This window comes from Streptomyces sp. 7N604 (assembly GCF_052245475.1).
Classification (GTDB): domain Bacteria; phylum Actinomycetota; class Actinomycetes; order Streptomycetales; family Streptomycetaceae; genus Streptomyces.
Window position 1 is genome coordinate 108,184 of the sequence record NZ_JBQQBX010000014.1, and the last position, 56,762, is coordinate 164,945.

General features: G+C 71.5%; 47 protein-coding genes, 2 pseudogenes and 1 riboswitch (1 of these 50 running past the window's edge). Of the genes and pseudogenes, 31 read left to right on the forward strand and 18 right to left on the reverse strand.

Annotation, left to right across the window (positions count from 1 at the left end):
• Positions 1–47: 47 nt before the first annotated feature.
• Together ACTWP8_RS17270 and ACTWP8_RS17275 are read right to left on the reverse strand one after the other, a co-directional pair.
• Entirely contained in the window at positions 48–437 is a 390-nt protein-coding gene (locus ACTWP8_RS17270; RefSeq protein ID WP_443323022.1) for a hypothetical protein, read from the reverse strand.
• Positions 434–712 (reverse strand): hypothetical protein, encoded by a 279-nt coding sequence (locus ACTWP8_RS17275; RefSeq protein ID WP_443323098.1) that lies wholly within the window; start codon positions 710–712, stop codon positions 434–436. The genes ACTWP8_RS17270 and ACTWP8_RS17275 overlap by 4 nt, the downstream gene beginning before the upstream one ends.
• Positions 713–733: 21 nt before the next feature.
• Here ACTWP8_RS17275 and ACTWP8_RS17280 point away from each other — a divergent pair.
• A pseudogene (locus tag ACTWP8_RS17280) lies at positions 734–1,377 on the forward strand (LysR substrate-binding domain-containing protein); the annotation flags it as partial.
• A gap of 43 nt (positions 1,378–1,420) precedes the next feature.
• On the opposite strand, the gene ACTWP8_RS17285 reads toward ACTWP8_RS17280, so the two are convergent.
• A complete protein-coding gene (locus ACTWP8_RS17285; RefSeq protein WP_443323023.1) occupies positions 1,421–1,726 on the reverse strand; it encodes a WhiB family transcriptional regulator in 306 nt (101 codons plus the stop codon).
• A gap of 399 nt (positions 1,727–2,125) precedes the next feature.
• Here ACTWP8_RS17285 and ACTWP8_RS17290 point away from each other — a divergent pair, with 399 nt between their 5' ends.
• From ACTWP8_RS17290 to ACTWP8_RS17305, 4 genes are all read left to right on the forward strand, one after another.
• Entirely contained in the window at positions 2,126–2,737 is a 612-nt protein-coding gene (locus tag ACTWP8_RS17290) for a response regulator transcription factor (protein WP_003948568.1), read from the forward strand.
• Between the two features lie 371 nt (positions 2,738–3,108).
• Positions 3,109–3,711, forward strand: coding sequence for a sigma-70 family RNA polymerase sigma factor (locus ACTWP8_RS17295; RefSeq protein WP_443319765.1), 603 nt, complete (start codon positions 3,109–3,111; stop codon positions 3,709–3,711).
• A 116-nt stretch (positions 3,712–3,827) separates the two neighbouring features.
• On the forward strand, positions 3,828–5,330 hold the full coding sequence (guaB, locus tag ACTWP8_RS17300) for an IMP dehydrogenase (protein WP_443323024.1): 1,503 nt from the start codon (positions 3,828–3,830) through the stop codon (positions 5,328–5,330).
• A gap of 643 nt (positions 5,331–5,973) precedes the next feature.
• Positions 5,974–7,104 (forward strand): GuaB3 family IMP dehydrogenase-related protein, encoded by a 1,131-nt coding sequence (locus ACTWP8_RS17305; RefSeq protein WP_443319763.1) that lies wholly within the window; start codon positions 5,974–5,976, stop codon positions 7,102–7,104.
• Between the two features lie 81 nt (positions 7,105–7,185).
• Here ACTWP8_RS17305 and ACTWP8_RS17310 read toward each other — a convergent pair whose 3' ends face one another.
• From ACTWP8_RS17310 to ACTWP8_RS17320, 3 genes are all read right to left on the reverse strand, one after another.
• Positions 7,186–7,716, reverse strand: coding sequence for a hypothetical protein (locus tag ACTWP8_RS17310; RefSeq protein WP_443323025.1), 531 nt, complete (start codon positions 7,714–7,716; stop codon positions 7,186–7,188).
• A 254-nt stretch (positions 7,717–7,970) separates the two neighbouring features.
• A complete protein-coding gene (locus ACTWP8_RS17315; protein WP_443323026.1) occupies positions 7,971–8,420 on the reverse strand; it encodes a hypothetical protein in 450 nt (149 codons plus the stop codon).
• 105 nt (positions 8,421–8,525) lie between these two features.
• A complete protein-coding gene (locus ACTWP8_RS17320; protein ID WP_443323027.1) occupies positions 8,526–9,788 on the reverse strand; it encodes a nucleotide sugar dehydrogenase in 1,263 nt (420 codons plus the stop codon).
• A 198-nt stretch (positions 9,789–9,986) separates the two neighbouring features.
• Between ACTWP8_RS17320 and ACTWP8_RS17325 the strand changes: the two genes are divergently transcribed.
• On the forward strand, positions 9,987–11,693 hold the full coding sequence (locus tag ACTWP8_RS17325) for a glycerol-3-phosphate dehydrogenase/oxidase (RefSeq protein WP_443323028.1): 1,707 nt from the start codon (positions 9,987–9,989) through the stop codon (positions 11,691–11,693).
• Between the two features lie 348 nt (positions 11,694–12,041).
• Here ACTWP8_RS17325 and ACTWP8_RS17330 read toward each other — a convergent pair whose 3' ends face one another.
• Positions 12,042–13,346, reverse strand: a complete 1,305-nt coding sequence (locus tag ACTWP8_RS17330; RefSeq protein ID WP_443323029.1) for a serine hydrolase domain-containing protein — start codon at positions 13,344–13,346, stop codon at positions 12,042–12,044.
• 296 nt (positions 13,347–13,642) lie between these two features.
• Here ACTWP8_RS17330 and ACTWP8_RS17335 point away from each other — a divergent pair, with 296 nt between their 5' ends.
• From ACTWP8_RS17335 to ACTWP8_RS17365, 7 genes are all read left to right on the forward strand, one after another.
• Entirely contained in the window at positions 13,643–15,664 is a 2,022-nt protein-coding gene (locus ACTWP8_RS17335) for a protein kinase domain-containing protein (protein ID WP_443323030.1), read from the forward strand.
• Positions 15,665–15,813: 149 nt separating this feature from the next.
• Positions 15,814–19,071 (forward strand): protein kinase, encoded by a 3,258-nt coding sequence (locus tag ACTWP8_RS17340; RefSeq protein ID WP_443323031.1) that lies wholly within the window; start codon positions 15,814–15,816, stop codon positions 19,069–19,071.
• Between the two features lie 179 nt (positions 19,072–19,250).
• Complete coding sequence (locus ACTWP8_RS17345) at positions 19,251–19,592, forward strand: hypothetical protein (RefSeq protein ID WP_443323032.1); 342 nt, start codon at positions 19,251–19,253, stop codon at positions 19,590–19,592.
• A 107-nt stretch (positions 19,593–19,699) separates the two neighbouring features.
• Complete coding sequence (locus ACTWP8_RS17350; RefSeq protein WP_443323033.1) at positions 19,700–21,337, forward strand: serine/threonine-protein kinase; 1,638 nt, start codon at positions 19,700–19,702, stop codon at positions 21,335–21,337.
• Positions 21,338–21,644: 307 nt separating this feature from the next.
• Entirely contained in the window at positions 21,645–23,339 is a 1,695-nt protein-coding gene (locus tag ACTWP8_RS17355) for a serine/threonine-protein kinase (protein ID WP_443323034.1), read from the forward strand.
• 98 nt (positions 23,340–23,437) lie between these two features.
• A complete protein-coding gene (locus ACTWP8_RS17360; RefSeq protein ID WP_443323035.1) occupies positions 23,438–25,054 on the forward strand; it encodes a succinic semialdehyde dehydrogenase in 1,617 nt (538 codons plus the stop codon).
• Positions 25,055–25,145: 91 nt separating this feature from the next.
• Positions 25,146–26,948 carry a GMC oxidoreductase gene (locus tag ACTWP8_RS17365; protein ID WP_443323036.1) on the forward strand — a complete coding sequence of 601 codons (1,803 nt, stop codon included), beginning with the start codon at positions 25,146–25,148 and terminating at the stop codon, positions 26,946–26,948.
• A 91-nt stretch (positions 26,949–27,039) separates the two neighbouring features.
• Here ACTWP8_RS17365 and ACTWP8_RS17370 read toward each other — a convergent pair whose 3' ends face one another.
• Positions 27,040–28,125 (reverse strand): LAETG motif-containing sortase-dependent surface protein, encoded by a 1,086-nt coding sequence (locus ACTWP8_RS17370; protein WP_443323037.1) that lies wholly within the window; start codon positions 28,123–28,125, stop codon positions 27,040–27,042.
• 554 nt (positions 28,126–28,679) lie between these two features.
• On the reverse strand, positions 28,680–28,997 hold the full coding sequence (locus tag ACTWP8_RS17375) for a chorismate mutase (protein WP_443323038.1): 318 nt from the start codon (positions 28,995–28,997) through the stop codon (positions 28,680–28,682).
• Between the two features lie 322 nt (positions 28,998–29,319).
• On the opposite strand from ACTWP8_RS17375, the gene guaA reads away from it, so the two are divergent.
• Together guaA and ACTWP8_RS17385 are read left to right on the forward strand one after the other, a co-directional pair.
• The gene (guaA, locus tag ACTWP8_RS17380; protein WP_443323039.1) at positions 29,320–30,924 is read left to right on the forward strand and encodes a glutamine-hydrolyzing GMP synthase; all 1,605 of its coding nucleotides are present in this window, start codon (positions 29,320–29,322) and stop codon (positions 30,922–30,924) included.
• Positions 30,925–31,048: 124 nt separating this feature from the next.
• Positions 31,049–31,663 carry a Uma2 family endonuclease gene (locus ACTWP8_RS17385; protein WP_443323040.1) on the forward strand — a complete coding sequence of 205 codons (615 nt, stop codon included), beginning with the start codon at positions 31,049–31,051 and terminating at the stop codon, positions 31,661–31,663.
• A 5-nt stretch (positions 31,664–31,668) separates the two neighbouring features.
• On the opposite strand, the gene ACTWP8_RS17390 is transcribed toward ACTWP8_RS17385, so the two are convergent.
• Complete coding sequence (locus tag ACTWP8_RS17390; protein WP_443323041.1) at positions 31,669–32,415, reverse strand: hypothetical protein; 747 nt, start codon at positions 32,413–32,415, stop codon at positions 31,669–31,671.
• A 104-nt stretch (positions 32,416–32,519) separates the two neighbouring features.
• Here ACTWP8_RS17390 and ACTWP8_RS17395 point away from each other — a divergent pair.
• The 3 genes and pseudogenes from ACTWP8_RS17395 to ACTWP8_RS17405 form a co-directional block, all read left to right on the forward strand.
• Positions 32,520–32,972, forward strand: a pseudogene (locus ACTWP8_RS17395) (class II aldolase/adducin family protein); the annotation flags it as partial.
• 77 nt (positions 32,973–33,049) lie between these two features.
• Positions 33,050–34,219 carry a hypothetical protein gene (locus ACTWP8_RS17400; RefSeq protein WP_443323042.1) on the forward strand — a complete coding sequence of 390 codons (1,170 nt, stop codon included), beginning with the start codon at positions 33,050–33,052 and terminating at the stop codon, positions 34,217–34,219.
• A 186-nt stretch (positions 34,220–34,405) separates the two neighbouring features.
• Positions 34,406–34,945, forward strand: coding sequence for a DoxX family protein (locus ACTWP8_RS17405; RefSeq protein WP_443323043.1), 540 nt, complete (start codon positions 34,406–34,408; stop codon positions 34,943–34,945).
• A 531-nt stretch (positions 34,946–35,476) separates the two neighbouring features.
• Here ACTWP8_RS17405 and ACTWP8_RS17410 read toward each other — a convergent pair.
• Positions 35,477–35,725 carry a hypothetical protein gene (locus tag ACTWP8_RS17410; protein WP_443323044.1) on the reverse strand — a complete coding sequence of 83 codons (249 nt, stop codon included), beginning with the start codon at positions 35,723–35,725 and terminating at the stop codon, positions 35,477–35,479.
• Positions 35,712–37,094, reverse strand: a complete 1,383-nt coding sequence (locus tag ACTWP8_RS17415) for a PspC domain-containing protein (protein ID WP_443323045.1) — start codon at positions 37,092–37,094, stop codon at positions 35,712–35,714. Before ACTWP8_RS17415 ends, ACTWP8_RS17410 begins: the two co-directional genes overlap by 14 nt.
• 130 nt (positions 37,095–37,224) lie before the next feature.
• Between ACTWP8_RS17415 and ACTWP8_RS17420 the strand changes: the two genes are divergently transcribed.
• The 6 genes from ACTWP8_RS17420 (at position 37,225) to ACTWP8_RS17445 (ending at position 43,750) form a co-directional block, all read left to right on the forward strand.
• Positions 37,225–38,904 carry a serine/threonine-protein kinase gene (locus ACTWP8_RS17420; protein WP_443323046.1) on the forward strand — a complete coding sequence of 560 codons (1,680 nt, stop codon included), beginning with the start codon at positions 37,225–37,227 and terminating at the stop codon, positions 38,902–38,904.
• A 309-nt stretch (positions 38,905–39,213) separates the two neighbouring features.
• Positions 39,214–39,594, forward strand: coding sequence for a hypothetical protein (locus tag ACTWP8_RS17425; RefSeq protein ID WP_443323047.1), 381 nt, complete (start codon positions 39,214–39,216; stop codon positions 39,592–39,594).
• A gap of 271 nt (positions 39,595–39,865) precedes the next feature.
• The gene (locus tag ACTWP8_RS17430) at positions 39,866–40,735 is read left to right on the forward strand and encodes a DUF6895 family protein (protein ID WP_443323048.1); all 870 of its coding nucleotides are present in this window, start codon (positions 39,866–39,868) and stop codon (positions 40,733–40,735) included.
• 221 nt (positions 40,736–40,956) lie between these two features.
• A complete protein-coding gene (locus ACTWP8_RS17435) occupies positions 40,957–41,655 on the forward strand; it encodes a dihydrofolate reductase family protein (protein WP_443323049.1) in 699 nt (232 codons plus the stop codon).
• Positions 41,656–41,690: 35 nt separating this feature from the next.
• Complete coding sequence (locus ACTWP8_RS17440; RefSeq protein WP_443323050.1) at positions 41,691–42,998, forward strand: PspC domain-containing protein; 1,308 nt, start codon at positions 41,691–41,693, stop codon at positions 42,996–42,998.
• Positions 42,998–43,750, forward strand: coding sequence for a LuxR C-terminal-related transcriptional regulator (locus tag ACTWP8_RS17445; RefSeq protein ID WP_443323051.1), 753 nt, complete (start codon positions 42,998–43,000; stop codon positions 43,748–43,750). Before ACTWP8_RS17440 ends, ACTWP8_RS17445 begins: the two co-directional genes overlap by 1 nt.
• A gap of 26 nt (positions 43,751–43,776) precedes the next feature.
• Here ACTWP8_RS17445 and ACTWP8_RS17450 read toward each other — a convergent pair whose 3' ends face one another.
• Positions 43,777–44,205 (reverse strand): ATP-binding protein, encoded by a 429-nt coding sequence (locus ACTWP8_RS17450; protein ID WP_443323052.1) that lies wholly within the window; start codon positions 44,203–44,205, stop codon positions 43,777–43,779.
• Positions 44,206–44,301: 96 nt separating this feature from the next.
• On the opposite strand from ACTWP8_RS17450, the gene ACTWP8_RS17455 reads away from it, so the two are divergent.
• The 5 genes from ACTWP8_RS17455 (at position 44,302) to ACTWP8_RS17475 (ending at position 47,946) form a co-directional block, all read left to right on the forward strand.
• Complete coding sequence (locus ACTWP8_RS17455) at positions 44,302–45,117, forward strand: helix-turn-helix domain-containing protein (protein ID WP_443323053.1); 816 nt, start codon at positions 44,302–44,304, stop codon at positions 45,115–45,117.
• Complete coding sequence (locus ACTWP8_RS17460) at positions 45,114–45,371, forward strand: DUF397 domain-containing protein (RefSeq protein ID WP_443323054.1); 258 nt, start codon at positions 45,114–45,116, stop codon at positions 45,369–45,371. The genes ACTWP8_RS17455 and ACTWP8_RS17460 overlap by 4 nt, the downstream gene beginning before the upstream one ends.
• A gap of 51 nt (positions 45,372–45,422) precedes the next feature.
• Positions 45,423–46,829 (forward strand): serine/threonine-protein kinase, encoded by a 1,407-nt coding sequence (locus tag ACTWP8_RS17465; RefSeq protein ID WP_443323055.1) that lies wholly within the window; start codon positions 45,423–45,425, stop codon positions 46,827–46,829.
• Entirely contained in the window at positions 46,826–47,188 is a 363-nt protein-coding gene (locus ACTWP8_RS17470; protein WP_443323056.1) for a hypothetical protein, read from the forward strand. The genes ACTWP8_RS17465 and ACTWP8_RS17470 overlap by 4 nt, the downstream gene beginning before the upstream one ends.
• 179 nt (positions 47,189–47,367) lie before the next feature.
• Positions 47,368–47,946 carry a Uma2 family endonuclease gene (locus ACTWP8_RS17475; RefSeq protein WP_443323095.1) on the forward strand — a complete coding sequence of 193 codons (579 nt, stop codon included), beginning with the start codon at positions 47,368–47,370 and terminating at the stop codon, positions 47,944–47,946.
• Positions 47,947–47,991: 45 nt separating this feature from the next.
• On the opposite strand, the gene ACTWP8_RS17480 is transcribed toward ACTWP8_RS17475, so the two are convergent.
• The 3 genes from ACTWP8_RS17480 to ACTWP8_RS17490 all read right to left on the reverse strand — a co-directional run bounded on the left by ACTWP8_RS17480 (position 47,992) and on the right by ACTWP8_RS17490 (position 51,000).
• On the reverse strand, positions 47,992–48,843 hold the full coding sequence (locus tag ACTWP8_RS17480; protein WP_443323057.1) for an MOSC domain-containing protein: 852 nt from the start codon (positions 48,841–48,843) through the stop codon (positions 47,992–47,994).
• Between the two features lie 118 nt (positions 48,844–48,961).
• Positions 48,962–49,507 (reverse strand): IPT/TIG domain-containing protein, encoded by a 546-nt coding sequence (locus ACTWP8_RS17485; protein WP_443323058.1) that lies wholly within the window; start codon positions 49,505–49,507, stop codon positions 48,962–48,964.
• A gap of 380 nt (positions 49,508–49,887) precedes the next feature.
• Complete coding sequence (locus tag ACTWP8_RS17490) at positions 49,888–51,000, reverse strand: NlpC/P60 family protein (RefSeq protein WP_443323060.1); 1,113 nt, start codon at positions 50,998–51,000, stop codon at positions 49,888–49,890.
• Between the two features lie 270 nt (positions 51,001–51,270).
• Here ACTWP8_RS17490 and ACTWP8_RS17495 point away from each other — a divergent pair, with 270 nt between their 5' ends.
• Positions 51,271–51,624: a hypothetical protein gene (locus ACTWP8_RS17495; RefSeq protein ID WP_443323061.1), complete on the forward strand. Its 354-nt coding sequence runs from the start codon at positions 51,271–51,273 to the stop codon at positions 51,622–51,624.
• Between the two features lie 81 nt (positions 51,625–51,705).
• On the opposite strand, the gene ACTWP8_RS17500 is transcribed toward ACTWP8_RS17495, so the two are convergent.
• On the reverse strand, positions 51,706–52,839 hold the full coding sequence (locus ACTWP8_RS17500) for an NlpC/P60 family protein (protein ID WP_443323062.1): 1,134 nt from the start codon (positions 52,837–52,839) through the stop codon (positions 51,706–51,708).
• Between the two features lie 38 nt (positions 52,840–52,877).
• Positions 52,878–53,047: riboswitch (cyclic di-AMP (ydaO/yuaA leader) on the reverse strand.
• A gap of 251 nt (positions 53,048–53,298) precedes the next feature.
• Here ACTWP8_RS17500 and pcrA point away from each other — a divergent pair.
• Complete coding sequence (gene pcrA, locus ACTWP8_RS17505) at positions 53,299–55,869, forward strand: DNA helicase PcrA (protein WP_443323063.1); 2,571 nt, start codon at positions 53,299–53,301, stop codon at positions 55,867–55,869.
• A gap of 84 nt (positions 55,870–55,953) precedes the next feature.
• Here pcrA and ACTWP8_RS17510 read toward each other — a convergent pair whose 3' ends face one another.
• A protein-coding gene (locus tag ACTWP8_RS17510) for a peptidoglycan DD-metalloendopeptidase family protein (protein WP_443323064.1) crosses the window boundary here: on the reverse strand, positions 55,954–56,762 show its 3' portion. 868 nt of this gene lie beyond the right edge of the window; 809 of the gene's 1,677 nt are visible here — the last part of the coding sequence; its start codon lies off the right edge, out of view; it ends in the stop codon at positions 55,954–55,956.

The window sequence follows — 56,762 nt, forward strand, 5'->3', positions numbered from 1 at the left end:
GGCGGAACGCTAGCGTCCGGCGGCTGCCGCTTCGACAGCCCCTCGGATCACGGCACGCTCTCGGTCTCCACGCGCGCATCCACCTGCTTGTACGAGGCGGCCGCGCTGGTCAGCACCGGCAGTCCCGTCGACAGGCCCAGGTGCGCCGCGTGCGCCGTCGCCGTGTCGACCGCTCGCTCCGCCGCTATCTGGGCCACCGCCCAGCAGCCGAGTTCGTCCAGCGGGCGGAAGACGAAGCTGGGCGCCGCGAACGCGGCCTCTATCTGCTGCCGGACGTCGGCGAGCGCGGACTCGGCCAGCCCTTGCGTGAGACAGAGCGCCGGTACGTACAGCGGCTGCGCGGTCTCGACCGAGCGGAACACCCGTGCCGCCATGTAGATGCTGCCGTGCGCGAGCGCGCGGACGGCAGTGTGGTCGAGGATGTAGCCGCCGCTCACGCGGCGTGCCCCGTGCTCGAGCCGTCCCCGCGACGCTTGTCCATCTCCCGAGCCCAGGCCAGGGCCTCTTCCCACTCGCCCGGCGCGGCCTCGGCCTTGGCGCGGCCGGCGATCCACTCAACAGCGCGGCGGGCGCGCTCGATCTCGCCGATCCGGCGCGCGGCGGCCTCGTCCAGCCACCCGGAGACGGAGTCCGCCTGCCCCCGGGCGACCAGCTCCTCGATCGCCGCGAACCGCTCCGGGTCGAGGCTGATCGTGATCTTCTTCTTCGCCATACCGCGACCATACTCCGGTATGGGCGACGTCGTCAGACCCCGGGCGCACTGCGGCCGCCCGCCTCAAAGGCTCGCTTATGGGTGAGCCATGATCGAGCCCGTCACTCGGAGATGCTGCGGGCCGGAGACTGCGAGATCGCGCGGGCCTTCCGCTATCCGGGCGTCCGGGACACGGAGCAGGCATCGCTGGTGTCACGGCCCATGCCCGAGGAGCTATGGGGGAGGGAGGGCCTGGTCGTACGGCCGCTGCCCACCGACCGGCTGGTCGGAGTCGTCCCCGAGGGCCACGCCTTCGCGGGCGCCGACCGGGTCGGCATCGGGGAACTGGCCGGGGAGTCCTGGATCGCGGGGTCCCGCGGTGCCGCCCCCAGCTGGTCGAGGTAGGCGAGAACGCCGGCTCCACGCCGCGGATCGACTTCGCGACGGACGGCTATCCGGCGGTGATCGGTCTTGTCGGCGCCGGTCCGGGAGTGGCGGTGCTGCCCGCGCTGGGCCTGGTGGGTGCCCCTCCCAGCGTTAGCTGGGGGACGGTACGGACCAAGGGCGCCGTGACGGTGGAAGTGGAGCCGGTGGTGCGGCGGGAGGTCGTAGCGCTCGCTGCCGGACCTCGCGCGCGTGCCAGCAGTCAGGCCGCACGGGAGCACCTGGAGCTCGCGGCGCGCTGAGCGTCGCGCGGCTGCGGGGCGCCGAGGAAGAAGAAACGTTTCGTCAGTTGCTGCTGGTGGTGATCAGCCGGTGCCGTGCCCGTCCCATCAGCTCCTCGCGCTCGTCCTCGGTGAGTCCGCCCCACACGCCGTAGGGCTCCCGTACCGTCAGCGCGTGCGCCGCGCACTCGGCACGGACCGGGCATCGCATGCAGACCTCTTTGGCGGAGGCCTCTCGCGCGCTCCGGGCCGCACCCCGTTCGCCTTCCGGATGGAAGAAGAGCGAGCTGTCGACCCCTCGACATGCGGCCAGGAGCTGCCAGTCCCACAGATCGGCGTTGGGGCCGGGAAGGCGGGAGAAGTCTGCCATTGCTCATCCCCTCGGAATGGGTTCCGGTGGATCAAGTGCCCACGACCGTACATCAACTGTGTAAGTAGATGTAAATATGACTCATTGCGAATCTAGCGACAGACACCAGCAGATGTGAAGAAAAGCGGCCAAATAGGGCATAGTCCATCCGAAGAGCCCCAGTTATGCGCCGCTGACCAGCGCTCACGCAGTGCAGCTGCCGCGTGACCGCTCCCTCACGTAGAGTATTGAAGGACGCCGCCGAACCCGTAACTCTTTCGGGTGACCGTCGTTGAGAGTGCGGAGGCGGTTGACGAGACAAGCACTCGGGCAGATGTCCGAGGCGGTCAATCGCTCAGGTGACGACTTAGTACCAGCCTGGAGGCTCAAGGTGACGCGCATCAGCTGCGGAGGGCGGCCATGACATCCGTCCTCGTCTGCGACGACTCCCCGCTTGCCCGAGAGGCGCTCCGCCGCGCGGTCGCGACCGTGCCCGGCGTCGAGCGCGTGACGACGGCCGCCAACGGCGAGGAAGTCCTCCGCCGCTGGGGAGCCGACCGCTCGGACCTGATTCTGATGGACGTACGGATGCCCGGGCTCGGCGGAGTCGAGACCGTGCGCCGGCTGCTCTCCGCCGACCCCGGCGCCCGGATCATCATGCTCACCGTCGCCGAGGACCTGGACGGCGTCGCGCTCGCGGTGGCCGCGGGTGCCCGTGGCTATCTGCACAAGGACGCCTCGCGCGCCGAGCTGCGGGCCACCGTCACGCAGGCGCTCGCCGACCCCACCTGGCGGCTCGCCCCGCGCCGGCTCCGGTCCGCCGAGATGGGCGCCGCGCCGACCCTCACCGCGCGCGAGATCCAGGTGCTCGAGGGCATGAGCCACGGCCGCTCCAACGCCGAGATCGGGCGCGAGCTCTTCCTCTCCGAGGACACCGTCAAGACCCACGCGCGTCGGCTCTTCAAGAAGCTGGGCGCCTCGGACCGGGCGCACGCCGTCGCGCTCGGTTTCCGCTGGGGCCTGGTCCGCTGAGGGCGGTGTGACGCGTCGCGCAGTGAGGTCGCGGTGCGTGCCATATGACCTGGTGGCGCGTACCGCGACCTCACTGCGTCGGCGTCTGGGGGCCGAAACCTCGCGGGATGCCGCATCCTTGGAGGTGTGACTCCTCCCCGGCAGGGGCCGGGGCTTCTCACTCGGCCCGAAGAACCTCAGGACGGACAAGCTCTGCCCGGCGCCCCGAGGCACGGGTCGGAGGCCGTCCGCGGGTTGTCGGGGACGGCATGGGTAACACCCGAAAGGGGGAGGCGTGGGACGTGAGTGCTAGTGCGGCCGTGCATAACGCTTCGGTGCACAACGGGGGACGCGGTGCCGCGGAGCGCAGAGCGCCAAGGCACCATGGACTGATGCGCGAGGAGGAGACCCGGGGGACCCCCATGGCCGGAGGCCCGGGGGAGATCGGCGCACTCGTGCAGCGCGCGGTCGACGGGGACGAGCGGGCCACTCACGATCTGCTGGCCCACGTACACCCGCTGGCGCTGCGCTACTGCCGCACCCGGCTGTCCCGGCTGCCCGGCGACGCCCGGCACTTCGTGGACGACCTGGCGCAGGAGGTCTGCCTGGCCGTGCTGTGCGCGCTGCCGCGCTACCGCGACACCGGCCGCCCCTTCGAGGCCTTCGTCGTCGCGATCGCCGCGCACAAGGTCGCGGATCTGCAGAGAGCGGCCATGCGCGGGCCGGGGAGTACGGCGGTGCCGTCCGACGAGATGCCCGAGCGGCCCGACACCTCGCTCGGGCCCGAGGAGCGCGCGCTGCTCAGCAGTGATGCGGAATGGGCGAGAAAGCTGCTGGCCAACCTGCCCGAGATCCAGCGGGAACTGGTGCTGCTGCGGGTCGCGGTCGGGCTGACCGCGGAGGAGACGGGCCAGATGCTGGGGATGTCGCCGGGCGCGGTCCGGGTCGCCCAGCACCGGGCGCTCAGCAGGCTGCGGGCGCTGGCGGAGCAGTGACCCGTATCCGTACGTGATCCACACCTCTCCGGCCCTGGATCCGAGGCGGAATCGGGGGCACTCGGAGCCCGTTAGCATGGGAGTCCGCGCTGGGCAAGAGCACTGGGGAAGGTGTCATGACTGACAACGTCGACGGAACGCCCGAGAAATTCGCGATGCTCGGGCTGACATACGACGACGTGCTGCTGCTGCCGGGCGCGTCGGAGGTGCTGCCGAACGCGGTCGACACCTCGTCCCGCGTATCGCGCAACGTACGGGTCAACGTCCCGCTGCTCTCCGCGGCGATGGACAAGGTGACCGAGGCCCGGATGGCCATCGCGATGGCCCGTCAGGGCGGTGCCGGTGTGCTGCACCGCAACCTCTCCATCGAGGACCAGGCCAACCAGGTCGACCTCGTGAAGCGCTCCGAGTCCGGGATGGTGACCGACCCGATCACCGTCCGTCCGGACGCGACGCTGCGCGAGGCGGACGCACTGTGCGCGAAGTTCCGGATCAGCGGCGTGCCGGTGACGGACGCCGCGGGCAAGCTGCTCGGCATCGTCACCAACCGGGACATGGCCTTCGAGCTGGACCGCAGCCGTCAGGTCCGCGAGGTCATGACCCCGATGCCGCTGGTCACCGGCACGGTCGGCATCTCCGGCGAGGACGCGATGGAGCTGCTGCGCCGCCACAAGATCGAGAAGCTGCCGCTGGTCGACGAGAACGGCGTGCTCAAGGGTCTGATCACGGTCAAGGACTTCGTCAAGGCCGAGAAGTACCCGAACGCGGCGAAGGACGACGAGGGCCGGCTGGTCGTCGGGGCGGCGGTCGGCGTCGGGGACGAGGCGTACGACCGGGCGCAGGCGCTGGTCGAGGCCGGTGCGGACTTCCTGGTGGTGGACAGCGCGCACGGCCACAGCCGCGGCATCCTCGACATGATCGCGAAGCTCAGGTCCAACATCAGTGTGGACATCGTGGGCGGCAATGTCGCCACGCGCGACGGCGCACAGGCGCTGATCGACGCGGGCGTGGACGGCGTGAAGGTCGGCGTGGGGCCGGGCTCGATCTGTACGACGCGTGTCGTCGCGGGCATCGGCGTGCCGCAGGTGACGGCGATCCACGAGGCGGCGCGGGCCTGCGGCGCTGCGGGCGTGCCGCTGATCGGCGACGGCGGCCTGCAGTACAGCGGCGACATCGCGAAGGCGATCGCGGCCGGTGCGGACACGGTGATGCTGGGGAGCCTGCTCGCCGGGTGCGAGGAGTCGCCGGGCGAGATGGTCTTCATCAACGGCAAGCAGTTCAAGTCGTACCGGGGGATGGGCTCGCTGGGCGCGATGCAGTCGCGCGGGCAGGCGCGCTCGTTCTCGAAGGACCGTTACTTCCAGGACAACGTCCTGTCCGAGGACAAGCTGGTGCCCGAGGGGATCGAGGGCCAGGTCCCGTACCGCGGTCCGCTGTCCTCCGTGGCTCACCAGCTGGTCGGCGGCCTGCGCGCGTCGATGGGGTACGTCGGCTCGGCCGACATCCCGGAGCTGAAGGAGAAGGGCCGCTTCGTGCGGATCACCGCGGCGGGCCTCAAGGAGAGCCACCCGCACGACATCCAGATGACGACGGAGGCGCCGAACTACACGCGACGCTAGTCGCCTCGCCGGCGGGGCCGCTCCGCGCGGGCCGTACCGGGGCGCTGCGCGCCCGAGCTCTTCCCCCGCCCACCCGCCCTTTGGGACCTGCCCCTGGTTCCCTGCGATGCAGGGGGAACCAGGGGCAGGTCGCGTCGGGCCGGCGCCCCGCGCCAAGGCGCGCGGAGCGCGAGCTCTACGAGCCGCGCCCGGCCCGGCTGCGCCTGCCTCGCTGGGCAGCGCCCGGCCCGGCCGGAGCCACCGCGCCGGGGCCCCGCGGTCCGCTGGGTCGGGTTCAGCCTGGTGGGGGGTGATCCCGGGGTTCGCCTGAGGTCGCCCGCTGCGGGCTGGGTGTGGCCGGCTGGGTCGGGCTGACGCCGGTCGGCCGCGCTCTGCCCTTGGGGCCATTTCCGCGGGTTCCCCGGAGGTTGCCGACTGTGGGCTGGGTGCGGTCGGCTGGGTCGGGTTCAGGGCCGGGCTCGGAGGCGCCCGGCATGCGGGATCGGCGGCGGTGTCGGCGGGGCCAGGCTGGAGGTGGCGGGAGGGGTGAGCGGCCTCCGAGGTTCGGGAGCGAGTGGGGGCGTTTACGCGGGAGGCGCTGGCGTTGTGGGTGGGGGGCGTCGGGGATACTGGTAGCGCAGACTTTGAGGGAAAGGCCAGACACGTGACTGAGATCGAGATCGGGCGCGGCAAGCGCGGCCGCAGGGCGTACGCGTTCGACGACATCGCCGTCGTGCCGAGCCGGCGGACGCGCGACCCCAAGGAGGTCTCGATCGCGTGGCAGATCGATGCCTACCGCTTCGAGCTGCCGTTCCTCACGGCACCCATGGACTCGGTCGTCTCCCCGCAGACCGCGATCCGGATCGGCGAGCTCGGCGGGCTGGGTGTCCTGAATCTCGAGGGCCTGTGGACCCGGTACGACGACCCGGAGCCGCTGCTCGCGGAGATCGCCGAGCTGGACGAGCGTACGGCCACCCGGCGCATGCAGGAGATCTACTCCGCCCCGATCAAGGAGGAGCTGATCGGGCAGCGCCTCAAGGAGGTGCGCGACTCTGGCGTCGTCACCGCCGCCGCGCTGTCGCCGCAGCGCACCGCGCAGTTCTCCAAGGCCGTGGTGGACGCGGGCGTCGACATCTTCGTCATCCGCGGCACGACCGTCTCCGCCGAGCACGTCTCAGGCGCCGCCGAGCCGCTCAACCTCAAGCAGTTCATCTACGAGCTGGACGTCCCGGTGATCGTCGGCGGCTGCGCCACGTACACGGCGGCGCTGCACCTGATGCGCACCGGTGCCGCGGGCGTGCTCGTCGGCTTCGGCGGCGGCGCCGCGCACACGACCCGTAACGTCCTGGGCATCCAGGTGCCGATGGCGACCGCGGTCGCGGACGTGGCAGCGGCCCGGCGGGACTACATGGACGAGTCCGGCGGCCGGTACGTCCACGTGATCGCCGACGGTGGCGTCGGCTGGTCGGGCGACCTTCCGAAGGCGGTCGCCTGCGGCGCGGACGCGGTGATGATCGGCTCCCCGCTGGCCCGCGCGACGGACGCACCGGGACGCGGGCACCACTGGGGCATGGAAGCCGTCCACGACGAGGTGCCGCGCGGCAAGCGCATGAACCTCGGTGCGGTCGGCACCACCGAGGAGATCCTGCTGGGCCCCTCCCACACCCCGGACGGCTCGATGAACTTCTTCGGCGCCCTCCGCCGCGCAATGGCCACGACGGGCTACAGCGACCTCAAGGAGTTCCAGCGCGTCGAGGTGACGGTGGCTCCCTCGGCCCAGCACGCGAAGCGCTGACGCCTGCGCCGCACAACGGCGAAGGGCCCCGGCCGCATCGAGCGGCCGGGGCCCTTCACCTCACCTGGCTTGGTGCGGGCGTCAGTCCGACAGCCGCTTGGTGACGCTGAAGCCGGCGGCGGCCGCCAGGGCGAAGAAGAGGTAGCTGATGCCGTCCAGCTCCTCCTTCCAGCCGTCGTACAGGTCGCCGAAGTGCTGGAAGAAGATCTCGGTGGCGGCGGGCGCACCCGGTGCGTACTCCGCCATGATCAGCGCGTAGCCGTAGAGCTCGCCGAGGACGACGGCGATGACGCCGAGCACCGCGCCGAGGACCTGCAGGCCCACGCCGCGGCCGCCGAGCTTGCCGAGGGCCAGGCCGATGAGGGCGCCCACGCCGATGGCGACGTAGCCGATCTGCGTGACCTCCATCTTCTCCTCGTCGAAGGTCGCGTAGAGGATGCCGGCGTATATGCCCGCGCTGACCAGCGCCGCGACGACCGCCGCGACGATCGCGAGACCCACGTTGCCCTGGCGCGGGGCGGGTGCCGGTGGCGGAAAACCGCCCGGTGCCGCGGGCTGCTGGCCGTACGGGTTGCCGGGCTGCTGAGGCTGCTGCTGCCAGGGCTGGCTCATGTGATTCCCCCGGGGATGAAGGTTGTGGTGGAAACCGCACTCCGGGGACGAGTCGGACTGGAGTGCGGTTGACTGAAATTCGGCCAGAAGGCTAGCAGTTCGCGCTGACAGTCCGGCAATGCGTTTCCACCGTCCGTGACATGGCTGGAACGCGGCCGGGACATCTGTCGCCGTGGAAGGGCCAATGAGCCCGCACGCAGCAGAAGTTGTGCGGGTATGGCCGCCCTAAGGATCTGCAAAGGGCGGCTTGGGCGTTACTCGGCCACCCGCTGGGCCACCAGATAGCCCTCCAGGGCAGCCACCGTGTAGAAGGTGAAGTCGTTCTTGCCGAGGATCTCGCTCAGCCAGTAGTCCAGGGCCGGGCCCAGCCGCCATACGAGCAGGGTGTCCGGGTCGACCTGCATGGCCGCGGCGAGGAGTTGGGCGAGGGCCACCCCGGCCAGGGCCAGCGGGATGCCCCACAGCGCGACCGCCCGGCCGCGGCCGCCCACCTTGCCGAGGGTGGCGCCGACGAGCAGCCCGATGCCCAGCGCCCAGTAGCCGAGTTCGTGCCCGTGCGGCCCGGCTGCGCCCTGCAGCGAACCCAGGAGCAGGGCACCGAGGCAGGCCGCCGCGGTGCCCGCGGTGACGCCGAGCGCCAAGCGGCCCTGGGGCGTTGCGCCTACCTCCCCAGGGCCGCTTGGGCGCCCCGAGGACTCGCTCATGTGCTCACGTCCCGTCCAACTCCCCCTGTCCGGTGGTCCGTCCGGAACGCTAGCACCGGGACGCCGGATTCACCGGCCGGCGGGCGGGCGGCCGCACGAGCGTCGTCAGAGGCGGTGGGCGGCGCCCGCCGGGGTCGCGCCGCGGGTGTCCAGCAGCAGTTGGGCCTTCACCGCGAGCCCCTGAAGGTCGTACGTCCTGTGGTGCTGCAGCAGCAGCGTCAGATCGGCGGCGGCCGCGGCCTCGTACAGCGAGTCGGCGCGCGGAATCGGCCGCCCCAGGACGCTCCACTGCGGGACGTACGGGTCGTGGTAGCTGAGCTGCGCGCCCATCTCCATCAGCCGGGAGGCGATCTCGCGGGCGGGTGAGCCCTCCTGGTCGCCGACATCGGGCTTGTACGTCACGCCCAGCAGCAGGACGCGGGCGCCGCGCGCGGACTTCCCGTGCTCGTTCAGCAGCGTCGCGCAGCGCTGGATGACATAGCGCGGCATCCGCCCGTTGACCTCCTGCGCCAGCTCCACCATCCGCAGCGGATAGCCGAGGCTGCGCCCTTTGTACGAGAGGTAGTTGGGGTCGATCGCCGGACCGTGGCCGCCGACACCCGGGCCCGGGCGGAAGGCCTGGAACCCGAAGGGCTTGGTCTCGGCGCAGCGCACCACGTCCCACAGGTCGACGCCGATGTCGTGGCAGAACACCGCCATCTCGTTGACCAGCGCGATGTTGACGTGGCGGTAGTTGGTCTCCAGGACCTTCACCGCCTCGGCCTCGCGCACCCCGCGGGCCCGGACCACGCGGTCGCTGATCCGCCCGTAGAAGGCCGCGGCCGCCTCCGTACAGGCGGGTGTCAGCCCGCCGATCACCTTCGGCATCCCGGCGTAGCCGAAGCTGCGGTTGCCCGGGTCCAGGCGGCTGGGCGCATACGCGAGGTGGAAGTCGCGCCCGGCCCGCAGTCCCGAGCCCTCCTCGAGGATCGGGCGGAGGTATTCCTCGGTGGTGCCGGGGTACGCGGTGGACTCCAGCAGCACAGTGGTGTGCGGCCGCAGCCGCGCGGCCAGCACCCGGGCCGCCTCGCCGACCGCGGACAGGTCCAGCGCCCGGTCCTCGCCGAGCGGCGTCGGCGCGCAGATCACGGTCGTACGGACCCGGCCGAGCTCGGCCGGGTCGGTCGTGGGGCGGAAGCCGCCGGACGCCATCCGGCGGATCTCGGCCGCGGTGAGGGAGCCGTCCACCGGGGGTCGGCCTGCGCGCAACTCGGCGATGACGCGCTCGTCGGTGTCGTAGCCGATGGTGGGGATGCCGGCGGCGGTGGCGGCCTGGGCGAGGGGGAGGCCGAGGTGGCCGAGTCCGATGACGGCGAGGTCTGCGGGCATGGCTGGGGGCGGTCCTTCCCGAGACGATCTTTTAAGGCGCTATGTAAGGCTAAGCACACATATGACTGATATTGAGTATTGGCTGATGGTGGAGGCATCGGTGTTGCCGCGTCGGGCGCTCGGTGATTGCGGGCCCGTGACGCGGTGAGAATCCACCAACGGGGAATGAGCGACCCGGACCACGATCGGGAGGCAGCGGTGAGGACAGCGACACTGGGACCGGCCGGGCGGGGCGAGGCGCTCGCCCGCATGGCGGAACACGAGCTGGACATTCTGGTCGTGGGCGGCGGCGTGGTCGGCGCGGGCACGGCGCTGGATGCGGCGACCCGCGGCCTTGCAACCGGACTCGTCGAGGCGCGCGACTGGGCCTCCGGCACCTCCAGCCGCTCGAGCAAGCTGATCCACGGCGGGCTGCGCTATCTGGAGATGCTGGACTTCGCCCTCGTACGGGAGGCACTGAAGGAGCGCGGGCTGCTGCTCTCGCGGATCGCCCCGCACCTGGTCAAGCCCGTGCCCTTCCTCTACCCGCTGCAGCACAAGGGCTGGGAGCGGTGGTACGCGGGCTCCGGCGTGGCCCTCTACGACACCATGTCCGTCTCCTCGGGCCACGGCCGCGGCCTGCCACTGCACCGGCACCTCACGCGCAAGCACGCGCTGCGCGTCGCCCCCTGCCTGAAGCGGGACGCGCTGGTGGGTGCCCTGCAGTACTACGACGCCCAGATGGACGACGCCCGCTACGTCGCGACCCTCGTGCGCACGGCTGTGGCCTACGGCGCGGAGGCCGCCAACCGCGCCCGGGTCATCGGCTTCCTGCGCGAGGGCGAGCGCGTCGTCGGCGCCCGGGTGCAGGACGTGGAGGGGGGCGGCGAGTACGAGATCCGGGCCAAACAGATCGTGAACGCGACCGGGGTCTGGACGGACGACACGCAGGCGCTGATCGGCGAGCGAGGCCAGTTCCACGTACGGGCCTCCAAGGGCATCCACCTGGTCGTGCCGAAGGACCGGATCCACTCCACGACCGGGCTGATCCTGCGGACCGAGAAGAGCGTGCTCTTCGTGATCCCGTGGGGGCGGCACTGGGTCATCGGCACCACGGACACCGACTGGGACCTGGACAAGGCGCACCCGGCCGCCTCCAGCGCGGACATCGACTATCTGCTGGAGCATGTGAACTCGGTGCTTGCGGTGCCCCTTACGAGGGACGACGTGGAGGGGGTGTACGCCGGGTTGCGGCCGCTGCTGGCGGGCGAGTCGGAGGCCACGAGCAAGCTGTCGCGCGAGCACACGGTCGCCCACCCCGTGCCGGGGCTCGTGGTGGTCGCGGGCGGCAAGTACACGACGTACCGCGTGATGGCGAAGGACGCCGTGGACGCGGCGGTGCACGGCCTCGACCAGCGGGTCGCGAACTGCGTCACGGAGGACGTGCCGCTGGTCGGCGCGGAGGGCTACCGGGCGCTGTGGAACGCGCGGGCGCGGATCGCGGCGAGCACGGGACTGCACGTGGCGCGGGTTGAGCACCTGCTGAACCGCTATGGCTCGCTGACGGAGGAGCTGCTGGAGCTGGTCGCGCGCGACCCGTCGCTGGGCGAGCCGCTCGTCGCCGCGGACGACTATCTGCGCGCCGAGATCGTCTACGCGGCGTCGCACGAGGGCGCTCGTCATCTGGACGACGTCCTGACCCGCAGGACGCGCATTTCGATCGAGACCTTCGACCGGGGGACGCGCAGCGCGCGGGAGTGCGCGGAGCTGATCGCGCCGGTGCTGGGCTGGGACAAGGAGCAGATCGAGAAGGAGGTCGAGCACTACGAGAAGCGGGTGGAGGCGGAGCGCGAGTCACAGCTCCAGCCGGACGACCAGACGGCCGACGCGGCCCGCCTGGGCGCGCCGGACATCGTCCCGCTCTGACGCCTCCGGCGCGGGCGGGCGACGGCCGGACCCGGCGCGGGTCTCTCGGGCTGATCTCCCCGGGTTGCGGTCGTCCGGCTCCCCCAGCTACCGCTGGGAGGTGCCCCCAGCCGGTCTACGCCGTCGTGGTCGCGCGCCGTCGCGGCGGAATATTGTTCCCGCCGCGGCGGTGGGGCGGCCGATGGCGCGGGTCGGCTGGGCACCTTCCGGTGGTGGCCGGGGGAGCCGTCGTGGGTGCGCGCCGTGGCGGCGGGACATTGTTTCCGCCGTGACGGTGGGACGGGCGATGGAGCGGATCGGCTGGGGGAGCCGAGTCCGGGGCGTTCCACGGACGTCGGCCGCAGGGCCTCAGCTTTCGCAGAACTCGGCTTCGAGGAGGCGGGTTTCTGCGGGCAGGCTCGGGGTGGTGTCCGTGTTGAGGCGGTAGGCGAGGACGTGGGCGCCGTCCGGCGTGCCCAGCACCCGGACGTAGGAGCCCTTGATCGTGCCGTTGTGCCCCCACAGCGCCACCCCGCACCGCAGCCGGACGGGAAACAGCCCGAGCCCGTACGCCCCGCCTGAGCCCGACGTGTCCCGCATCTCCCGCAGCTGCTCCGGCCGCAGCAGCCCGCCGTCCAGCAGGGCGCGGAGGAAGCGGTTCAGGTCGCCGAGCGTGGAGACCGCCTCGCCCGCGGCGCCCGCGCTCGACGGGTCGAGGCGGGTCACGTCGGCCGCACTGTCCGCACCGTCCGCACTGTCCGCACTGTCCGGGCCGTCGCTCGCGCCCCCGCCGCTCGCGTCGGGTGACAGCGTCGAGTACGCCCGCCCGTGCGGATCGGGCAGGCTCGTCCGCGTGCCGGGAAAGGACGTGCCGGTCAGGCCCAGCGGCCGGAGGATACGGCGCTCGATCTCCTCCGCGTACGGGCGTCCCGTCACTTTCTCGACGACGAGCCCGAGCAGGATGTAGTCGGTGTTGGAGTAGCGGTAGGCCGCCCCGGGCGGGAAGTACGGGGCGTGCTGCAGCGCCGTGCGCACCAGCTGCTCCGGGGTGTACGTGTCGGGGCGCTCGCGCGAGCCGCTGACGAAGAGCCGCTTCGCGAGCGCCGGATCGTCGGTGTAGTTGAAGAGACCGCTGGTGTGGCCGAGGAGTTGGCGGACGGTGATCCGCCGGCCGTCGTTGCCGTTGCCGCGTACGAGGCCGGGCAGATGGTCCGCCACCGTGTCGGTCAGCCGGAGCCGCCCTTCTCCGGCCAGCTGCAGCACGACCGTCGCCACGAACGTCTTGGTGATGCTTCCGGCCCGGAAGCGGTCGCCCGCCAGCATCCGGCGCTCGCTCCGCAGGTCCGCGACCCCCGCCGTGCCGAACCACGAACCGCGTCCCTCGTCCTGGGAGAGGGCCGCCGCGCCCGGCGCCTCACCGGCCGTCACCAGCCGTCGTACGGAGGCCCTTACGCCCGGCCGGGCGGTCGGCGTCCCGTGCGGCCCGACCGCCCGTGGGGGCGCCGGCGGGGCCGCAGGCCGGGTCGTCTCCGTGGCCGGGTCCGGAGCCGGACGCTGGGGCGTTTCCGCAGCCGCTGGCGGGCTCGCCTCCGCGGCAGCGCCCGCAGCGGTGCCCGGGGCCGCGCTCGGCGCCGCGCAGCCGCCCGCCAGCAGCGCGAAGGCGAAGGCCGCCATCGCCGCTGGATGCGCGGTGCGCCTGCCCATCATCGTCGGCCCTTCGTCTCGTACGGGCCCCCCTCATGGCGGACCGTAGCGGATGGGCCTGTGCCCACCACCGCCGGGCTCCGCATTCCCGGACCCCTACCCAGGACCCGCACTCCGACCACCCCCGCGCATGAGAGAGAATGGAGGCTCTGCCGGGGGCGGGTCGCCCGAGTTGGATCAGCAGCGCGCCATGATTCGCCATGTGCCGCCACGGAGCACAGCCAACTCGGCGCCATTGTGGATTGATTGCAGCGCTGAGGGGATTCATGTCGGAGGCGGAGCAGACGCAGGGCAGCACAGGACGCCTCCTCGCCGGACGCTACCGGCTGGGAGAGGTCCTCGGCCGCGGCGGCATGGGGACGGTCTGGCGGGCTGTCGACGAGACGCTCGGCCGGACGGTCGCGATCAAGGAGCTGCGCTTCTCGTCGAATGTCGACGAGGACGAGAAGCAGCGCCTCATCACCCGCACGCTGCGCGAGGCCAAGGCGATCGCGCGGGTCCGCAGCAGCGGCGCGGTCACCGTCTATGACGTGGTCGACGAGGACGACCGGCCCTGGATCGTCATGGAGTTGATCGAGGGCAAGTCCCTGGCGGAGGTCGTACGCGAGACCGGCGGGCTCACCCCGCACCGGGCCGCCGAGGTCGGGCTCGCGGTCCTCGACGTGCTGCGCGCCGCGCACCGCGAGGGCATCCTGCACCGCGACGTGAAGCCGTCCAATGTGCTGATCTCGGACGACGGCCGCGTCGTCCTCACCGACTTCGGCATCGCGCAGGTCGAGGGCGACCCGTCCGTCACCTCCACCGGCATGCTCGTCGGCGCGCCCTCGTACATCTCGCCGGAGCGCGCCCGCGGCCACAAGCCGGGGCCGCCCGCGGACCTGTGGTCGCTGGGCGGCCTGCTGTACGCGTGCGTGGAGGGCGTGCCGCCGTACGACAAGGGCTCGGCGCTCGCCACGCTGACCGCCGTCATGACCGAGCCGCTGGACCCGCCGAAGAGCGCGGGCCCGCTGGAGGAGGTCATCTACGGGCTGCTCGCGAAGGACCCGGCGCAGCGGCTGGACGACGCGGGGGCGCGGGCGCTGCTGACGGACGCGCTGAGCGCGCCGGAGGACCAGGGACCGGAGCCGCCGGCGGACCGGACGCGGATGATGGCGCTGCCGCCGACGCCGGTGGAGACGCCGAAGCTGGAGCGGAGGCCGAGGCCGAAGCCCAAGCTGGAGCGGGCGCAGAAGGCGGAGCGGAAGCCGAAGCCGGAGCAGGCGCAGAAGCCCGAAGGGAAGCCGGAGCAGGAGGCCGGTGAGAAGGCGGAGGAGAGCGCCGCGCCGAAGCCGTCGGCCGCGGCGCGTGCGGAGGTCGAGAAGCGGCTGCGGAGCGCGCTGGCGTCTGTGCGGAATGCAGCTGCCGGGTTGTCCTCCGCCTCCGCGTCCTCGGCCTCGTCGTCCTCTGCGTCGCCTTCGCCTTCGCCTGCGCCCGCCGCCGGTGACGATCGGTCGAGACCAGTGGCGGCGTTCTCCGTAACCGACGTGGTGCAGCGGCGGACGCTGGTGATCGTCGCCGTGGTGCTCGCGCTCGCGATCCTCGGGACGGTGCTCGCCCTCGCGATCGGCGACGGCGGCGACAGCGGTGACCAGGGCGGCAAGTCCCCGAGCGACAAGGCTGCTTCCGACTCCCGTCAGGGCAAGGGCGGCGAGAAGACCCCACCGCAGGACGAGGACCGGCAGTCGGACGCGCCGAAGCCGGGCTCGGGTGAGGACGCGGCGAAGCCGAAGGCGGGCTCCGGCTCGGACTCCGGCGATGACGCGGACGGCAAGGAAGGGGGCGAGGACGAACTGCCGGACGGCTACGCGCGGAAGACCGACTCCCGCTTCCACTTCACCATGGCCCTCCCCAAGGGCTGGAAGCGCACCGGCATCGCGGGCCAGAACTCCGGCGCCATCTACAGCAAGTCCGGCGGCTTCCCCCGCGTACAGGTCGACTTCAGCCCCAGCCCCAGCTCGGACGCCGTCGCCGCGTGGAAGAGCCTGGAGTCCGCCGTGCGCAACAGCTCGTCCGGCTACCGCTCCCTCGGCATCAAGAAGGTCGACTACCGCGGCTACCCGACCGTCGCCGACTGGTCCTTCGAGCGGGACCAGAACGGGCAGCGGGTGCGGATCCTCAACCGCGGCTTCAAGGTGGACGCCAGGCACGGCTACTCGATCATGATCACGTGCCGGGCGGCCGCGTGGGACGAGGACGAGTGCTCCACGCTCCGCGAGACCGCGTTCGACACCTTCCAGCCCAAGGACTGACCGGGGGCGAGCGCGGGCACGTATCGTAAGTTCTCGCGAACCACCGTACGCAGCCGCAACCGGGCGGAACGTGACCGGTTTTGACGGTTCGGAGCGGCCGCGGGGTACGAGTCGTGAGAGGTGTGGAACGCGCGCTACGGGGAGGCGTCGTGGACGACTACGCGGGTCGGGTGCTCGCCGACCGCTACCGCCTGCCCCGGCCGCCCTCCGACGCGTACGAGCTGATGGAGACCCGCGCGTTCGACACGTACAGCGGGCAGGAGGTGCTCGTCCGGCAGATACCGCTGCCTGAGGTCGTCGAGGCGGAGGTCGTTGACGCGGACGGGCGGTACGGCGGGAACGACCGGCGGTACGGCGGGAACGACGGGCGGTACGGGGCGGCGGGCGCGGGGGGCGGCGGCCCGGACCCGCGCCGACCCGCCGACCCGGCGGTCCGGCGAGCGATCGACGCCGCGGCCACGGCCGCGGGGCTGCCCGACCATCCGCGACTGGACCAGGTCTTCGACGTGTTCGCCGAGGGCGGCAGCCTGTGGGTCGTGAGCGAGTGGGTGGCGGCGCGGCCGCTGGCGGCGCTGCTCGCGGAGAGGCCCATGTCGCCCCACCGCGCGGCCGAGGTGGCCGCGGACATCCTCACGGCCCTCCGCGCCCTCCACGCGCACGGCTGGATCCACCGCAACATCACGGTCCGCACGGTTCTGGTGTGCGACGACGGCCGCGCCATGCTGACGGGTCTCGCGGCGGGCGCGGCGGAAGAGGCCCTCTGCGGCTACGACCCGATTCCCGGGCCACCGGCCGGGGAACGGGGCCCGTCCGCGGGCCCGGCGCCGACGGGCGGGGGCCCTGCCGCGGGCGGCCCGGCGGCCTCGGCCACCCCGGCCGTCGAACAGCGGACGCCCGGCGCCCGCCCGCACGCCGCCTCCGGCGCTGAAGGCAGCGCCGCGGCCCATCCAGGCGAGGCGGTGGCCCCCAAGCTCCCTGGACCCGGGGATGGTTGGGGCGCGGTGACGGGGCCGGGTGCGGCAGGCAGCCAGCAGAGCGGCCGCGGTACGGGGGCCGGGCCTGGTTCCGTTGGGGCAGGCGGACCCGAGAGCGGTGGACCCGGGGGCGGTTGGGGCGCGGGCGCGGGGCCCGGTGCGGCAGGTGGCCAGGGCGCCGATACGGGTGGTGCAGGCGGGGCCGGGGAGCACGCGGATCACACGAACCTTCGCGCCGCGCGGGCGGGGGCCATCGCCGCGTACCGTGCGGGCGCCCGCGCTGCCGCCCAGGCGAGCGCCCGCCTCGAACCGGACGCCCATGCCCCCGGACTTCCGGCCCCACGCGGCCACAACGTCGATGCCTCCCCCGTCAACCCCGGGGCGGAGGGCACCCCTTGGGCCGCCGATTCCGGAGGCGGCAACGCCGCATCCGGCTCGCGGTCGGCCGCAGACGACGCGTCCGCAGCGCAGCCGCCGACCGGTCCCGGGACGTCCTCGGACGCCTCCTGGCCGCCCGAGCCCACCGCGGGCAACCCCAACGGCGTCAGCCGCGTAGCGAGCCCTTACGGTGACGTCCCCGGCGACACGTACGGCGGAGCCGCGGCGCATGGCTGGGCCGAAGGGGACGGCCGCTCGAAGGCGCCCGAGCCGCGTGCCACGCAGGACCCGTCGAGTGGCGGATTCCCGGGCGCGGTGGGGCGTCCGGTGGGCTCCGGGAGCGAGGGTCCGGGGTTCGCCCCGGGCGAGGAGGGCCGCTCCAATGTGCCCGAGCCGCGTGGCGCGCAGGGGTCCCCGAGTGGCGGATTCCCCGGCGCGGGCAGGCAGGCCGGTGGTGCTGCGGGCCGCCTTGAGGGCTCGGTTCCACCCGGGCGGGAGGCGGGGCCTTCGGGTCTGCCCGCACCTCGAGGCGGGTACGGCGCGGGCGGGCGCCCGGAGGACTCCGGGAGCGAGGGCCCGGCGTCCGCTTCGGGCGAGGAGGGCCGCTCCAATGTGCCCGAGCCGCGTGGCTCGCAGGGGCCTCCGAGTCGTGGGTTCCCCGGTGCGGCAGGTGCGGCAAGTGGCGCAGGCGCGGCCGGGCGGGCCGCTCACGACGCCGCTCACCTCGGCCGTGGCGCCGGGGGTGAGGCCGGCGGTGACGTAGACCGCGGCGCGCCCGATGCCTATCGGGGGCCCACGACGCGGCTGGCCGCTGAGCGGGCGCGGCAGGCGCGGATGGTGGTTGTCGGGGCCGTCACCGAGCGGTGGGCGCCCGAGCAGGCCGGGCCCGTGCACGAGAACTGGCAGCTCGCCCCGCCCATCGGCCCCGCCACCGACCTCTGGGCCCTCGGCGCCCTGCTCTTCCGGGCCGTCCAGGGCCACGCCCCCTTCCCCGAGGAGAGCGCCGCCGAGCTCGTACAGCTCGTCTGCTCCGAGCCCCCCGCCTTCGCCGAGGAGTGCGGCCCGCTGCGCCCCGTCGTCGAGTCGCTGCTCCGCCAGGATCCCACCGAGCGCCCGGACTTCGAGGAGCTGCGCGGCTGGCTGCGCTCGCTCGTGCGGTCCGCGCCCGAGCCGGACCTCGGCAGCCGTGCGGTCACCGTCCCGTCCCTCGGCAGCGGCGAGCCCGCGGACCCGCGCCGCCTGCCGGTCGTGCGGCGCCGCGGCGAGCTGGTCCGCAGGCGCCGCACGGCCGCGCCCGCGGTCGCACGCGGCCGCCACAAGCGTGCCCGCGAAAAGCGGGTACGCGGTGGCGGCGCGCGCGGCCCGCGCAGCCTCGGCCGTACGCTCGTCGGCCTGATACTGCTCGCGCTGATCGCCGCCATCGCGTACGCCGCGCTGTTCATGCCCGGCGCGGACGAGGACGGCAGCCGCGGGCGGAACCGCCAGGAGGACCGTACGGGCGCGGCGGGCGCGGCCAGTTCGGCACCGGCGCCCGGGCCGACCGCCGACGGCGACGGGACTCCCCGGTCCCAGGAGCCGCAGTCCACCGAACCCGCCGACCTCCCCAAGGGCTTCGCCGTCCGCAAGGACCCCGCCGGCTTCGCCCTCGCCGTGCACGAGGACTGGGAGCGGCGCGGCGAGAACTCCCGCGGCCAGATCCGTTATCTGGGCGGCGACCACGAGCTCATCGTCGTCCCCGGCCGTGACTCCGTCGCCGACTTCGGTGCCGACCCGATGGCGTACCAGCAGGACAAGGAGCGGGAGCTCGAGCCGTTCCGCGACTCCCAGTGGTCGTCGGCGTCCGGGCTGCGCCGTATCGACGTCGGCAGCACCGCGATGGCCGAAGGAACGTTCAACTGGAAGGACACCAGCGGCCGGGAGGTCTATGCCCGCAACCTGGCGATGATCGTCGACGGGCGCTACCACCTCATCCTCGTCATCGGCCCGGCCGACGAGCGGGAGGCCCTGAGCGAGTTCTACCAGCAGGCCGCCGACACGTACCGCACCACCGGCTGACGACCTGGCGCCGCAGTCTCTCTCGTGCCGGTCAACGCCCGGCGTACGCAACCGCTGGGCGCCCGCCGGGCGGCGAGGCCGGGGCGTCGGTCACGCGCCCCGACGGGACCGACGGCCACGCGCACACCATGTGCCGTCTTCGCGGACACGGGTGCGTTCGAACCGCTACAATCGAACTCATGTACTACTGGGAGCGTCCGACACACGAGCCGTCGTGCGAAGCCACCGAAGCCCAGGGCCGCTCCGGGCGGAGCGGCCAGGATGTGCGAACGGATCTGTACGCACCGGGATATGAGCCCGCCGCGTGGATCTGGGCGAGCGGGGGGTGGCGGTTCGGTGTCATCCGGTCCCGCCACCGGTACGCGGACGGTGCCACCGAGCTCCACGTCGATCTCGCCATCGGCATGGACCAGTTCCGGCGCGTGTACCGCTGGCCGCAGCCCGGAGTCCTCCCCGCCCACCCCGGCCGCCGGCTGACCCGTCAGCCCACCAGCTCGTCGATGCCCTTGCGGCATGGCTGACTTCGCGTTGACCGGCCGGCGCGGCGACCGACCTCGCTGCCCTCCGCGATCACCCACATGCCCGAGGCCCCATCCCGGTTGCGGAACCTGTGGGGCAGGATGGGCCCATGGGGAGCTTCCGGGGCGAGGGTGACCGCCTCATCGCCGGGCGGTATCGGCTGGGCACGCGCGTGGGGCGCGGCGGCATGGGCACCGTGTGGCGGGCCACGGACGAGGTTCTCGGGCGCGAGGTGGCGGTCAAGGAATTCCAGGTGGAGGAAGGGCTCCCGGACGAGCAGGCCCGGAGCCGGCGGGAGCGGACGTTCCGGGAGGCGCGTGCGGTCGCGCAGATCCAGCACCCCGGCGTGATCGTCGTGCACGACGTGGCCGAGCAGGACGAGCGGCCGTGGATCGTCATGGAGCTGGTCGACGGGCGGTCCCTGTCCGACCAGTTGGCCGCCGAGGGGCCGGTCCCGCCGCGCGAGGCGGCCCGGATCGGCCTGGCCCTCCTCGGCGCGCTGCGGGCCGCGCACGCGCACGGCGTGCTGCACCGTGACCTCAAGCCCGCGAACGTACTGATGGAGTCGTCCACCGGCCGGGTCGTCCTGACGGACTTCGGGATCGCCCATGTCCCGGGTGGCTCGACCATCACCGAGACGGGGTCGTTCGTCGGCACGCCCGAATACACCGCGCCGGAGCAAATGTCGGGCGGCCGTACGGGGCCTGAGTCGGACCTGTGGTCGCTCGGAGCGCTGCTGTGCGCGGCGACCAGCGGCAAGTCCCCGTTCCACCGCGACACGTTGGGCGGGGTGCTGCACGCCGTCGTGTCGGACGAGATCCGGCCCCCGGAGACCGTGCGCCCGTTGCTGCCGGTCGTACGGGGACTGCTGGAGCGGGACCCGGAGCGGCGGCTGGACGCGGCGGGGGCGGAGCGGCTGCTCGCGGAGTACCTGCGGACGGGCCACATGCCGGAGGCGCCGCACGCGTACACGCCCACTGAGCGGGTGCTCCACGGCGTGCCGTCCGTCGCCGCCCGGAGGCCGGGGCCCGGGGGCGGCCGGCCCCGGTCGCCCTCGGCACGCGCGCGTGCGGTCCTCGCTGCCGCGCTGCTGGTCGCGTCGGCGGCGGGCGCGGGGGTGGCGGCTGTGGCGATGCTGCTGGACGAGACGGGCGACGGGAAGGGCTCGGGCGGGGCCACGGCGACGGATGAGCCGACGACACGGCCCACGAGCGGGCGGCCCACGGCGTCGCCGACCGTGACCGTCACCTCGACGCGGACAGCGACGCGCGCGCCGACGCCGACGGGGAACCCGGCGCCGCCCGGCTACCGCACCGTCTCCGACCCCGCCGGCTTCCGGCTCGCCGTACCCGACGACTTCACCCGCTCCTTCGAGCCGCCGCGGATTTTCTACTACTCGCCGGGGAAGGTCTTCCGGCTCGGCGTCCACATCCAGGACACGGTGGCAGGCGGGCCGCCGGCCGCGATGCGGAGGGCGGACGCGGAGGGTCCTGACCGGTACGAGGGCTACCGGGACGGGGAGGTCACGGCGACGACGCACGACGGGAACCGGGCGGCGCTCTGGGAGTTCACGTGGGACGGCTTCGCCGGGGACGCCGGCCCGCGGCACACGGTGGATCTGAGCTGGGAAGAGGACGGCAAGATGTACGACGTGTGGGTCTCGGCGCCGGTCGGCGAACGCGCCGCGGCGCGCCGCCACTTCGACACGGCGCTGGAGACCTTCGTCGTCACGAAGCCGAAGTCCTGACCGGCCCTGCGCGCCGGGCCTCCGCGCAGGCCCTCCGCGCAGGCCGTACGCCCGCGCCTGGCCTCGGCGCCCGGCTGCGGCGCTTCGCGCCCGGCTGCCCGCACCGGCCTGCCGGTGCACCGCCCTTCCCAACCCACCCTCCCTCATAACCGACGGTGCTTGCCCGTTGCGAGGCGCTCGGCCTTGCGGGGCGGGTTGTGGGGAAGACCGCGCGGCAGGGCCACTGGTGCGGGGGAGTGTCACGGTGCTGCATCCGGTCGTCGGCTTCGCTGGATAACGCCGGCCGGTAACCGGTAATGATGAGTCCATGACTAACCTCGGGGGACGGGCGAACGAGCCCACCAGCTACGGCCTCCAGCCGCCTGCCCAGCCGCAGCCGCACCCGCACGAGCCCACGCAGGCCGCGCAGCCGCCCGCCCAGAGCCCCGCCCCCGGCGTCCCCGCCCCCTCCGGCCCCGCGCACCCGCCGACCGCCCCCGGCGCCTCCTCCGCCGACCCCGACACCGGCCGCGTCATCGGCGGCCGCTACCGGCTCGACTCCCGCCTCGGACACGGCGGCATGGGCACCGTCTGGAAGGCCCACGACGTGGTCGTCGACCGCGATGTGGCGGTCAAGGAGCCCCGCGTCCCCGACCACCTGCCCGAGCGCGAGCGCCAGACCGTCCACCAGCGGATGCAGCGCGAGGCCCGCGCCGCCGCCCGTATCGACCACCCCTCCGTGGTCACCGTCCACGACGTGGTCGTCGAGAACGGCCGCCCCTGGATCGTGATGGAGCTCGTACGGGGCCACTCGCTCGCCGACCGCCTTCAGGAGGGCACGCTCGACCCGCGCGAGGCGGCCCGTATCGGCCTCGCCGTCCTCGGCGCGCTGTCCGCCGCGCACGAGGCGGGCGTGCTGCACCGCGACGTCAAGCCGGACAACGTCCTGCTGGGCCGTCACGACCGCGTGGTCCTCACGGACTTCGGCATCGCGCAGGTCGAGGGCGAGCAGGGCCTGACCGAGACCGGCGCGTTCGTCGGCTCGCCAGAATTCATCGCTCCGGAAAGGGTGTTGGGGCAGCGCCCCGGCCCCGAGTCCGACCTCTGGTCGCTGGGCGTGGTGCTGTACGCGGCGGTCGAGGGCATGTCGCCGTACCGCCGCTCGACCACCCCGGCCACCCTGCAGGCCGTGCTGTCGGCCGAACCGCAGATGCCCGCCCGCGGCGCGGGCGCGCTCGGCACGCTGATCATGCAGTTGCTGAGGAAGGACCCGGGGGCCCGCCCTTCGGCGTACGAGGTCCGGCAGACCCTGGAGTCCGTGGCGCGCCCGCCGCAGCCCTCCGAGGCGGTGACGCGGCTCTACGGCGCGGGCACCGGCGCCGGAGCCGCCGCCGGTGCCACCGGCGGCGGCGCCCTGCTCCCGCCGATCCTCCAGGGCAACCGCAAGGCCCAACTCGGCCTGGGCGGCGGGGTACTGGCGGTCGTCGTCGCCCTGGTCCTGCTCCTCGCGAACCCCTTCGCGGCGGACGAGATGCCCGCGAACTGGGTGGTGCGCGAGGAGGGCGAGGTGGTCGGCGCCTCGCTGGCCGTCCCCAAGGACTACAAGCGGACGGTCAGCCCCGACGACCACTACGTCGAGTTCGCCGATCCCAGTGGCGTGTTCGGCGTCGAGGTGGGCCTCTACACCGAGGACATCGGGACGACCGCCGAAGAGGCCGACGGGTGGGTCGACTACTACGAGAAGGGCGGCTACAACGAGACCGAAATGGCGGCGGTCCGGAGCACGACGAAGAAGGCGACCCAGCAGGGCAGGCCCGCCGCTCAGGTCGAGACGGTATACAAGCCGTACAACTACGACGAGGACGACATCTCGTATCGCAAGCGGGACCACATCTACGTGGACAAGGCGAAGAAGCGGTCGCTGGTGCTCACCGTCACCATGCCCGCCGAGGGCGAGGCCTCTAAGGACGGCCAGCGCCTCTTCGAGGAGGTCGTGAAGTACCTGGAAGTCCAGGACCTCTGAGCCTTCTGCCAGCAAACACTGGCGCGATTGTGGACGACCAGTGAAAACGAGTTACTGCTGGGTACCCAAAGCGTCCGCCCCGGAATACCCTCAGCCGCATGACGGACACGCAGGACACCGCGGCAGAGACCCCGCGCAACCCGGTCTTCAGCGCCCCCGAGGGCACCCGTACCGCGGCCGACGTCGTCACCCCCGAGCTGGTCGTCCAGCTCACCCGCGGAGTCGTCGGCTCGGGCAGTACCGCCAACCACACCCCCTTCACCGGGGAGAAGCTGGCCGACCTGCCGGAGTCCACCCCGGAGGACGTGGCCACCGCCTTCGAGCGGGCACGCGAGGCCCAGAAGGCGTGGGCCGCCACGCCCGTACGGCAGCGCGCCGCCGTCCTGCTGCGCTTCCACGACCTGGTGCTGGAGCGCCAGGCCGAGGTGCTCGACCTCATACAGCTGGAGACCGGCAAGGCGCGGCTGCACGCGCACGAGGAGGTGCAGGCGGTCGCCATGGCCGCCCGGCACTATGGGCGCAAGGCTCCGGGGTACCTGCGGCCCAAGCGCCACTCCGGCGCCGTGCCGACCCTCACCAAGGTCACCGAGCTGCGCCAGCCGCGCGGCGTCGTCGGCCAGATCGCGCCGTGGAACTACCCGTTCGAGCTGTCCGTCGGCGACGCGCTCCCCGCCTTCGCCGCGGGCAACGCGGTCGTCATGAAGCCCGACACCGAGACCGCGCTGACCGCCCTGTGGGCTCGTGATCTGCTGATCGAGGCAGGGCTTCCCGCGGGCGTGTGGCAGGTCGTCCTCGGTGAGGGCCCGGTGGTCGGCCCGGCCGTCGTCGAGCGCGCCGATTACGTCTCCTTCACCGGCTCGACCCGCACCGGCCGCGAGGTCGCCCGGAGCGCGGCCGCCCGGCTGGTCGGCTGCTCGCTCGAACTCGGCGGCAAGAACGCGATGCTGGTGCTCCACGACGCGGACATCGAGAAGGCGGCGGCGGGCGCGGTCCGCGGCTGCTTCTCCTCCGCGGGACAGCTGTGCATCTCCATCGAGCGGCTGTACGTCCACGAGTCGGTCGCCGACGCCTTCGTCGAGCGCTTCGCCGCCCGCACGCGCGCGATGCGGCTCGGCTCGGCGCTCGCCTACGGCGCCGACATGGGCTCGCTGGTCTCCGAGCGCCAGCTCGAGACCGTCACCCGGCACGTCCAGGAGGCCGTCGAGAAGGGCGCGAAGCTCGTCGCGGGCGGCCGCCACAGGCCCGACATCGGCCCGCTCTTCTACGAGCCGACGATCCTCGACGGCGTGGAGGCGCCGATGGCCGTGTGCGCGGAGGAGACCTTCGGGCCCGTCGTGTCCATCTACCGGTTCAGCGACGAGGACGACGCCGTCGCGCTCGCCAACGCCACGCCGTACGGCCTGAACGCCAGTGTCTGGACCAAGGACGGGCGGCGCGGGCGTGCGGTCGCGGCACGGCTGCGCACCGGGACGGTCAACGTCAACGAGTCGTACGCCGCCGGGTACGGGAGTGTGCAGGCGCCGATGGGTGGCATGGGGGACTCGGGTCTCGGACGCCGCCACGGCTCTGAGGGCATCCTCAAGTACACCGAGGCCCAGACCGTCGCCCACCAGCGACTGATGCCGCTGGCGCCGTCCTTCGGCATGGACGACGCCCAGTACGCCCAGTTCATGACCCGCAGCCTGCGCGCCATGAAGATCTTCCGCTTGCGCTGACCCCGACCACCCACCCACCCGCCCTTTCGTCTTCGGCCCTGTGGTGAAGCACAGGCGCGGGCTCCGAGCCGCACGTTCCACGGAGGTACCAGTGTCACGGGACGAGTCCGCCCCCGATCAGGTCCACGACTACGACGTCATCGTCGTCGGCTCCGGCTTCGGCGGTTCCGTCGCCGCACTGCGCCTGACCGAGAAGGGCTACCGCGTCGGCGTCCTCGAAGCGGGCCGCCGCTTCACCAGGGACACCCTGCCCAAGAACTCCTGGGACGTCCGGAACTTCCTCTGGGCCCCGGCCCTCGGCCTCTACGGTATCCAGCGCATCCACCTGCTCAACAACGTCATGATCCTGGCAGGAGCCGGAGTCGGCGGCGGTTCCCTCAACTACGCCAACACCCTCTACGTACCGCCCAAGGCGTTCTTCGAGGACCGCCAGTGGGGCCACATCACCGACTGGCAGGAGGAGCTGAAGCCGTACTACGACCAGGCTCAGCGCATGCTCGGCGTCCGGCTCAACCCCACCCTCACCCCCTCCGACGTGCACCTCAAGGCGACGGCCGAGCGCATGGGCGTCGGCGACAGCTTCCACCTGGCGCCCGTCGGCGTCTTCTTCGGCGACGGGAAGGACGCCGAGGGGGACGCGAAGGCGCGGGCGAAGGCGGGCGAGGAGGTGCCCGACCCGTATTTCGGCGGCGCGGGACCGGCACGGCGGGCCTGCACCGAGTGCGGCGAGTGCATGACCGGCTGCCGCCACGGCGCGAAGAACACCCTCAACGAGAACTACCTCTACCTCGCCGAGAATGCCGGGGCGGTCGTCCACCCGATGACGACCGTGACAGCCGTCTACGAGGACGGCTTCGGCGGCTACTTCGTCTCGACCGTCCCCACCGACAAGAAGCGCTCCGCCAAGCCCAGGACCCTGCGCACGCAGCAGGTCGTCATCGCCGCCGGCACGTACGGCACGCAGACGCTGCTGCACACCATGCGGGACAAGGGCCTGCTGCCCCGCGTCTCCGACAGGCTCGGCCACCTGACCCGTACCAACTCCGAGGCCCTGGTGGGCGCGATGACCGACAGCCGCCGCTACCGCAGGAAGCACGGCGAGCCGGCCGACTTCACCCGGGGCGTCGCGATCACGTCCTCGATCCACCCCAACGACACCACCCACATCGAGCCGGTCCGCTACGGCAAGGGCTCGAATGCGATGGGCGCCATGTCCATCCTCCAGGTGCCGTACGGGGGCCGGGCGCCGCGCGTACTGTCCTGGCTCGCGAACTGTGCCCGGCACCCGTGGCTCGTGCTGCGCTCGCTGTCCAACCGCCGCTGGTCGGAGCGCACCATCATCGGCCTGGTCATGCAGACCCTGGACAACTCGCTGACCACGTACCGGAAACCGAAGGGCCCGGGCAAGGGCCTGCTCACCGCCCGGCAGGGGCACGGCGCGCCCAACCCGAAGCAGATCCCCGAGGCCACGCAGGCCGCGAGCATCCTCGCCGAGGAGATCAACGGCTTCCCGGGCAGCAACGTCGGCGAGCTGATGGGCACCCCGCTCACGGCCCACTTCCTGGGCGGCTGCCCGATCGGCGAGGACGCGGAACACGGCGTCATCGACCCGTACCACCGGCTGTACGGGCACCCGGGCGTCCACGTCGTCGACGGCTCGGCGGTCTCGGCGAATCTGGGCGTCAACCCGTCGCTGACCATCACGGCGCAGGCCGAGCGGGCGATGTCGCTGTGGCCCAACAAGGGCGAGGAGGACCTGCGTCCGGAGCAGGGCACGGCGTACGCCCGGCTGGCGGCGGTGCCGCCGAAGGCACCGGCCGTCCCCGAGGAGGCCTTCGGGGCGCTGCGGCTGCCGGTCCTGCCGGTACCGGTGGTGCCGCCGAAGAAGCCGTAGCCGGAGCGCTGCGCGGGGCACGACGAAGGGGCACGACGAAGGGGCCGCACCCCCCTCCGGTGCGGCCCCTTCATACGGGTATGGCTGTCGCTTACGCGGCGGCCTCGGAGCCCGCGGCCTTGCGGCGGCGGACGACGAAGACGGCGCCGGCGCCCACGACCATGGCGACACCGCCGATAGTGGCGATCGTCGGCAGCGCGGACGACGAACCGGTCTCGGCGAGGTTGCCGGTCACCGGCAGCTCCTTGACACCGCCCTGCGGCTTGGTGTCGGGACCGGGCTTGTCGCCCGGCTTGCCGTCACCGGGCTTGGCCTCGCCCGGGTTGCCCGGGTTGCTGCCCGGCTTGAGAACGGTGAAGTAGTAGTCGGCGCCCGCGCTTTCGGCGATGCACTCCTGGCCCTCGACGTTGTCCAGGTAGGCACCGGTGCCGAAGGAGTAGCTGTCACCGGCAGGGGCGTTCTTGTGGATGTTGACCCGGAGGTCGACCTTCACGAAGTCGTTGGACTTCAGGCTCTCCACGCCCCAGAAGTAGCCGCCCGCGAACTCCTTGCTGCCGATGGTCTCCCACTGCTTGGAGACCGGGTTGCGGAACTCCAGGTCGATGTAGGGGCTGAGCCACTTCGACTCGTCGATCTCGAAGTTCTCCACCTCGGCCCAGAGCGCGACCTCCTTGAGGTCCGCCTCGGAGGTGTTGCTGACGGTCAGGTTGAAGTTCGTCCAGCCGCTGCCTGCGACGACCTTGCCCGGCAGGCCGGAGATCTTCGCGCTGAGCGCCTTCTCCTCGTAGTTCTCGTCGACCTCCTCGCAGTACGGCGGGATGGTCGGCTCCTCGGTCGGCTCGCCGGTCGGCTCGTCGGTGGGCTCGTCGGTCGGCTCGTCCGTGGGCTCGCCGGTCGGCTCGTCGGTCGGCTCGTCCGTGGGCTCGTCCGTGGGCTCGCCGGTCGGCTCGTCGGTCGGCTCGTCCGTGGGCTCGTCGGTGGGCTCGTCGGTGGGCTCGTCCGTCGGCTCGTCCGTCGGTTCGTCGGTCGGCTCGTCCGTCGGCGGTGTGCTGGGGTCCTCCGAGGCGGTCGAGGTGAACTCGTTCGGGTCCGCGTAGGCGGCGGGCGCGGCGAGCAGCGCAGCCGGGGCTATGACAGCCGTCGCGGCAGCGGTCGCCAGAGCGCGGCGGATCTTCATGAGACCTCTTCTGGGTCCGAGTGCTGTGGGTGCAGCACTGCATGGGGAGGCCGTCGCGGTGGGGGAGCGCGGTATGGCCGTGCGTTTGCAGATAAGTGACCCGTAAGAGATGGGGAAGGTTGTGCGAGCGATGTCGCGAGATTCGCGTGACCTGTGTCACTGATGTGACGAGGGTGACTCTCGTGAAACCGGAGGAGTCCGCCCCAAGGTGCAGCGTGAAGGGTGAAAGAGGAGACGGCCGGTCCCGGGCGTCCCGAGGACCGGCCGTTCCTGTTGGCCGTGACCGGGCCGCTGTCCCCTGCTGACCGGTCACGCGCTGGAGCGCGGTCCCACGACGCGCACCGCGTCACACGCTCCAGCGATTCCGCCCTGTTGCTGTTGGGCGCCCCGTAGAACGAGGGCGGAGCCACGCGTGGTTGCTTCGGCCGCCCCTGGCTGGCACGGACACCGGGACCAACGAAGGTGCTCGGGCCCGGTCACGCGCCGTACGGGTGACGGCCCCCGGCCCGTATGAGCTGCGTATGAGCCGCGTATGAACGGCAAGCCGCCACAGGTCATACACGGCCGCGGCACAGCTCCAGCAGCGTCATCGCCAGCGCCGTCCCCGGCTTGCCCAGCTGCTCCCTGTAGTGGCTGAGGATCTCCATCTCGCGGGAGAGGTTCACGCGCCGCCCTCCGGAGGCGATCCTGGCCTGCTGGATGACGGCCGAGACCGCCATCCGTTCCTGTACGAGGCCGATGATCCGGGAGTCAAGATCGTCGATCCGGCCGCGGGCGTCGGTGATGTCGGCGGCGGCCTGCTCGGTGCGGGCGCCGGTGTCGGTACCGGCGCCGGCGTCGGTCGGGGCGGGGGCCGCGGTGGGGTTGCTCATGTCCGTATCTCCTCGGGGTCGTAGTGGCCGGCCCCCGGGGGCGACGATCACGGCCCGGACAACGCAGGACGCCCCGGGCCTTGTCGGCCCGGGGCGCCTGGGAAGTCGCTTGTCAGTGGCTCAAGCAGCACGACCATGGCAGCCGGACGGGCCGGGTGCCATAGGTAAAGCCGAAGGTCATGTGCCGAGACATGCGGATCAGTATGGCGTGGACCGCGACGGCGGGCCAGCAGCCGCCCGGATGGTGAGACGCGGAGGTCACCGCGTACCCCCGTTAGAATCGAGACCACACACCCCGTATCACCGCCGGAAGGCCGCCGAAGTGTCATCTGCGACCCCGCCCGCCGCTCCCGACGCCGACCACACCCCGGACTCGGTCCTGGTCGTCGACTTCGGCGCGCAGTACGCACAGCTCATCGCCCGTCGCGTCCGCGAGGCCCGGGTCTACAGCGAGATCGTTCCGCACACCATGCCGGTGGAGGAGATCCTCGCCAGGAAGCCGAAGGCGATCATCCTCTCCGGCGGCCCGGCTTCGGTCTACGCCGAGGGCGCCCCGCGGCTCGGCCCGGAGATCTTCGAGGCCGGGGTCCCGGTCTTCGGGATCTGCTACGGGTTCCAGGCCATGGCGCTCGCCCTGGGCGGCACGGTCGACAACACCGGCGGCCGCGAGTACGGCCGTACGCCGCTGACCGTCTCGCGCAGGGGCTCCACCCTCTTCGAGGGCACCCCGAGCGAGCAGCCGGTGTGGATGTCCCACGGCGACGCCTGCTCGGCCGCCCCCGAGGGCTTCTCGGTCACCGCGACCACCGACGGCGCGCCGGTCGCCGCCATCGAGTGCGACGAGCGCCGGCTCTACGGCGTCCAGCACCACCCCGAGGTCCTGCACTCCACGCACGGCCAGCAGCTGCTGGAGCACTTCCTCTACCGCGGCGCCGGGCTCGGGCCGAACTGGACGACCCACAACGTGGTCGAGGAGTCGATCGCCGCGGTCCGCGAGCAGGTCGGCGACAAGCGCGCGATCTGCGGGCTCTCCGGGGGCGTGGACTCCTCGGTCGCCGCAGCCCTCGTCCAGAAGGCCATCGGCCCCAAGCTGACGTGCGTGTACGTCGACCACGGGCTGCAGCGCAAGGGCGAGTCCGAGCAGGTCGAGAAGGACTTCGTGGCGGCGACCGGCGTGCAGCTGAAGGTCGTGGACGCGGAAGCGCAGTTCCTCGCCGCGCTGAAGGGGGTCTCGGAGCCCGAGGAGAAGCGCAAGATCATCGGTCGGGAGTTCATCCGGGTCTTCGAGCAGGCGGCGAGCGAGGTCGTCGCGGAGGCGGGTGCGCACGGCGAGCAGGTCGAGTTCCTGGTCCAGGGCACCCTCTACCCGGACGTCGTCGAGTCGGGCGGCGGCACCGGCACCGCGAATATCAAGTCGCACCACAACGTGGGCGGCCTCCCCGAGGACCTGCAGTTCCGGCTCGTCGAGCCGCTGCGCCGGCTCTTCAAGGACGAGGTCAGGATGGTCGGCCAGGAGCTCGGCCTCCCGGACGAGATCGTCCACCGCCAGCCGTTCCCCGGCCCCGGCCTCGGCATCCGTATCGTCGGCGAGGTCACCAAGGACCGGCTCGACCTGCTGCGCGAGGCCGACGCCATCGCTCGTGAGGAGCTGACCGCGGCCGGCCTCGACCGCGAGATCTGGCAGTGCCCGGTGGTGCTGCTCGCGGACGTCCGCTCGGTCGGCGTCCAGGGCGACGGCCGCACGTACGGCCACCCGATCGTGCTGCGCCCGGTCTCGTCCGAGGACGCGATGACGGCGGACTGGTCGCGCCTGCCGTACGAGGTGCTGGCGAAGATCTCGACCCGGATCACGAACGAGGTCGACGAGGTCAACCGCGTGGTCCTCGACGTGACGAGCAAGCCCCCGGGCACGATCGAGTGGGAGTGACCCTCCCCGACCTCCCGTTACGGGACAACGCCCGCGCTGTCGCCCACACGTTTGGGCGGCGGCGCGGGCGTTTGTGCCCCAGTAGGCTGGTGCGCAGGCGAGACTCCGTCGCATGGGAGCAATCATGAGCGCCGCACCCGAGGACGAGCTGGACGAGCAGTACAACTACCCCGTCCCCCCTCCGGGCGGCTGGACCGCGGACGACCTCGACCGGCTTCCGAACCTGCCCAGGCGCACTGAGCTGATCGACGGGAGCCTCGTTTTCGTGAGTCCGCAGACCAACTTTCACATGCGCGTCATGCGTCTGCTGGAGTGGGAGTTCCTGGACCAGGCACCGGATGACTTCGACGTCTACCGAGAGTTCAGTGTGAAGCTGAACAAGCGGAACCGTCCGGAACCGGACGTTCTGGTGGTCCGGGCCGGCGCGGACACGGGGCCGAAGGAGACCTGGCTCAAGCCGGAGGACGTCTTCCTCGCGGTCGAGGTCGTATCCGAGGATTCCGAGGACCGCGACCGCGAGGTCAAGCCACGCAAGTATGCGGCGGCCGGCATCCGGCACTTCTGGAGGGTGGAGGAGAAGAACGGCCTACCGGTCGTATACGTCTACGAGCTCGACCCGGCCACCAAGTCGTATGGTTTGACCGGAATTTACCACAACCGGCTCAAGGCCTCAGAACCGTTCGAGATGGACATCGACCTCACCGCCATCAACCGGCGACGGCCGCGGAAGCGGGAGTAAGCGGGCTACTGCGGCGGTCCATAGGGAGCAGCCCCCTGCGGACCGCCGCTGTATGGGTTCCGGCCCTGCGGGGCCGGGCCCGCGCCGTACGGATTCGCGAACGGGTTGGCGTGGCCCGGGAGTTGCTGGTCCGGGCGGAGGAAGCGGGTGCGGCCCGTTTCATCGCGTACCGGGACGAAGCCCGCGGAGGCCAGCAGCGCCGCGTACTTCTGGTTCCGCCTGCGCGTCCAGATGAAGCCGAAGCCGAGCAGGGCCATGCAGAACGCCCAAAGGCCCAGGCCGATGCCCATGGTAAGGCCGAAGAAGTCGCCCCGGGCGACACCGATCGCGCCGCCGACGGTGAAGCCGATCGCGCCCCACATCATCCGCTTCTCGGCGCTCTTGCCGGTCAGGTCGAAGTTGATGCGCGCCTTGAGGAGTTCGACGGCGGGTGCGGCCTCCGGGACCGGCTTGAGCTTGCCGCCCGGCTGAATGCCCGGCAGCGGACCGCCGTTGCCCGCCTGCGGGAACTGCGCCCAGGTCGCGGCCGCGCGCTGCTGCGCGTACGGGCTCGGGTCACGGTAGAGCTGCATCTTCACCGCGCCGTCGTTGGCCCCGGACTGCTCGGCGCCGTAGTACGCGAAGCCGAACTGCTCGGCGATGAAGGCCAGTCCGGCGAGCTTCTTCACCGATCCCCAGCGGTTGGTGACCTCGACGACCTCGTTGCTCGCCATCAGCCGCAGCATCTGCGCGATCTGCTTGTCGGTGCTCATACAAGGTGAGCTTAGCGGCGGGAAGGGGGCTCAAGGCGAACGGTGAAGGCCGCCACCCCTGTCAATCAGTGCGGTCTTCGCCGTTCACTCGCAGGGGCAAGATTGCGCGCCCGGACGTTGTCGCCGCCGCGCACAGCCACACCACGTACGGCCGCGCCCTGTCCGCGCCCGGCGAGCCGCTCGAGCCGATCACCCAGGACGTGTGCGCCTTCTCCGAGGATCACACGCTCTTCGACGACCGCACCGGCGTCGTCGTGGGCGCGGCGGAGAGGCGCGCCGATCGCCGACGCGCCCGGGCCCACAAGACCGTCATCCCTGCGCAATCACGGTTTGCTGACGGTCGGGGACTCGGTCGACGCGGCCGCGTGGTGGTTCATTACGATGGAGCGGTCATGTCAGGTGCAGCCGGCCGCGAAGGCGGCCGGGAAACCGGTCCTCATCGATCACCACAGCGGCCTGCAGACCCGCGAGCAGCTCGGAAACGATCTCGTGGCGTTGATCAACTACCAGCCTTGTGGCAGCAGATCACCCGTGGCGAGCCGGACCTGCTGACCTGACAGGCCGGACGAATGCGGCACAATTCCCTCTCATCACACGGGCATTGCGGCGCGTGCAGCGAGAGAGGTGTTGTCCCATGGCCGTGGACTCGGCGAGAGACGGCTTGCCAGGCGGTGGTCCCGGCAGCCCCGGCGGTAGCCCCGGTGGCAGTCATGGTGGCGGCCCTGAAGGCCGCGACGGGCACGGCAGCGGCTGCACGTGCGGGGACTGCCCGTACGGTGCCCGCGAAGGGCACCGGCGCGCGGTCGCCGCGTTCGTGGCGCGGCGCGAGGAGCTGGCCGCCGGCCGCGGCGTGCCGGGCGCGCTCGCGCACTCCTCCGGGGCTTCCCGGCAGTGGGTGTCCGACGAGCTGACCCGGTCCGCCCACACGGCCGCCGAGTTCGGGCGCGCGGAGGGCCGGGTCTGGCTGCGGCGCGGGCGCGGTGCGCTGGCCGGGCCGCTCGTCGGCGAGGACAACCGGCTGTCCACTTCGCGTACGGTCGCCGCGCTGTGGGTGCTCGTGGCCGTCGCGGGCGTGCTCGTCACGGCCGTCGCCCTGGCCGTGACGGACGACCGGGCGCGGCTGCTCGACGGGCTGACGCCCGGGCGCTGCGACGGGCTGCTCGCGGTTGTGGCGCTGGCGCTGCTGGTGGCCCTGGCGGCGCGCGGCGTCGTGGTGCTCCGGGTGCGGGCGCAGCGGCTCCAGAAGGTGTCAGCGGCCCGGCCGCGCGCCGCCGATCTGCTCACGGACGACGCGGGGCGCGGCAGCCTCCCGGACGTGCAGTACGTGGTGGTGGCCGCGGCGGTCGCGGTCTTCGCCCTGGTGCGTCTGGTGCGGGAGCCGGAGCGGCTGCCGGATCTGCCGTGGGGACTCGTGGCGCTGGCCGCCGTGTCCGCCACGGCCTACCTGGTCGCGAAGGCCGCGGAGGGCGGCCGCCCCATCGTGCTGTCCGTCGTACGGGCCCGTGAGGCCGGCGACCTCGACGGGCCCATCCGGGCCGGGGACGACATCGAGATCCGCGGCGGCGGCTTCGTACCAGCTGGCGCGGGCACGGCGGAGGCGCTCGCGCGGATGGTCGTCCGCATCGGGACGGTCCATGTGCACGTGCCGCTGGTGCCGGTGGCCGGGGGCTTCGCCAACCCGACGGACTCGGCGCTGACCGTGCCGGTCCCGGCCGAGGTCGAGCCCGGCCGGGTGGACGTCCGGGTCGTCACGGCAGCGGGGGCGGAGTCGAACCGCTGCCGGATCGACGTGGTGGACGGCTGAGCCGTACGGGTGGCTCCGGTCGGGTCTGTTGAACCGGGCCCGGAAGGTGTGGTTGCTCCGGGGTTGAGCCGGTCGGGGCGTTTCAGCTGGTTGAACCCTCACCGAATCTTGTCCGTACCCCTCGCCGAAGGCACCCGTGTGCCGGAGAATCGTCCCTGCGGGGGCAGGCGATGGAGGGCGGACGACATGGCTCACGGAGCGCGCGTTGACCGGGATCTCACGGGCGGGCTGGGCGAACCGGCCGGATCGTGGCGGGATTCGGCATCCCGCTACGCACTGCTCCCGCTGCGCATCTTCCTCGGCGTCACCTTCATCTACGCGGGTCTGGACAAACTGACCGACCCGGCCTTCCTGGCCGACAGCGGGCCGGGCTCGATCGGCGAGCTCATGAAATCCGTGCGGAACGGGTCCGCGATCCCGGCGATGGTCGATCTGGCGCTGGAGAGTCCGAGGAGCTTCGGGTACGCGATCGCGATCGGGGAGATCGCGGTGGGCATCGGCACGCTGCTCGGGCTGCTGGCGCGCCTTGCCGCGTTCGGGGGTGCGCTGATCTCACTGAGCCTCTGGCTCACCGTCAGCTGGCAGTCGCACCCGTACTACTACGGGAACGACCTGGCCTACCTGATGGCGTGGACCCCGCTGATCTTCGCGGGGGCGCAGGTGTTCTCGATGGACACGAAACTCCGCTCCCGCCGCAACCGCTACGGCCGCCCGCTGTACGGCTGACTCTCCCCGGCGCTCCGCGCCGGTCCACGCCCACCCTCCCCAGCGCTTCGCCTGGGTGGGGGTCCTCCCGGCGAAGCCAGGGGGAGTACCCCCAGCCCCATGAAGGGGCTTCGCCCCTTCAACCCCGCCTGGCGACTTCACCGTCAGGACCGGCGGACGGCGCCGGTGCCGGGCCGCCGGCGGGTGCCCGCGGCGCGACGCTGCTCGCACGGAGCAGGCGCACGGGTGCCGCCGTGCCTGCGCGGCAGCCCACCGGGCGGAGCGCGCTGCAACTCCCTTCTACCGCCCGGGTGTCCCCGCGAGACAGTGAGCGCCCCGGGCGCCACCAACCGTCCGCCGCCGGGCCGTCCCGCCTGCCGACCGCCCCCTTCCGGCCTCTGGCCGGGGACCACCCCACCCACCGTTTCCTTGGGCACCCCACGGTTCCCCGGTGCGGGCGATCCGGGACGCGAGGGCCGTTGAGCCCACAAGCGCCGCCGCCGGCGGTGATGCGCAGTGGCGAGGAGAGGCCGCCTCTGCCCGCGCCGGGCGTCAGCCGGGCGGGGCGCTTTCCGGAGGGCGGGGGTCACCGGCGCGCGGGGCTCGGCTCGCGCGGCGGCGGGCCGCTCGGGTTATCACTGCCGTCAGCGCCGCCAGCGGGAGGCCTGCCGCCACCAACGGGACCAAGGTCCAGGCCGGGACGGACCAGGCGCCCGTCGCGTCCAGGGCGTAGATCACGCCCGCGCTCAGCAGGACGAGACCCGTGACCAGCTTCCCCGGCTCCGTGTCATGACGCCGCACGGCTCACCTCCACCTGCCCCACGCCCGCCTCGAGTTCGAGGTCGAGCGTGCCGCGCGGCTCACGCCCGTCCGCGGGTTCGATCGTCATGCGCTCCCTGAGGCCCGGGGAGACGTCCACGTCGTTCCGCCGCTCGCCCGGCAGCCGCAGGTCGCCCAGCCCGACCTCCACGTCCAGCTTCAGCGTGGCGTCCTTCGGTACGAGGACCTTCAACTGCCCGGCGCCGACGCTCGCGCGCGTGGCGACGGTCTGGTCCTCGTCCAGCTTCAGCCCGGACAGGTCGAGCGTGCCGACGCCCGAGCCGACGCCGTAGTCGGGCCGTACGGCGGCGGCCGAGGCCGGCTTCCAGTCCGTACGGACCCAGTCGGACGTCACGCTCTTCGGCAGGGCGGCCGCGCTCACCAGCAGCGCACAGGTCAGCAGCGCCAGGATGACCGTCCCGCCGCCCGCCCGCCCGTAGAACGCGCTGATCGCCAGGCCGAGGCCGAACACGGCAAGCGCGCAGGCGAGGCCGGTCTGCAGGCTCGTGCCGAGCGGCTGGGCGTCCCAGGAGGCGAGCATGCCCGCCGCGCACGCGGCCACCGCGAGGAGGAAGGTCCAGCCGCCGATCCAGGGCCGCCGCTCCCGCGCGGGGGCCAGGTCGGCCGCCCAGGCGGCGGCCCGGCCCGAACGCGCCGCGGCCGGCGCCTTGGTGTCCCACGGCAGACCGTCGTCCGGGCCCCACAGGTAGCCGGTGCCGGTCGTGCCCCCCGTACCGTCCTTGGTGATGGGGCCGCGCCACCAGGGCGGGGCGCCCGGCGCCGGCGGGGCCTGCGTCTCGGGGGGCACGCCCTCGTGCCCGGCCGGATGGGACGCCCCCCAGGCACCCCCGCCCCCTGCGGCAGCGTGCCCCGCTCCCGCACGCGTCCCCGCCTCCACCGCCCCCTTCTGCTCCGCCCTGCGCCGCCGCTGCGACCACTGCGCGCACCCGGCCAGCGCGCCGGAGACGACCAACGAGAAGAACACGACGGTCGGGTTGCCGAGCATCGACAGCAGCAGCCCGCAGCCGAACAGCGCGCAGAGCACGGCGGCCAGCGCCTGCCCCTCCACCCGCCCGGAGAGCAGCCGCCTGCCCTCGTTCTCGTCCTCGCCCTCCAGCGGGATCAGCAGCCACGCGAACCCGTACGCGATGAGCCCGACGCCGCCCGCGATCGCCAGCACGGCAAGCACGACGCGGAAGATGACCGGATCGAGGTCGTAGTGCCTGCCGAGCCCGCCGCACACGCCCGCGATCACTTTGTTGCCACGGCTGCGCCGCAGCAGTGGCGGGCCGGTCCGGTCGGCGGCGCTCCGCTCGTCGGGAGCGTCGCGCTCGTCGGGCTCGTCGGTCATGCGTCCATGGTGACGGTCCGGTGACCCGGAGAGCATCCGGCCCGACCCTGGTACGACCCTGAGATGTCCCCGGTGGGGTCGCGGCGCGGCGCCGTGGTTATCGTGTCCGCACCATGGCAATGTCGAGTTCATGGCAGGCCGGGGGGCAGAGGGAGAGCAAAGGGTGTCGGACGGCGCGGGGCGGGACGAAGGGCGGCTGGTCGCGGGGCGCTACCGGCTGCTTGAGCGGATTGGCCGCGGCGGGATGGGCACCGTGTGGCGGGCCGAGGACGAGCTGTTGGGCCGTCATGTGGCGCTCAAGAAGCTGCACGTGCCGCCGCACCTGGCCGACGACGAGCGCGCCACGCTGTACGAGCGGACGCGGCGCGAGGCGCGCAGCGCAGCCCGTATCACGCATCCGAACGTGGTCGTGGTGCACGACGTCGTGGACGACGGCGGGCTGCCCTGCATCGTCATGGAGTACGTGCCGTCCCGGACGCTCGGTGACCTGATCAAGGAGGAAGGCCCGGTCTCCCCGGACGAGGCGGCCCGCATCGGGCGCGGCATGATCGCGGCACTGCGGGCCGCGCACGCCGCCGGGGTCCTGCACCGGGACGTCAAGCCGGGCAACGTGCTGCTGGGCGCGGAAGGGCGCGTGGTGCTGACGGACTTCGGCATCGCGGTCGCCTCCGGCACGTCCACGCTGACGCGCACGGGCGAGCTGGTCGGCTCCGTGGACTACGTCGCCCCCGAGCGCGTCAGGGGCGGCACGCCGGGCCCCGCCTCCGACCTGTGGGCGCTGGGCGCGACGCTGTACCAGGCGCTCGAGGGCCGCCCGCCGTTCCGCAAGGACACGGCGATCGAGACGGCCTACTCGATCGCCGTCGACCCGCTGCAACCGCCGCAGCGGGCCGGGGTGCTGACCCCGCTCATCGAGCAGCTGCTGACGAAGGACCCCGAGGAGCGGCCGGGGGCGGAGACGGTCGAACTCCGGCTGCGGGAACCGGCGGCGGAGACCGAGACGGCATACGTGGAACACGGGCAGCTGCTGGACCGCGGGGTGCGGGACGGCGACGGCACGGGCACGGGCACGCGTACGAGTACGAGTACGCGCAGGGGGACCGGGCCGACGGCCCCCCTCGAGCCCGGGGCCCCCGGACCCTCAGAGCCCGGCCCGCGCCCCCGGCGCCGCGGCCGCCGCCGTATCGTCGCGTGGGCCGTCGCCGCGGTGCTCGTGGCCGCGGCGGTGCCGGTCGCGGGCGTCCTCTTCGGGATGCTCGCCGCGGACAAGGGCGAGGGCCAGGACGACCAGGCCCGGGAGACGCCCTCGGTCTCGGCCTCGGACAGCGCGTCCCCGCCGGCCCCCAAGCCCTCGCCCCTCCCGAACGGCTACAAACTCGTCGAGGCGAAGGAGTTCGGCCTCTCCGTACCCGTGCCGAAGGACTGGACCCGCACGGACGTGCCCGACAGCGACATCGCGTTCATCAACCCGACCGGCCTGGTCAGCCTGCGGATCAACGTTCTCGACTTCGCGAGCTCCGACCCCCTGCAGCACTGGAAGGACGACGAGGCCAAGTCGCTGAGCGAGGGGAAGCTGCCCGGCTACAAGCAGCTGCGGATGCAGGAGACGGCCTACCGGGGGATGCCGGCCGCGATCTGGGAGTTCACCTTCCAGGGCAGGGCACGCCAGTTCCGCGCCGTCGACCTGGGCTTCGGGAATCCCGGCGAGAAGGAGTACGCGCTCTACCTGTCCGGCCCGAGCGCCAGCTGGGCCCGCCACAAGCAGGTCTTCGACGACGTCCGCAACAGCCTACGGATCGAGGACAACTAGCTAGGGCACGACGGGCGGTCTTCCGCCCTGCCCCACCCTTGGAGGTGCACCCTGGGGGTCTGCCTGGAGCCGGGGTCTGGGGCGGAGCCCTCCCCCTGCCCCGCCCTCCCCAGCTACCGCTGCATGGCATCCGCTGCTCCACGTCCGGACCGGATAGATCAGCTTCGAATTCACCAGGTGTCCCCCGCGGACGCGAACCGCCGTCCCGCATCACCCGTTTTGCTGCACTTGGCGCGCACGTCTGCCGCCGGCGGTAGAAGGTGGTCGAGGCGCCGCAACCCGTCAGGCGCGACGGAAAGGACACAAGAAATGAGCACCCCTAACTCATGGCTGCCGCTCGTGATCAAGAATGAGTGGGGAGGGACAATCACCACCGTGACCGTCAATCACCGCTACGACACCGACCACTACGACAACCACATGTGGGAGAGCCTGCAGAACGGCAGTACAGGTAACGGCATGCAAGTAGGCTTCTGGACCGGATTCCTACGCACCGGCAAGGACTACTGGAATGTGACGTTCAGGGCCGACGGCCAGAACTGGACGTGCAAGGACGACTTCTACTGTTTCCTCACCAGCGACGATGCAGAGAGCAAAGGTCAGGTGGTGTTGACCATCTCGAAGGACAACCTTCACGTCGCACCCCCCAAGTCGAGCGCGTGTGACGTCTCCCTCCAGCAGGTGGGTTGAGTCCGTTCCGGGACAGTAAGGCAGGCACGTCCATGAGCGGACTAGGCGACGTGGTCGCCTTCGCGGCTGGGGTTTTGGGAATCAAGCCCAAGTCAGGGTGCGGGTGCGAGCACCGCAGGGACATGCTCAATAAAATGTTCCCGTTTCCGCGGCGCTTCCGCAGGTCAGGGCGTCATTAAAGCATAGGTCGGGGATGAGCCGCCCGAGTCGACTCCCATCAACGATCGCCCGCTCATGCAGCGGGCGATCATTATTGTAGAACCAAGATGAGATGAGAGCAGGACGCCTTCTGTGCGACTGGCTGGATAGCCACACGGAATCATTCCGGTTGAGCGGGCCGAAAACATCGACGCTTGAACGGCTCAGGCGATTGAGCGAGTTCACTCTCGTCCTCGTCGGCATGACTCGCACTGGGGGCCCCTCGGCAGCCGGCCGATATGGCGCGTGGGCACAGGGGGTCGCGAACATTCTGTGGCGAGACCTGCACAACGCAGAAGAAGAGCTGAGAGAAGCAGTCACCACATGGTCATCGCCTCAAACACGCGCACTACTGCTGGCCTTTCCCGCTCTGGAACTCATTACTGGGCGCCTCTTTGACAACCACACATGGATGGTACGCGCAGTGACTACCGGCACACGCAGGGAAGACCACTCCAATGTGAATCTGGCATTTACGCGCGACCTGGCCGGACTGCACGACTGTCACACGCTGGCACTCACCGAATTGGAACGGATCAGATCCACTGCAGACCCATATGCCGTGTCTGTGCAATCCATGTACGACCTGACTCACGCCATCTTCTATGCCACCAGGATGGGGCGGCGGCGACCGGCTTGGACCGGGGATCAGGCCACATGGGCCCATCAACGCCTGGAGAAGTCAGGCGCTGCTTGTCTCCACGAGCACGACCTCGACTTGGCAGCGGAATCCGTCATGAGCCTGCTGATGGCAGGATGCCCGGTGAGCCGATATGTCACGGATGCGGTCCATGCCGTCGCGGCCATCGCAGAAGCCGAGGGCAGCATTCCCCCTCACGCCCGGCACCACGACGCGGCAAGCGATGAGTTCACCAACCGCTACCACGCCACCCTGACGGGACTGGCAGCCCTGGCCGAGTACGAGCGGCGGAGCCCTGGGTGATTCCCGAAGCATCTGCGCGACGTCCGACAATCGCGCCAGATGGGAGGTGTCTCCTTCCCGGCTGCGGACGCGGCTCCGGCCCGGGAGTCTGGGGCGGAGCCCCAGTTCCGGGAGGGGGTGGGATAGGGGAAAGGCCCGTGTCGCGGACCGATGAGTATCTCGCCGTCCCGGAGTCTGAACTCGTGCGAGGGGGGCCGGATCGCTCGAGAGGGAGACACGCCATGACCGCGATCACTCTGACCACATTCCTGTCCCTGGACGGGGTCATGCAGGCACCGGGTGGCCCCGAGGAGGACACCAGCGGAGGCTTCGACAAGGGCGGCTGGCTGGTCCCCTACGCCGACGAGGACATGGGCCGGTACGTCGCCGACTGGTTCTCCGCGGCCGACGGCTTCCTCCTCGGCCGCAGAACGTACGAGATCTTCGCCGCCTACTGGCCGAAGGTGACCGACCCCGCAGACCCGGTCGCCACCGCCCTCAACAGCCTCCCCAAGTACGTGGTCTCCACGACCCTGGACAAGGCGGAGTGGAACAACTCGACCCTGATCGGCGACAACGTCATCGAGAAGGTCACCGAGCTGAAGAAGCAGCCCGGCAGGGAGATCCAGATCCACGGCAGTGGCGTCCTCGCGCAGTCCCTGATGGCCCACGACCTGATCGACGAGTACCGGCTGTGGATCTACCCGGTCGTGCTGGGCGAGGGGAAGCGCCTGTTCGCCCAGGACGCCGTGCCGACCGCGCTGAAGCTGACCGACGTCCGGACGACCGGCACCGGCGTCGTGGTCCACGTGTACCAGCCGGCGGGCAGGCCCACGTACGGGTCCTTCCTGCTGAACAAGGAACCAGGCGCGGACCTCGGCGCTGAGGACGCCGTGAAACAGGGCTACCGCCAGTCCGGGACCGGTCAGGGACGACCCTGATACCGCCGGGGGGCCGGACGTGTGACGATCGGAGCATGACCGCCGCCACCGCCCGCGCCGGAGGCCCGTACGCCCCGGCGCCCGACCCCCCTGAGGAACCGCCGCCGCGCAAGCTCTACCGCAGCGCCGACGGCCGGATGCTCGGCGGCGTGGCGCGCGGGCTCGCCGGACACCTCGGGCTGCCGGTGTCGTGGGTGCGGATCGTCTTCGTCGCGCTGCTGATGTTCGACGGACTCGGCGCGCTGCTGTACGCCGGGTTCTGGTTCGCCGTGCCCCTGGGGGTCGGCGGCGTCGAGACCCCGCACGCCGAGGCGGCCGCCGGGCACGTCGGCCCGGACGGCCGCCGCCGGATCCTCGCCCGCAAGCCCGACAAGGGCCAGATCTTCGCCCTGCTCGCGCTGGTCGCCGGCCTGGCGATCTTCGTCAACAACCTCCAGCTCGGGCAGGTCGCCAGCGCGTACGTGTGGCCGATCCTGCTGATCGGCGCCGGTGTCGCGCTCGTCTGGCGGCAGGCCGACAATGCCCGCCGCGAGCACTGGATGGAGGTCGGCCGCAGCAAGCGCGTCCAGGCCGTCGCCCGCAGCGCGGCAGGCGTGGTGCTGGTCGGCATCGGCGTGACCGGCTTCATCGTGCTCCGCGGCTCGGCCCACCAGCTCGGCAACGTGCTGACCGCCGCGCTCGCCGTCCTCGTCGGCATCGCGCTGCTCGCGGGCCCGTATCTCGTACGCATGACGCAGGACCTCTCCGAGGAGCGGCTGATGCGCATCCGCGCCCAGGAGCGCGCCGAAGTCGCGGCCCACGTCCACGACTCCGTCCTGCACACCCTCACCCTGATCCAGCGCAACGCCGAGGACCCGAGGGAAGTCGCGCGGCTGGCCCGCGCCCAGGAACGGGAGCTGCGCGCCTGGCTCTACAGGCCGGAGGGGACCGGCAAGGAGGAGGCCGAGCAGCCGGATACCCTCGCGGAGGCCGTGAAGCGCACGGCGGCGGAGGTGGAGGACCACCACGGCGTGCCGGTCGAGGTCGTCTGCGTCGGGGACTGCCCGCTCGACGAGAAGCTGGCCGCCCAGATTCAAGCCGCGCGCGAGGCGATGGTGAACGCCGCGAAGTACGGTGGCGAGGGCGGGCCGGTCCAGGTCTACGCGGAGGTGGAAGGCCGTACGGTCTTCGTGTCCGTACGGGACCGTGGCCCCGGCTTCGACCTGGACGCCGTGCCGGAGGACCGGATGGGCGTCCGGGAGTCGATCATCGGCAGAATGCAGCGCAATGGCGGGACCGCGCGGTTGCGCTCCGCGCCGGACGGGGGCACGGAAGTCGAGCTGGAGATGGAGAGGGCTTCGTGATGACGGAAGAGGCACGGGAACCGCAGAACGAGGCCGGGGCCGGCGCTGAGGCGGGGGCCGGGGCTGGAGCCGGGGCCGGGGCCGACGAGGCGCGTCGCGTACGGGTCGTGCTCGTGGACGACCACCGGATGTTCCGGACCGGCGTCCAGGCCGAGATCGGCGAGACCGACCGTACGGGCGTCGAGGTCGTCGGCGAGGCCGCCGACGTGGACCAGGCCGTCACCGTCATCACCGCGACCCGGCCGGAAGTCGTCCTGCTGGACGTCCACCTGCCGGGTGGCGGCGGTGTCGAGGTCCTGCGCCGCAGCGCCGCGATGATGGCGGACCCGGAGCAGCCGGTGCGCTTCCTCGCGCTGTCGGTCTCGGACGCGGCCGAGGACGTCATCGGCGTCATCCGCGGTGGGGCGCGCGGCTACGTCACCAAGACCATCACGGGGACGGACCTGGTGAACGCCATCTTCCGCGTGGCGGACGGCGACGCGGTCTTCTCGCCCCGGCTCGCGGGCTTCGTCCTCGACGCCTTCGCCTCGACGGACGCCCCGCCGGTCGACGAGGACCTGGACCGGCTGACGCAGCGCGAGCGCGAGGTCCTGCGGCTGATCGCGCGCGGGTACGCGTACAAGGAGGTCGCCAAGCAGCTGTTCATCTCGGTGAAGACGGTCGAGAGTCATGTGTCCGCTGTGCTGCGGAAGTTGCAGCTCAGCAACCGGCACGAGCTGACGAGGTGGGCGACGGCGAGGCGCCTGGTCTGATCGGCCGTTCTGATCGGCCGGTCTGATCAGCCCGCTCCGGGCGGCAACTTGAGCGCGAACCACACGGTCTTGCCGATGCCGCGGGTACGCGGGTGCGCGCCCCACTCGTCCGCGAGCGCGGCCAGGAGGACGAGGCCGCGGCCGGACTCGTCGTCGGGCGACGCGTCGCGTGGCCGCGGCGGCTCGTCGCTGGCATCGGATACCTCGATGCGCAGCAGCTCGTCGCCAAGGACACACCGCGCGCTGATCTCGCGGCCCGGTGATACGCGCGCGTGCTTACGGGCGTTGGTCATCAGCTCGCTGAGCAGCAGGACGGCCGTCTCCGCCACGTCATCCGGGATCTTCCACGCGCGGGCCTGATCGCGCAGCAGCTCTCGGGAGCGGCCGACGCTGCGCGAGTGGCGCGGCAGCAGCCATTGAATGTCCTTCGGTGGTGGGGGAGTTCCTTCGACCATGGCTCAAACGGTGCTGGTGGGGGCGTAGCCTCGGGAGTAACGGAGCGGGTACGGAACGTGGTGTACCGCGCGTGCACCGGGAGAGGCGGGGGTGCGATGCCGACTGGGAACTCCTCCCAACCACCGATAACTTGGCGGTACTGCGGGAACCAGATGAAGCTGTGGCGCACGCGGGCTGGGGTGAGCCGCGAGCAGGTGGGCGACGAAGCGGGCTATACGTATGAAGCCGTCAAGTCCATGGAGCAGGGTCGCCGGAAACCGACGCTGAGACTGCTTCAGGTCGCGGACGAGATGTGCGGAGCGCAAGGGCTGCTGATCGCGGCGCAGGCGTACCTGAAACCGGAGAGGTTCCCGGCCCGCACCCAGGAGTACATGCAGGCCGAGGCCGAAGCGATCGCGCTGCACTGGTACGGGACGCTGCTGATCCCCGGCCTGCTGCAGACCGAGGAATATGCGCGGGCGCTGATCGGCAGCCACTGCCCGCCGCTGGGCGACGAAACCATCGAGGAACGCGTCAAGGCCCGTCTGCAACGGCAGGAGATGCTGGACAAGTCCACCGTGTTGTTCGGCTTCGTGATCTACGAAGCTGCCTTGCGGACGATGGTGGGTGGAGCCGAGGTCATGAAGCGGCAGTTGCACCAGCTACTGGAGCTGGGTAAGCGACGCAACGTCGCCATTCAGGTCCTGCCATTCGACCGTGGTGCTCATCCTGGCCTGAATGGCCCGATGGTGCTGCTCGAGACAACCGAACACGAGCACTATGCCTATGTTGAGGGGCAGGAGACGGGTGCGTTGTATCCCGACCCCGAGAAGGTCAGTGTGCTCACGCAGCGCCATGGCATGATCCGCATGCAGGCCCTCGGAGTTGAGGAGTCAGCGCGGTTCATCAGGAAGGTGGCGGAGGAACTATGAGCACCGAGCTGGCGTGGTTCAAATCCAGCTACAGCGACTCCGAAGGCGGCGAGTGCATAGAGGTCGCTGTCTCGTGGCGCAAGTCCAGCTACAGCGACTCTGAGGGCGGCGCCTGCGTAGAGGTCGCCGCCTGCCCCGGCACCATCCACGTCCGGGACTCCAAGGACAAGACCGGCCCCCAGCTGGCCTTCACGTCCGCCGCCTGGGCGGAGTTCATCGCGTACGCCGCCCGGCAGGAGGCCGTGCCGGGCTGACGCTCCGCAAGCTTCCAACTACTCTGTCCGGGACGGCTTTTGGGGGCGCGGATGGGGACCGGGGGAACGCCGGGGAAGCGACCAGGACCGGCACGGCGGCGCCGTACGGGTGCGTCGCGGGCTCTGATCGGTGGCCGCTATGAGCTGCTGCAGCGGCTGGGGCGGGGCGGCATGGGACTGGTGTGGGCGGCCCTGGACGTCCAGTTGAACCGCCACGTCGCGATCAAGGAGCTGCGGCTCCCCGGCACCGTGGACGCCGAGACGCAGGCGCAGTGGGCGCAGCGGGTACGCCGCGCGGCGCAGGCGATCGCCCGGACCGGCCATGAGCACATTGTCGCCGTCCACGACGTGATCGAGGCCGACGGCCAGGTGTGGATCGTGATGGAGCGGGTCACCCCGCGCTCCCTGGCGGACCTTCTCCGCGAGCGCGGGCGGATTCCATCGACGGAGGCGGCTCGTATCGGCCTGGAGGTGCTGCGCGCCCTGCGCGCGGCGCACGCCGTCGGGGTGCTGCACGGGGACGTCAAGCCGCACAACATCCTGTTCCGCAGGGACGGGCGGGCTGTGCTGACGGACTTCGGCATCGCGGCGTTCGAGGGCGCGGCGGGGGACACATCGCCGCACGTGATCGTGGGCACGCCGCAGTACATGGCGCCGGAACTGGTCGGCCCCGGACCTGGGCGGCGCACACCCGCGGCGGATCTGTGGTCGCTCGGCGTGACCCTGTACGAGATGGTGGAGGGACGGCCGCCGTTCACCGGCTCGACGCCGTTCGCCATGCTGCGGGCGGTGCTGGAGGCCGAGCCGCCACCGATGACGCCCGGCGGGCCGCTGCGCCCGCTGATCGAGGGGCTGATAGCCAAGGACCCGCAGGAGCGGATGAGCGCCGCGCGCGCGGAAGCGCTGCTGAGTCAGCTGGGCCAGGAGACGCTGCCTGGCTCGGCCGTCCCCTCGCCGCCTCCGCCGGATGCTGCCCCGATGGCCCGCTCAAGGGCAGCTCCAGCCCTGCGGGTCGGGCTTGTCCTGAGGGCGGGAGCTGTCCTTGCGCTCCTCGTCTCGGCTGGCGTCGCGCTGTCCAGCGGGGCGTACTCCATCCCGCTCGACCGAGAGTGGGTATGGCCCGCTGTCCTCGGAGCGCTGTGGGTGGTCCTGGCCGTGCGTGGATTCGTGTCGGCCAGAGACCGCATCCGCAAGGCCCAGCGGCTGCGCGCCTGGGATGCCGCCCCCAACGACCTGGGGGCCGCCCCGGCCTCCATCACGCCGTGGCGCGCGCTGCTGGACGGGTACCTGGCGGCTCTGGCGCTGCCCGCTGCTCCCTCGCGACCCGAGAAGCTTCCCGTACGGATGGAACTCGGCAAGGACATGGGCGACTTCTTCACTCAGCTCGGTCCACCACCGGGCTGGACTGACAGGGCGGCAGCGCCGCGGAGACCGGATGCCCCGAGTGATGTGCGATGACCGAGAACCCTAGCGAGAGCCCTGCGGTCGGTGCCCCCACGGAGCCGGGAATCCCCTGGGGCGACCGGCTGCCGGTCGAGCAGGCCAAGGAGTGGGAGGCGCTCCGGCCGGGCACGGTGGAGTGGATGCTGGAGGAACTCCGGCGAGAACGGGAGCACCGGCGCCGCGTGGAGTGGGTCCACACCGGGCTGCAAGCCTTGGGCTCGGTGCTGGGAGCGGGCACGGCCGTCGCGTACATCTGGGTGGCGACGTACTTCCTCGACCACGATGCCGCCACGCAGGGAGCCGCGATTCTCGGGGGCGGGGCGGCCGCCTTGGTCGGGGCCTTCCTCGGCAGGAAGTACGGGGAGCGGCGGTAACTCCAACTTCCGCGCATACCAAGGCGGATGACTTTTTGTGATTGTGTCATCACGAAGCGCACTCGCTGTGTAGCGTGCACTGCGGCTGCCCCGAGATGCTCAAGGAGGAGCGCATACGCATGAGCGTGCAGCACGCGCCGCCCGAAGTCAGGGCACCATTGAGGGGAGGAGGCGACGCCATGACCCCCAGGACTGCCGACCGGCCCCAGATGTCCGTCGAAGAGTTCGAGCAGATCGCCCGCACGGCGCCCGAGACGGTGCGGATGGAGTTCATCAGAGGAAGGTTGAGGGTTAAGCCCGTGCCGGACGGCGACCACGGAGCGATCATCATGTGGCTCCTCAAGCAGTGCATGCAACAGCGGCCCGAGTTGGCGCTGTACCCGGATCAGGGTCTGAAGGTCGAGGGGTATCGCAAGGGCCGCGCCCGTCCGGACGGCTCTCTCGTTCCTGAGGATCACTTCGTGGGGGAGGGCGAGTGGGCCGCTCCTGACGGCGTCCTGATGACCGTCGAGGTGACCTCGCACGACTGGGACACTGAGCAGCGCGATCGCAGGGACAAGCGCGACGCCTACGCCGCAGCCGACATTCCGGTCTACCTCCTCATCGACCGCGATGAATGCACCGTCACCGTCCACGCTGATCCAGAGGGCGGGAAATACCGGAGCCTGACGTCACGCCCGTACGGCGCCGTCGTCGAGATCCCCGACCCCGTGGGGGTCAGCCTGGAGACGGAGAAGCTGAAGGATTACACCCACTGAGTACGCGGTGGCCGGGGGCCTGCTGTGCGGGTCCTTGGTGATGCGTCAGAGCTCTGAATCGCCCCAGGAGCTGACGGACACCTCGTCGCCCACCGCCAGTTTGCCGGGCCGCAGGACGGAGAACTTCGTGCCGAACGCGACGCCGCCCTCCGCGGCGCGGCGGTACGTGGCGAGCGTGCGCAGCGGTTCGGGGCCCGCCTTGGCTCCGGTCTGCTGGTCGACCAGCGTGACCGCGCACCGGATCGCGAGCTTGGCATAGCCCAGTTCGGCGTTGCCGATGCTGATCCGGCGGGCGCGGTCCTCCACATGCGGCTCGTCCCACCCGTCGATCACGATGTTGGGGCGGAAGCGCGTCATCGGAAGTGGCGACCGGTCCGCTCGCCCGTCCGCCCGCCCCTCCGCTTGGGCGAGCCGCTGGTTCAGTCCGTCCAGCGTGGCTCGTGAAATGACGTGTACGGGGCTGCTGTCGGCATAGCCCGACGTGCCCGGGGTCCATCCGTCGGTCACGCGGTCGTGCTCCGGTGGCACCCGCACCAGCCTGCTCGGTGCGCCGAGCACCTCCGACAGCCACTCGGCCGCGGCGCCGCCCTGGTCGATGCCCTTGTACGGGGTGCCGAACAACTCCACGTCACGCCTGGCGGAAGTCGGATCCACGTCGACACGCAGGACATCGGCGCCCGGCGCCCGAAGCGTAAGGCGCTCGCCGCCCGCACTGACCGCAGCGCGGATGACCGCGAGCCGCGGATCCCGTCGCTGACTGCGGAACACACCGTTCTCGCCGACGACCATGAAGCTGCGGTCGTGCGCGAGTCCCGCTTCTGTCAGCAGCGACTCGGTCATTGACGTGCCGGCGCACCCTTTGACCGGGTAGGAGATCAGTTCGACTACGACACCCATCGGCTCACCCTACCGAGGCGGCAGCGAACGGTGGGCCTCGCCGATGGCAGGTGCCCCGGCGCGGGCGCGACACGGGAGGTGCCGGTCCGGCCGGGGCGCCTGCTTTGCAGGCGCGGGATCACACGTAGGTGAAGCCGCCGTTGACGGTGGCGGTACCGGCCGGGGTGGTGACGACAACGGCTGCGTTGCCGGACACACCGGCGGGCGTGATGCCGGTGAGCACGGTGCCTGCCGCGTTGACGGTGATGCCGGTGGCCGGCGCGCCGCCGACGGTGACGGTCGCGTTGGCGAGGTTGGATCCGGTGATGATGAACGCGGTCCCGCCCACGACTGGACCGATGGCCGGGTTGATGGAGAAGGTGACCGGTGGGAGCTGTGGCGTGGTGTAGGTGAAGCCGCCGTTGACGGTGGTGGTGCCGGCGGGGGTGGTGACGATGACGGCTGCGTTGCCGGACACACCGGCGGGCGTGATGCCGGTGAGCACGGTGCCTGCCGCGTTGACGGTGATGCCGGTGGCCACCGCGCCGCCGACGGTGACGGTCGCGTTGGTGAGGTTGGATCCGGTGATGGTGAATGCGGTCCCGCCCGCGACGGACCCGGTCGCCGGGATGATGGCATCGGCAACCGGCGGCAGCGGAGATTCGCTTTCCTGCATGGCGGACATGAATGACCTCCAACCTGCGGAGTTCGCCCAGCAATTGGGCTGCCCCGCCCTTCGAGATGTGTCGTCCTTTCAGGTTAGGCATGTCCGTCAGGTCAACGGGAGGCGCACATTCACCCTGGTGAGGCATTCGGTGAATGATTCGACAATATGAACAAGAGCCGTTAAGTAAAATGCTTTACCGGCGTGCGCCGCTCCGTTCCCGGGGGGCAATCGTAAATTCTAGCGGCAACTCTGCGGATTTTGCAGGGAGTTGACGTTTTTCCGGTCCGCGATAAAGTCAATTCAGGGCATCGATTCCATCGCCCTGCAACTGGGTCGCTTGTCGTGCGGACCGTGGGCAGAGCCAGGGTGGTCCTCCGCCAGTGGCCTGGGGCAGGTCGCTAGGCCGGGCGGGTCGCGCCTGCGAAGGGCATTTCGTCGATGGCGGCGACGCGGACCGGCGCGCCGGGCCGCGGGGCGTGGATCATCTGGCCGTCCCCGATGTACAGCCCGACATGGCTGACGCCGGAGTAGAAGAACACCAGGTCACCGGGCGCGAGTTGGGACCGTGAGATGCGCTGCCCGGCGTTGATCTGGGTGAAGGTCGTCCGGGGAAGCGAGACCCCGGCGGCCTTCCAGGCGGCCTGGGTGAGGCCCGAGCAGTCGTAGCCGTTCGGGCCGGTAGCGCCCCAGACGTACGGTTTGCCGAGCGCACCGAACGCGTACGAGACGGCGGTGGCGGCGCGGACGTTCGGCGCCCGGACCGGGCCGCGCGAGGCGCCGCGGCCCGCGCGCGCGGACGCCGCGGCGTCCGCGCCGTGCCCGTCCCGGCCGAGGAGCTGCGCGCGCTGCTCGGCCGTCAGGCGGTCGAGCAGCCCCTCGGCCTCACGGAGCTTCTCCTGCACCGTGTGCTTGTGTCGCTTCAACGCGGCCTGGCTGCATCGCAGTTCCGCGACCTTCTCGCCCGCCTCGGCCCGTACCTGCTCGATGTCGCGCAGCTGCCGCTGGATGCCGCTGACCGCGGCGGCCTGGCGGCTGCCCGCCCGCTCGACGGCGGCGGCGCGCTCGAGGTAGTCGTCGGGGGATGAGGAGAGCGCGAGCTGGACGGCGGGGTCGATGCCGCCCGAGCGGTACTGGGCGGTGGCGATCGAACCGAGCGCGTTCCGGGAGGCGTTCAACCGCCCGGACCTGCGCGCGGCCTTGTCGCGCAGCCGGTCCAGCTCCTTCTGCGCCCTGCTGGTCTTCTCCCTCGCGCCGTTGTACTTCTCCGTCGCGACTTCGGCTTCGTGGTGGAGCCGGTCGACCTTGGCCTTGACCTGGGCGGGCGTGAGGCTGGGCTCGGCCTGCGCGGCGCCGACGACGCCGGTTGCGCCTGCCGCGCTCGCGAGGGCGAGCGTCGCGGCCGTACGGGCTGCGGTACCGCCTCTCATGCCCGTGATGCCCGTGATGCCGGTGAACGTGCCGGTGAGCGTGCCAGTGAGCGATCGCTGCCTGGGCTTCCTGTGCGAGGCCACGGCGGCCGTCACTTCCTTCCTGCCTTTCCGGTGGCCGTGCGGGGGTCGCCACCGGGGCGCGTGGGGGCGCCTCGGTGGAGGACGCTAGACCTCCGTGTTACGGGCAGGTGTCGTGATGACCGGGATTGGAACGTTTAAGAGCGGCACTGAACAGAAGCGGCGGGTGAACTCCCGGGTGCTGCCGCCTTCTTGGTGCGGCCGTGACCGAAGCGGCGATTGAGGCGCACCTCGGTGGAGACCGGTGCTACGGGCCCGGCTACGCTCCGCCGCATGGACGTACTCATCAGTGTCTTCGTCGGCTTGCACATCATCGGCATCGCGGCCCTGCTCGGCGGCTTCCTCACGCAGATGAAGGCAATGAGCGCTGGAACGGCCCGCTTCAACCCGGCCATGCTGCACGGCGCGCTGACCATGCTGATCACGGGCGTCGCGCTGGTCGGCCTCAACCAGGCCGACGACCAGGCCGTCAACAACGTCAAGATAGGCGTGAAGCTCGCGCTTCTGGTCGTCATCCTCGGCCTGGTCTACGTGAAGCGGGACGAGGAGAAGGTCGACAAGGCGGCCTTCGGCACGGTCGGCCTCCTCACCGTCGCCAACATCTTCATCGCCGTCCTCTGGACCTGACCTGCCGATCCGGCGGGGCGGGCCGCGGGGGCGCACGAACGCTCCCGGGGCCCCTCCCGCGCGGCTGTGCCGGCGCGTGGGCTATGCCGGGCGGACGCTGCCGTAGATCGGCATGTACGTGATCGCCTCGGTGCGGACGTTCGCGCCCGGCTTCGGTGCATGGATCATCTGGCCGTCGCCTATGTAGAGCCCGACGTGGCTGATGTCGTCGTAGAAGAAGACGAGATCGCCCGGCTTCAGGTCCTCCGTGGCGACCCGCGTGCCGACCTTCACCTGGTCCCAGGTCGTGCGCGGCAGCGAGACCCCGGCGTACTTCCAGGCGGCCTGCGTGAGCCCCGAGCAGTCGTACGAGTTCGGGCCTGTCGCCCCCCACACGTACGGCTTGCCTATCTGGGCCCGCGCGAAGTCGATGGCCTTGGCGGCCTTGGTGGCGTACGAGTCGGCGCCCGAGTCCGTACCCGAGTCCGAGCCTCCGTCGGTCGAACCGGAGCCGTCGTTCTGCTCCTGCTCCTGGCGCTCCCGCTCCAGGCGCGCCTTCTCCGCCTGCTGCCGCGCCAGTTCCTCCGCCTTGCGCCGGGCCTCGGCCTCCCGCTTGCGCTCGAGCTCCGCCAGCCGCGCCTTCTCTTCGGCCGTCAGCTTCGACAGCAGCTCGCGCGCCTCCGAGAGCTTGCCCTGCACGGACTCCTTGGTGGTGCGGAGCTCCTTCTGCGACTCGGTCAGCGACGCGAGGCTCTCGGCGGCCTCGGCGCGCTTCTTCGACGCGGCCTCCTGCTCCGTCTGGAAGTCCTCGACGGCCTGCCGCTGCCGGCCGGTCATCCGGGACATCAGATGGTCCTGGTCGAAGTAGCTCTGCGGGTCGTCGGCGAGCATCATCGTCGCCGTCGAGGCCATGCCCCCATTGCGGTACTGCGCGGCCGCGTAGCTGCCCAGCATGCGCCGCGCCTCGTTGAGTTTGTCCGTCCGCTTCGCGACGTCGTCGAGCAGCCGGTCGACCTTGGTGCGCTGCTTCTCGCTGCGCTCCTTGGCCTGGTTGTACTGCTGCGTTGCGGTGCCGGCCTGCCGGTAGAGCTCGTCGACCTTCTTCTGGACTTCCTCGATGCTCTGCTTCGGCTCGTCCGGCGCGGCCTGCGCGCTCTGGGAGAGCAGGCTGACCGAGGCGAGGGCCGCGGTCGTCAGTCCGACGGCCGCGCGGCCGGAACCGGGGGACGTGAACATTCGAGTCCGCCGTTTGCGGTGCGACGCCAAGGCGCGCGACTCCTTCCGTGGACCGCCTACCGGGTTAGCTGTCGGGTTCGGGCGATCGGAAGGCTGCCCTACGGCCACCGCGCGCCGCCACGCTCTGACACGCGTGCGTGCGGGGGCCGATTCACCCCGGTCGTACGTTGGGTCCCCGGCTCCGGATGCCTTCGGGCGTCCTCGGGACGTCCTTCGGGCAGCGCCGGACTCGGCGGAGGCTGCCCGTGCCGACGCGGTCGCCGGCAGGGGGATCGGGCCGCCTGAGCGAGCACGGTAGCCAACGTGTGGGGCGGTTGTGAAGGCTGATGTTCGATATGCCCGAAACCTTTTCGTGACCTTTCTGCGGCGCGATCGTTTAGGGCGAAATGTGCCCCTCCCGCAGCGGAGGGGCGGGAACCGGCGTGGGCTGTCAGCCCCGCGGCCTAGACTCGGTGAACGATGAGCAGCCTCTTTGACGACAGCTTCCTGGCGGACCTCGAGCACCCGGCAGAGCCCCCGGCCGGACTCCCGGGGCCGGGTCACCCTGGCCACATGGGTCCCTCCGGCCACGCCGGCCACTCGGGGCACCCCGGCGAGGAACACCCGCCCCCGCCGCCCGAGGACAGGGGCCCGGAGGAGATCCCGGCCGACCTCTTCGGGGGCCGCTTCGACGCTGGCGCCGACCAGGATGCGCGGGAGCGCTACTACCGCAACGGCGCCCCGCGGCCCGCCGTTGACCCCGCCGCGCTGCTCGAGGGGCTGAACGAGCAGCAGCGCGCCGCCGTCGTCCACACCGGCTCTCCGCTGCTCATCGTCGCCGGCGCCGGATCCGGCAAGACCCGCGTGCTGACGCACCGCATCGCGTATCTGCTGGGCGCGCGCCGCGTGCACCCCGGCCAGATCCTCGCGATCACCTTCACCAACAAGGCCGCGGGCGAGATGAAGGAGCGCGTCGAGCAGCTCGTCGGGCCGCGGGCGAACGCGATGTGGGTGTCCACCTTCCACAGCGCCTGCGTCCGCATCCTGCGCCGGGAGAGCAAGAAGCTCGGCTTCACCTCCAGCTTCTCCATCTACGACGCCGCCGACTCCAAGCGCCTGATGTCCCTGGTCTGCCGCGACCTCGACCTCGACCCGAAGCGCTACCCGCCGAAGTCCTTCAGCGCGAAGATCTCCAACCTCAAGAACGAGCTCATCGACGACGAGGACTTCGCGGCGCAGGCGAGCGACGGTTTCGAGAAGACCCTCGCCGAGGCGTACGCGCTGTACCAGTCGCGGTTGCGCGAGGCCAACGCGCTGGACTTCGACGACATCATCATGACCACCGTCCACCTGCTCCAGGCGTTCCCGGACGTCGCGGAGCACTACCGGCGCCGCTTCCGCCACGTGCTGGTGGACGAGTACCAGGACACCAACCACGCGCAGTACACGCTGGTGCGTGAGCTGGTGGGGACCGGTGAGACCGCGCCCGATCTCAACGTGGCCGAGTTGTGCGTCGTCGGCGACGCCGACCAGTCGATCTACGCCTTCCGCGGCGCGACCATCCGCAACATCCTCCAGTTCGAGGAGGACTACCCCGACGCCACCACGATCCTGCTGGAGCAGAACTATCGCTCCACGCAGACGATCCTCAGCGCCGCGAACGCCGTCATCGAGCGGAACGCCAACCGCCGCCCCAAGAACCTGTGGACGGAGGCGGGGGCGGGCTCCGCGATCACCGGCTATGTCGCGGACACCGAGCACGACGAGGCGCAGTTCGTCGCCGACGAGATCGACCGGCTGACGGACGAGGACGAGGCCAGGGCGGGCGACGTCGCCGTCTTCTACCGTACGAACGCCCAGTCCCGTGTCTTCGAGGAGATCTTCATCCGGGTCGGGCTGCCGTACAAGGTCGTCGGCGGCGTGCGCTTCTACGAGCGCAAGGAGGTCCGCGACGTCCTCGCCTACCTGCGGGTGCTCGCCAACCCCGAGGACACCGTGCCGCTGCGCCGGATCCTCAACGTCCCCAAGCGCGGCATCGGCGAGCGCGCCGAAGCCATGATCGAGGCGCTCGCGCTGCGCGAGAAGATCACCTTCGCGGAGGCGCTGCGCCGCGTCGACGAGGCGTACGGCATGGCGGCGCGGTCGGCGAACGCGGTCAAGCGGTTCAACACGCTGCTGGAGGAGCTGCGGACGATCGCCGAATCGGGCGCGGGACCGGCGACCGTGCTGGAGGCAGTGCTGGAGCGCACGGGCTATCTGGCGGAGCTCCAGGCCTCCACCGACCCGCAGGACGAGACGCGGATCGAGAACCTCCAGGAACTCGCCGCCGTGGCGCTGGAGTTCGAGCAGGAGCGCACGGAGGAGAACCCGGGCACGCTCCCCGAATTCCTGGAGCAGGTCGCCCTGGTCGCCGACTCCGACCAGATCCCGGACGAGGACGAGGGCGAGGGAGGCACCGGCGTCATCACGCTGATGACCCTGCACACCGCCAAGGGCCTGGAGTTCCCGGTCGTCTTCCTGACCGGCATGGAGGACGGGGTCTTCCCGCACATGCGCGCACTCGGCGACACGAAGGAGCTGGAGGAGGAGCGCCGGCTGGCTTATGTCGGGATCACGCGCGCGCGGGAGCGGCTGTATCTGACGCGGTCGACGATGCGCAGCGCATGGGGCCAGCCGTCGTTCAACCCGCCGTCCCGGTTCCTGGAGGAGATCCCGGACACGTTCGTGGAGTGGCGGCGTACGGGTGCGTCGACGCCGTCGGCTTCGGCGACGGCCGGGCTGGGTTCCCTGCTGTCGACTTCGCCGTCCGCGTCGTCCTCTGCGTCCTCGCGCTCCAGGGCGGGCGGGCCGAGCGGTTTCGCGACGCGCAGGGCGACGGACCGGCCGGTGATCGCGCTGGCGGTCGGCGACCGCGTGACGCACGACCAGTTCGGACTGGGAACGGTGATGTCGGTGACGGGCAGCGGACACGACGCGAAGGCGACGATCGACTTCGGCGACGAAAAGCCGAAGGTCTTGCTGCTGCGCTACGCGCCGGTGGAGAAGCTCTAGCTCGCCGCTTTGTGGGCATTCGTTCCGCGGGGCGATGGGGGCACCCCCATCGCCCCGCGGAACGAATGCCCACACCCTGGTGTGTCAGGTCGGCTCGAGCCCGTGGTTGCGCAGCCACGGAAGCGGGTCGACGGCCGAGCCACCACCCGGCCGCACCTCGAAGTGCAGGTGCGGTCCTGTGGAGTTGCCGGAGTTTCCGGAATACGCGATGACGTCCCCCGCCTTGACCGAGCCGGACCGGATCTTGGTGCTGCTGAGGTGGCAGTACCAGGTCTCGGTGCCATCAGGGGCCGTGACTATGGCCATGTTTCCGTAGGAGACGTCCCACTGCGTACGGACCGTGCCGTCCGTGGCGGACATGACCGGCGTGCCGTAGCTGACCGGGAAGTCGATACCCGTGTGCACGGACATCCAGTTGATGCCCGCCTGGCCGTAATACGCGCTGAGCCCGTTCTTCTCGACCGGGAGCGCGTACTTCGGCCGGAGCGCCTCTCTGCGGCGCGCCTCCGCCTCCTTGCGCTTCTTCTCCTCCAGCTGGCGCTGCTTGAGGTCGATGCGCTCCTGGGTGCGGCTGGCGCGGTCGGCGAAGTCGTCGGCGTCGGCGGTGAGCGACGCGAGCTGGGTGTCGAGCTTGTTGTTGGCCGCCGCGGACTGCTCGGCGGGGGGGCCGTGGGCGGCCTGTGCGCCCTTCGCGCCGCCTTGGTCGCTGTCGATGCCGCTGACGGAGGCGGCGGCGATTCCGGCGACGCCCATGACGGCGACGGACGGGACGGCGACGGTGAGCATGGCGGAGCGGCGGGCGGGCATGCGCCGACGGGCCCGGCTGCTCGGGCCCGGGCGGCGCTGTACAGGAACGGTGGCGACTCCGCCTCCGTTCCAGTTGGCTCCATCCG

Bases quoted from the DNA above. Each gene is read 5' to 3' on its own strand.
- ACTWP8_RS17275 (WP_443323098.1), bottom strand. From the start codon at position 712: ATGGCGAAGAAGAAGATCACGATCAGCCTCGACCCGGAGCGGTTCGCG.
- ACTWP8_RS17285 (WP_443323023.1), bottom strand. From the start codon at position 1,726: ATGGCAGACTTCTCCCGCCTTCCCGGCCCCAACGCCGATCTGTGGGAC.
- ACTWP8_RS17290 (WP_003948568.1), top strand. From the start codon at position 2,126: ATGACATCCGTCCTCGTCTGCGACGACTCCCCGCTTGCCCGAGAGGCG.
- ACTWP8_RS17295 (WP_443319765.1), top strand. From the start codon at position 3,109: ATGCGCGAGGAGGAGACCCGGGGGACCCCCATGGCCGGAGGCCCGGGG.
- guaB (WP_443323024.1), top strand. From the start codon at position 3,828: ATGACTGACAACGTCGACGGAACGCCCGAGAAATTCGCGATGCTCGGG.
- ACTWP8_RS17310 (WP_443323025.1), bottom strand. From the start codon at position 7,716: ATGAGCCAGCCCTGGCAGCAGCAGCCTCAGCAGCCCGGCAACCCGTAC.
- ACTWP8_RS17315 (WP_443323026.1), bottom strand. From the start codon at position 8,420: ATGAGCGAGTCCTCGGGGCGCCCAAGCGGCCCTGGGGAGGTAGGCGCA.
- ACTWP8_RS17320 (WP_443323027.1), bottom strand. From the start codon at position 9,788: ATGCCCGCAGACCTCGCCGTCATCGGACTCGGCCACCTCGGCCTCCCC.
- ACTWP8_RS17330 (WP_443323029.1), bottom strand. From the start codon at position 13,346: ATGGCGGCCTTCGCCTTCGCGCTGCTGGCGGGCGGCTGCGCGGCGCCG.
- ACTWP8_RS17335 (WP_443323030.1), top strand. From the start codon at position 13,643: ATGTCGGAGGCGGAGCAGACGCAGGGCAGCACAGGACGCCTCCTCGCC.
- ACTWP8_RS17345 (WP_443323032.1), top strand. From the start codon at position 19,251: ATGTACTACTGGGAGCGTCCGACACACGAGCCGTCGTGCGAAGCCACC.
- ACTWP8_RS17350 (WP_443323033.1), top strand. From the start codon at position 19,700: ATGGGGAGCTTCCGGGGCGAGGGTGACCGCCTCATCGCCGGGCGGTAT.
- ACTWP8_RS17355 (WP_443323034.1), top strand. From the start codon at position 21,645: ATGACTAACCTCGGGGGACGGGCGAACGAGCCCACCAGCTACGGCCTC.
- ACTWP8_RS17360 (WP_443323035.1), top strand. From the start codon at position 23,438: ATGACGGACACGCAGGACACCGCGGCAGAGACCCCGCGCAACCCGGTC.
- ACTWP8_RS17370 (WP_443323037.1), bottom strand. From the start codon at position 28,125: ATGAAGATCCGCCGCGCTCTGGCGACCGCTGCCGCGACGGCTGTCATA.
- ACTWP8_RS17375 (WP_443323038.1), bottom strand. From the start codon at position 28,997: ATGAGCAACCCCACCGCGGCCCCCGCCCCGACCGACGCCGGCGCCGGT.
- ACTWP8_RS17385 (WP_443323040.1), top strand. From the start codon at position 31,049: ATGAGCGCCGCACCCGAGGACGAGCTGGACGAGCAGTACAACTACCCC.
- ACTWP8_RS17390 (WP_443323041.1), bottom strand. From the start codon at position 32,415: ATGAGCACCGACAAGCAGATCGCGCAGATGCTGCGGCTGATGGCGAGC.
- ACTWP8_RS17400 (WP_443323042.1), top strand. From the start codon at position 33,050: ATGGCCGTGGACTCGGCGAGAGACGGCTTGCCAGGCGGTGGTCCCGGC.
- ACTWP8_RS17405 (WP_443323043.1), top strand. From the start codon at position 34,406: ATGGCTCACGGAGCGCGCGTTGACCGGGATCTCACGGGCGGGCTGGGC.
- ACTWP8_RS17415 (WP_443323045.1), bottom strand. From the start codon at position 37,094: ATGACCGACGAGCCCGACGAGCGCGACGCTCCCGACGAGCGGAGCGCC.
- ACTWP8_RS17420 (WP_443323046.1), top strand. From the start codon at position 37,225: ATGGCAGGCCGGGGGGCAGAGGGAGAGCAAAGGGTGTCGGACGGCGCG.
- ACTWP8_RS17425 (WP_443323047.1), top strand. From the start codon at position 39,214: ATGAGCACCCCTAACTCATGGCTGCCGCTCGTGATCAAGAATGAGTGG.
- ACTWP8_RS17430 (WP_443323048.1), top strand. From the start codon at position 39,866: ATGAGAGCAGGACGCCTTCTGTGCGACTGGCTGGATAGCCACACGGAA.
- ACTWP8_RS17435 (WP_443323049.1), top strand. From the start codon at position 40,957: ATGACCGCGATCACTCTGACCACATTCCTGTCCCTGGACGGGGTCATG.
- ACTWP8_RS17440 (WP_443323050.1), top strand. From the start codon at position 41,691: ATGACCGCCGCCACCGCCCGCGCCGGAGGCCCGTACGCCCCGGCGCCC.
- ACTWP8_RS17445 (WP_443323051.1), top strand. From the start codon at position 42,998: ATGACGGAAGAGGCACGGGAACCGCAGAACGAGGCCGGGGCCGGCGCT.
- ACTWP8_RS17450 (WP_443323052.1), bottom strand. From the start codon at position 44,205: ATGGTCGAAGGAACTCCCCCACCACCGAAGGACATTCAATGGCTGCTG.
- ACTWP8_RS17455 (WP_443323053.1), top strand. From the start codon at position 44,302: ATGCCGACTGGGAACTCCTCCCAACCACCGATAACTTGGCGGTACTGC.
- ACTWP8_RS17460 (WP_443323054.1), top strand. From the start codon at position 45,114: ATGAGCACCGAGCTGGCGTGGTTCAAATCCAGCTACAGCGACTCCGAA.
- ACTWP8_RS17465 (WP_443323055.1), top strand. From the start codon at position 45,423: ATGGGGACCGGGGGAACGCCGGGGAAGCGACCAGGACCGGCACGGCGG.
- ACTWP8_RS17470 (WP_443323056.1), top strand. From the start codon at position 46,826: ATGACCGAGAACCCTAGCGAGAGCCCTGCGGTCGGTGCCCCCACGGAG.
- ACTWP8_RS17475 (WP_443323095.1), top strand. From the start codon at position 47,368: ATGACCCCCAGGACTGCCGACCGGCCCCAGATGTCCGTCGAAGAGTTC.
- ACTWP8_RS17480 (WP_443323057.1), bottom strand. From the start codon at position 48,843: ATGGGTGTCGTAGTCGAACTGATCTCCTACCCGGTCAAAGGGTGCGCC.
- ACTWP8_RS17485 (WP_443323058.1), bottom strand. From the start codon at position 49,507: ATGTCCGCCATGCAGGAAAGCGAATCTCCGCTGCCGCCGGTTGCCGAT.
- ACTWP8_RS17495 (WP_443323061.1), top strand. From the start codon at position 51,271: ATGGACGTACTCATCAGTGTCTTCGTCGGCTTGCACATCATCGGCATC.
- ACTWP8_RS17500 (WP_443323062.1), bottom strand. From the start codon at position 52,839: ATGTTCACGTCCCCCGGTTCCGGCCGCGCGGCCGTCGGACTGACGACC.
- pcrA (WP_443323063.1), top strand. From the start codon at position 53,299: ATGAGCAGCCTCTTTGACGACAGCTTCCTGGCGGACCTCGAGCACCCG.